The following is a 57671-nucleotide window of genomic DNA, read 5'->3' on the forward strand; positions in this document are numbered from 1 at the left end:
CCAAGCTGAACGCGGTCGCTAAGTCGCCGCCGTCACCGCCTAAGGTGTCGTTACCCGCAACCGAAGCGCCGGTAATCGAGCCGTCTTCTGCCACCGTATTGCTGTCATCGGTCGCCGTTGGCGTGTCATCCACCGCCGTCACCGTAATGGTTACGGTCGCGATGTCCGTGTCGCCATCAGCATCGGTGATGATGTAAGTGAAGCTGTCGGTGCCGTTGAAGTTCGCATCCGGGCTGTAGTCGTAACTGCCGTCAGCATTGAAGGTCAAGGTGCCGTTAGACACGTCGGTATCCAAGCTGAACGCGGTCGCTAAGTCGCCGCCGTCACCGCCTAAGGTGTCGTTACCCGCAACCGAAGCGCCGGTAATCGAGCCGTCTTCTGCCACCGTATTGCTGTCATCGGTCGCCGTTGGCGTGTCGTTCACGGTTAAATTGGCACTAGAAGCCGTACTTGCACCTAAGCCGGTATCTAAGGCACCTGCCGCAAATTGATTGGTAAAGGTACCGCCTGTTGAGCTGGTTACATCAACAGTGATAGTACAAGAGCCAGGTGAACCTGAAGGAATAGTTGCTCCTGAAGCCAATGTTATAGATCCAGCTCCCGCTGCAGCAGTGAGTGTTGCACTACCACAAGTGGTTGATGCATTAGGGGTCGGAGCAACAACTATGCCAGAAGGTAAAGTGTCAACTAAATTCGCTTGTAAAGTGGCAACAAAAGAATTGTTATTGGTTAAAGTTATAGTCAGGGTTGATACCTGACCAACATCAATTGTTAAAGGCGAAAATGATTTGGTGGGCTGCGGAATGTTAGCTAGTAGAGAGTTAGTATCACTAGCACACGCTTTTTCAGGATCATCTGCGTTATCGGTAGTGAAGTCGGTACCTGGTATACAGGCCGGCGGGCCATCAGTATTATTCGATAAATCAGGATCGGTTACGCCAGCAGGTAAAGTTACGGTAACTTTGTTAGTAACTGTTGCAGGGTAATCAGCAGAGATTGCATAGCTGCTCAGTAACATGAGGCCGGAAATTAGCGCAGCTTTTTTCAAACTAATGAAAAATTTATTCATAATGACTTTAACCAGTAGGTCACAATTAAGTTTGTTTTAGTAATTGTTTTCCTTAATCAATTGCATGCTCCTAAAACATAAATAAATGAGGCTTTATTTATGTACCCTTCAAGCGCAATTACTTTTATATACAGGATAGTATATTTGAATTTAACTTATTTGCTATATGTTATTGATAGTATTATTAAAATGTAAATTAAGTCATATTTGCATTAACAAAAGAAAAGCGAATAAAAACAATGGCTTACAAGAAAAAGAGAGTTCAATCACATTTCTATAGATTTTACATTGCTGATACAAATCGATACACATAATATTTTTAAGGGAAACTAGTGATTTGTTTGAAAATTGGTCGGAGCGAGAGGATTTGAACCTCCGACCCCTTGCACCCCATGCAAGTGCGCTACCAAGCTGCGCCACGCTCCGATTTGTTGCTGATAGTCGAACGAATCAACAGGCATTAAAAATGCGGTGCCAATGGTACCGCATCTTTTGGTATTTGCAAGAATTTACATCAGTAAATTTAAGCAGCTGTAAGTAGTTCTTTGATTTTCTCTAATTCTTCTATTAAATCATCGATTTGTGCTTTAGAAGGTCCAGAAGATTGTTCCGTTTCTTCGCCTTCATTTAGACACTGTCTAGCACCACCAATTGTATAGCCATTCTCATATAATAATGAACGGATTTGACGAACTACTAATACATCACCTCTTTGATAATAGCGTCTATTGCCACGTCTAACAGGATCAAGCTGCTCAAACTCTTGTTCCCAGTAACGCAAAACATGAGGTTTTACTGCACATAGCTCGCTAACTTCACCAATGGTAAAGTAGCGTTTCGCCGGGATCGGCGGTAATTCGTTATTATTGGTCGGTTCCAACATAATGAGTTACTTTCCCTCTTAATTTTTGTCCAGGTTTAAACGTCACCACACGCCTAGCGCTTATGGCCACCTCTTCACCAGTTTTTGGGTTTCTTCCAGGGCGTGATGCCTTGTCACGCAATTCAAAGTTACCGAATCCTGAAAGTTTAACATTATAACCATCTTCTAGGGCATCTCTGATTTCTTCAAAAAAGCCCTCAACGATTTCCTTTGACTCACGCTTATTTAGACCTAATTCCTCGTATAAACGTTCTGCCATATCGGCCTTGGTTAATGCCATAGTTTATCCTCTCATTATCAACTGCAACTCAAACTACTTAATTAAGCTCTAAGTGTTGCAGAGAAGCTTTGCTCAAGACCGCTAATTAGTTTATCCATAACTTGAGTGATTTCACTCTCTTCCAAAGTTTTCTCTGGATGCTGCAAAGTCATGGCTATTGCGACGCTTTTCTTTCCTGCTTCTAGATGTTCACCTCTGTATATATCAAAAATACGCACATCTGTCATCAAGTCAGCACCATTTTTTACAATAAAATCAATCAATTCCGCACCTTTTACCTGATCTTCGACCACTAAAGCCAAATCTCGGCGGATTGATGGAAATTTTGATAGAGAATGAAATTGAGGTAATTGACGCTCTGAAATAGCTTCTAAATCTAACTGGAAAACGAAGCTTTCCATGTCTAAATCAAGTTCTTGTTGTAATCCTGGATGGATTTTTCCAATGTAACCAACTTCCTTGTCTTGGTGAATAATTATCGCCGACTGTCCAGGATGCAGAATGTCTTTTTGAGTAACGTCAAAGCTATAGTCTAATTTCGTTAAATCTAAAACAGATTCTAGATCGCCTTTCAAATCATAAAAGTCGACTTTACCACCATCATCATTCCATTGTTCTTCTAGACGCGAACCACCAATCAAACCAGCAATGGTTGGGATTTGTTTAAGTTCAGTCCCTGAGTTATCAAATCGCAAGCCAATTTCAAATAGACGCACACGAGATTGTTGACGGTTAACGTTAAATTTCGCAGCCTGAACCAGGCCTGCTAGTAAATTAGTACGCATAACCCCTAATTCATTAGAGATTGGATTCATTAACGGTAATGGTTCATCACCAGGCTGTAATTTCTTTTGTAATTCAGGCTCAACAAAAGAATAAGTTATCGCTTCTTGATAACCACGATCAACCAACACTTCGCGCATTTGATTTTTCCAGACGCGATTTTCGGGCAGGCGATACATGCTCATTTCCGCAACAGGCTTACGCGTTGGTAGATTGTTGTAACCAAATACTCTAACCAACTCTTCTATCAATGACTCTTCATTATCTATATCAAAACGGAACGAAGGAACTAACACGTTCCAACCTTCAGAGTTGGTTGTTAACTCTAAACCTAAACGCGTCAAAATGTCTTCAACTTGCGTATCTTCAAAAGCAAAACCCACTAGCCTTTCGATTCTTGCACGACGTAAAATTAAATTCCTTTTCTCTGGTAAATGTTCAGTATTTACCGCTTCAATAATTTCGCCAGCTTCACCGCCTACAATATCCAATAATAATTCTGTAGCGCGCTCCATAGCTGTGCGTTGTAATTCAAAATCGACACCACGTTCGTAACGATGAGATGCATCTGTATGCAGACCATATTGACGAGCACGCCCAGCGATGGCAACTTGATCAAAATAAGCTGACTCTAAAAAAACGTCTTTAGTTTTTGAGTTGATGCCAGAAAATTCACCGCCCATAACTCCAGCAATAGCTAACGATTTTTTATGGTCAGCAATCATTAAAGTATTATCGGAAAGGTTAACTTCTTGGCCGTCCAGTAAAGTTAGCTTTTCATCTTGCTTAGCCATTCGCACATCAATACCGCCATTGATATTGTTTAAATCGAAAGCGTGCATCGGATGGCCTAATTCCAATAATACAAAATTAGTTATATCAACCACAGGATCGATTGAGCGAACACCTGAGCGCTCTATTTTTCTAACCATCCAGTCTGGAGTTTTCACACTTGGATTAATCCCTTTTATAACTCTTCCTAAATAACGTGGGCATGCATTAGGAGCAGAAAGGTCGATCTGTAAAACATCTTTTATAGTAGCTTCAATCGGTCTAGGCTGAACTTCATTAACTTCAGTTTGGGTTAAAACACCAACTTCACGAGCGATGCCGCGAATACCTAAACAATCACCACGGTTTGGCGTTAAATCCACATCAATTTCTGTGTCATTAAGTTGCATATAATCGACAAAATCTTGGCCTATTACTGCATCCTCAGACAACTCCATAATACCATCATGATCTTCGCCCAAATTTAACTCTTTGGTTGAACACAACATTCCAAATGAAGCCACACCGCGAAGCTTCGCTTTCTTAATTTTAAAATCTCCCGGTAAGACAGCACCGATCATCGCAACAGCAACTTTAATACCTTTTCTAGCATTTGGCGCACCACAAATGATTTGCAAATCTTCATCTGATTTATCGCCTACATTAACGCTGCACACTTGCAATTTGTCTGCATCTGGGTGTTTTTCTGCAGCAACAATTTCGCCAACGACTACTTTAGAAAAATTATTCCCTAAAAATTCAAATGCATCAACTTCTAACCCAGCCATTGTTAATTTCTCTACTAACTCTTCAGTAGAAATATTTGGATTAACCCATTCTCTTAACCAATTTTCACTAAATTTCATTTTGGTAAATCCTTAATTAAATTGCTTTAAAAAGTTAATATCATTCTCAAAGAAAAGACGCAAATCGTTAACGCCGTAACGCAACATAGTTAAGCGCTCAACACCCATTCCGAAGGCAAAGCCTGTATATTTTTCACTATCGATACCGACGGCTTTTAAAACGTTTGGGTGTACCATGCCGCAACCTAAGACTTCTAACCAACCCGTCTTAGAGCACACACGGCAACCCTCTCCGCTACAACTTACACACTCAACATCTACTTCTGCAGAAGGTTCTGTAAATGGGAAGTATGATGGTCTAAAACGTGTCTTCACATCTTTTTCGAAGAACTGCTTTAAGAACTCATCTAAAATACCCTTTAAGTCTATAAATGTAGTGCTTTCATCAACCAATAGACCTTCAACTTGGTGGAACATTGGGGTATGAGTTAGATCCGAATCACAACGGTATACTCGACCTGGTGCGATAATTCTTAATGGTGGCTTTTGCTCTTCCATTACTCTTACCTGTACCGGCGAGGTGTGCGTTCTTAACAATCTTTCTGAATCTATATAGAAAGTATCATGCATCGCTCTAGCTGGATGATGGTCAGGAATATTAAGCGCCGTGAAATTATGGAAATCATCTTCAATTTCTGGGCCTTCTGAGACCTCAAAACCCATTTGCGAGAAATAAGATTCAATACGCTCTAGGGTTCTATTGACTGGGTGCACACCACCACGAGAAACGTTACGTCCCGCTAAAGTCACATCAATGGTTTCGCTGGCTAATTGGGCTGCGATTTGTGCATCTTTGAGGGCTTTTTGTTTAGCTTCGATTATCTTGAATACAGCTTGTTTTGCTAGGTTAACTTTAGCGCCAAACTTTGGCTTTTCTTCAGGCGGCAACTTAGCCATCTGCTGCATTTTTGCAGTGATTAAGCCCTTTTTACCAACAAAGCGAGCTTTAACCTGATCAAGTTCAGGTAATTTTTCAATCGCATCAATTTCTTCTTTTGCTTGTTCAATAATCGCTTCTAAGCTTGTTTCTTGATCGGACATGATAATTCTCAGTATCAATAAATATTTGTTATAAAAAAAAGGAAGGACATCGCTGCCCTTCCTTTTTATAAGAACCTAAATTTAGAATTAAAAAATATTTAAATTTAAATTAGGATTAAGCTTCTAGGGCAGATTTTGCTTGTTCTGCAAAAGCAGCAAAAGCTACTTTGTCGAACACTGCCAATTCAGCTAGCATTTTACGGTCAACTTCAATCTCTGATTTTTTCAAACCATTGATGAACTTGCTGTAAGACAAACCGTTTACACGAGCTTCAGCATTAATACGAGCAATCCATAAAGCACGGAATTGACGTTTGCGCTGACGACGGTCACGGTATGCATATTGACCAGCTTTAATTACAGCTTGCTTAGCTACACGGTATACGCGCGAACGAGCACCATAATAACCTTTAGCTTGCTTTAAAATTTTCTTGTGACGAGCGTGTGCAGTCACACCACGTTTTACTCTAGGCATCTTTTAATCCTCTATTAACCGTTAGGAAGCATACGATCGATTTGCTTGGTATCGGCAGCATCTACCAATTTACCATGACGCAAATGACGCTTACGCTTAGTGGATTTCTTGGTCAAAATATGACGCAAGTGTGCTTGTTTGTGTTTATAACGGCCTGAAGCTGTTTTCTTAAAACGCTTCGAAGCACCGCTATCAGTCTTCATTTTTGGCATAGTTAAATACTCGCATTAGTTACCCGTTAAGGCCATTGTTCATGCTTGCTCTACTAAAAAGCTAGCAGTCAATCGTTAAAAGCCATAACTAGTTACAAAAACGGACGTTCGGGTTACAACACCTTTCCATCCAACCTATCAAAAAGAAATAAGTGAACTTATTTCTTTTTCTTGGGACCTATCATCATCGTCATTTGACGACCTTCCATAGACGGACGACTCTCAACAGAACCGTATTCTTCCAAGTCTTTTTCAACACGCTTCAATAACTCCATTCCGAGCTCTTGATGCGCCATCTCTCGACCGCGGAAGCGAACTGTGATTTTCGCCTTGTCCCCGTCTTCTAGGAAACGTATCAGGTTGCGTAGTTTTACCTGATAATCCCCTATATCAGTTCCTGGACGGAACTTGATTTCTTTTACATGGGTTACTTTTTGTTTCTTTTTGGCAGCAGCTTTAGCTTTTTTCTGCTCAAAACGATACTTACCAAAATCCATGACTTTACAGACTGGAGGTTCAGCTTCCGGAGAAATCTCCACTAAGTCTAAGCTAGAACCTTTTGCTGATTGTAGTGCTTCATCTAGTGAAACAACGCCAACGTTCTCGCCTGTGGCGTCAATCAATCGCACTTCACGTGCGGTGATATCGTCATTTATGCGCTGTCTGTTTTTAAAACCGCCGCGCTTGTCATGTTTTCTAATGGTAATTACCCTCTGTAATAATATTCTTAACTTTGTTTATGTCCGCTATTTAAGTCGCTACTTGCGTCCTTTAGCGGCCACTGCTTTCTCAAGCAGTTCTGCAAAGGCTTCAATGCTCATGCTTCCTAGGTCTTCACCCTCTCGAGTTCGTACCGCAACATGACCATTTTCGACTTCTCGATCACCAACGACCAAGAGGTATGGCACACGTGCCAAAGTCTGACCGCGAATTTTAAAGCCGATCTTCTCATTTCTCAAGTCTAAATTGACTCTAAAACCCTTATTTTTCAAAGTTTCTGCTGTTTTTTGGCAAAATTCGCCCTGTTTGTCCGTAATGTTCATAATTACGGCTTGAGTTGGGGCCAACCAAGCTGGGAATTTGCCCGCATATTCTTCAATCAAAATACCGATAAATCGCTCTAAAGATCCCAAAATAGCCCGATGCAACATTACTGGAACTGCTTTATCACCATTTTCGTCAATATATTCCGCGCCCAATCGACCTGGCATCGAAAAATCGACCTGCATAGTGCCACATTGCCAATGACGACCCAGACAATCTTTTAGCGTGAATTCGATTTTTGGACCATAGAAAGCACCTTCGCCAGGTTGGTACTCAAATTCAATATCGCTGGCTTTCAATGCTTCTGCCAATGCGGCTTCAGATTTATCCCAAACCTCATCCGAACCAACACGCTCTTCCGGACGAGTTGAAAGCTTCACGATTAAATCAGTAAAACCAAAATCAGCATAAACGTCATATAACAACTCAATAAATTGAGTCACTTCTTCTTGAATCTGATCTTCGGTACAGAAAATATGCGCATCATCTTGAACGAAATTACGCAAACGCATAATGCCGTGTAAAGCGCCTGATGGCTCATTACGGTGACAAGAACCAAACTCAGCCATGCGTAACGGCAAATCACGGTAAGACTTCAAACCAACGTTAAATATCTGAACGTGACACGGACAGTTCATTGGTTTTACTGCAAAGTCTTTGTGATCGGATTCAAGCGTAAACATGCCATCTGAAAATTTATCCCAATGACCCGACTTTTCCCATAATGTGCGGTCAACAATTTGTGGCGTTCTTACCTCTTGATAGTTCTGCGCCTGTAAACGATCGCGGATATATTGTTCTAAAGTACGATAAATACTCCAACCATTGTCATGCCAGAAGACCATACCCGGTGCTTCTTCTTGTAAGTGGAATAAATCTTGCGCTTTACCAATCTTACGGTGATCACGCTTTTCAGCCTCTTCTAAACGATGAAGATAGGCTTTTAAATCCTCTTTTTTCGGCCAGGCAGTTCCGTAAACCCTTTGCAACATAGGCTTTGTTGGATCACCACGCCAGTATGCTCCAGCCACTTTCATCAATTTGAAAGCTTTTAACTTGGCTGTTGAAGGAACGTGAGGACCACGACATAAATCAATAAAATCGCCTTGCTTGTATAAAGACAGTTCTTCGCCAGCAGGGATTTCTTCGATGATTTCGGCTTTATATTCTTCGCCCATATCGCGGAAGAAACTAATCGCTTCGTCACGGCCCATAATCGAGCGCTCAACTTTTAAGTTTTGCTTCACAATACGATTCATCTCTTTTTCGATGGCTTTTAAATCTTCATCGGTAAAAGGACGCTCGGTAGCAAAATCATAGAAGAAGCCATCTTCAATCACTGGACCTACAGTCACCTGAACATTATCAAATAAACGCTGAGTCGCTTGCGCTAATAAATGCGCTGTTGAGTGGCGAATCACTTCTAAACCGTCATCATCACGATCGGTAATAATGGCTAAATTCGAGTCTTTATCGATTACGAAACTGGTATCCACCATTTCGCCATCGATTTTTCCGGCTAAAGCGGCTTTGGCTAATCCAGGACTAATGTTATGGGCGACATCGTAAACCGATACAGCATCATCAAACTCACGTTTGCTACCATCAGGTAATGTTATGACTGGCATTTTCTGTTCTCTCTGTTTTCAATAAGCCTTACCAACGGCCTATATAAAGTTTTGGTAATGATTGCCGAAGGTGCTGACTAAGAATGCCGCCCCTTCTTGAGCAATAGATAAGCTAATGATAAAGGATCTGACGCTAGACTCAAGGGTTAATTTTAAAGCCTCACTGAATGGTTTTGGTCTGCTTACAGCTTTAAACCACTCAAACTAATTCTCACCTCTTCATCTGCCATCATTTGTTCATGGTCTATAAACACTAATTTTGGATATCCAAACTCTGAGTCGTATTGAACTTCGATTAACTCGGCGCTTTTGGTGGCTTTGTTTAACATTGCAAAAACTTGTTCCACGGTCTTGATAGCTTCCATGGTTTGTTTTTGGGCCGGTTTATTGTCTTTATCTATTGCCTTGACTATCTTGCCATTGGCTACCGTTAACTGAAATGGCTGAGTAAATTCTTGCGGGCAAAAGCAGCTTTGTTGAAAAGTTATCTGATAATTACCACTAGTTTTTGCTTCCCAAAGTGCTTTGTGTTCCTGCAAATCCTGCCAAGTCTGTCCCCGATTATCTATAAAGTTGCCAACTTGTGGTTTTGACTCTGGATAGGGAGTGACTTGCTGTTTACAACCAAAACTCGTGATTAAGGTTAGTAGCATCAAAAGAATCCAATCTATTTTTATAGTTTTAATCATTTGCTATTCTTAGTCTCTTTAAAGTTAACGCCTTTTATATTAACTCCATAGCGTAAGAGCAACAAGGCTAACAACCACCATTGAGCCAAGCCGCCTCCTGAACCGCCATCATCTGGTGCTGGTGCAGGAGGCGCTGGCGGAGCTTCTAAACTGATACTGACTGTATTGGAAGCGCTGGCATCTCCGCCTGCGTTAAAAGCAATTAATCGATAGCTATAATCATTATCATCACTGACATTGGAATCTTGATAAGACATCACATTAGATGCAAGCTCAACAATTTGATTGAATGCGCCATTATTATCACTACGTTCGAGTCTAAAACCATCCTCATTATCAGAATTATCAGACCAATTTAAAGTTACGATATTATTCGATTCTGAAGCCGTTAAATTAGTCACTGCAGCAGGCACCATTATTTGACTGACATTAAAACTAGAAGTTAATTGATTATTAGTCAAATCTACATCTACAAAGTCACTAGAAACACTGACTTCTTGTGATAATTCGAAGTCGGTAGTTAATGGGGTCACGTTGATATTAATACTAGAAGCCGCTGAGGGATTTGCTAGTTGGCAATCGAACGAAGCACCATCAGTATCAATTGAGCAAGTGGTGCCTGCAAAGCTAACGACATTAAAACGACCCGTTTGGGCTGGTATTGATCCAACTAAACCCACTTGATTTAAGGTAGCGCCGCTGGGCAGCTCTAACGAGACATCAAAATTTAAATCAGCTGCTTGCATAACAATCATGTCTTGCGAATTGCCTGGATCCGAAGCTATCGCTAACTCCAAAGGAAAATCAAAACATGCTTGAGGATTAGTTAAGTCATTATATTCTTGAGTCATTACGTCAATCGAACAGCTAGAAAAATTAGTTGCCGAACCGCTTGCGCTAGCGGCCATTACAAAACCAGAACTAGGGCAAGAATTACCATCACTGTCGTGACCTGAACCAAAGTTATGCCCTAGTTCATGAGCGATAACTAAAGCCGTTATAGGTAAACGCGGAGTCCCTCCCGAACTTGGAATTAAATTGGTTACCCCACTGCTAAACCCCGAATTGCTGCACAAAACGCCAACATAGGCTACCCCTGCAGTACTGCCGTCAAAGTTTCGACCTGTCACTACATGCAATAAACTACGTTTGTTCTTAATAAAACCTAATTGATCATTGGATTTTCTTTGACGAACATCAGTTAAAAAGTCTCGTGCATCTGTTGTCGTATCAAAAGTTTCTGCTTGTAAAAATTCTACAGTGATGCTGTTAAAACGAATATTAAAATCATTTTCATAAAAACCTTCAATAATATTAATTAAAGCATTAGTTTGGCTAACTAATTCGTTAGCTGCAAAACGATCTTGATAGAGCTGATCGAACACAAACTCTATCTCGGCAAAACTACAAACACCACCAATGGCATCGGAACAGACTGCTTGCTGCTTGTTATAAGATAAATACAAAGGTTGCGCTTGAATTTGATGGGAAGTATGTGTCTCATTTTGCTGAGACTCACCTATAAATTGTTTTAAAAAATCCGTTTTTGGATTATGTCTTTCAGTTTCATGTTCGACTCCGCAACTCGTGTCATGCTGATGAGTATTAAGTGGAGTTAACTCAATAGCATTGCCAGTTACCGAAACAACTTCATAAAGCTGACCATCTATTGACGCCAGACCTGTCCATTGTTCATTAATTTTAGAAGTTCTGATCCAAGATCTATCATATTGATTAATAGTAGCTTTAAAATGCTCAGAATTATCTTTCCTAGAATTGGGCGCTTTATGCTTAAAGTTAATCTTGTTCGATAATTGTTGGTTAGCTTTTAACTCGATTGGAATTGATTGGTTTTCAAAGACCAGCAAGGCTTCTTCTGCTACAGCGTTTATTGAACCTAGTCCAATAATAGCAATGGTTGCTAACCATTTGATACATTTTACTTTTATAGCTGACATACGTTATTCACATCCAAATCAAGATAAGCTTCACACTATCATAATGACTAAGTAAGATTCGCCTGTGAACTAGAACCCAAATCTCAAAAGTCGCCATTAATAATTAAAAGTATCAATCAGTTAAGGTATTATATATTCATCAGCTTTCGTAAATTTCATGTTTAGATCAAAGGAAATATTAATGGCAAAATCGGTTGCAGTTATTCTTTCAGGTTGTGGTTTTCAAGATGGTGCAGAAATTCAAGAGTCTGTTATGACCTTATTAGCTTTAGACCTACAAGGTGCTAGCTACCAGTGCTTTGCTCCCGATATTGAGCAATTTAAAGTACAAAACCATTTAACAGGCGAATCTGCTTTTGAAAGTAGAAATGTACTTATCGAATCGGCTCGAATTGCACGAGGTGATATCAAAGCCTTATCCGAATTTGAGGTAGCGAACTTCGATGCTTTAGTGATGCCTGGTGGATTTGGAGCTGCGCTCAATTTATCCACTTTTGCTATAGATGGTGCGGCTTGTAAAATTAATTCTGACGTTGAAGCTGCTGTTCGCAAAACCTACTCTGCGAAGAAACCCATCGGCGCTTTATGTATAGCTCCGGTTATCTTGGCGAAATTAATTCCTGATGCGAACTTGACCATTGGGAATGATACCGATGTTGCAAAGGCACTTGAGTCAATGGGGGCAAACCACTCTAATAGCAATCACGGCGAAGTCCTTGTTGATCCCGTCAATAAACTAGTCACTACGCCCTGTTATATGCTTGACGCCAAAGTCTCAGATATCTACCAAGGTGCTAATGCCTTAGTAAGAGAGTTAATTACTTTAAGTTCTTAACATATAATTAAGGCCGGCAAATATCCCACAGCAATGCGATATAGATATGCTATTTTGTAGGAGATTCTAGGCCAGTAAAATAACCTAGAAATCCTTTTGAATTTAGGTAACCTCGAAGACCAATCAAATAAAATGCTAGTAACAAAGCGCTGAAACATTTTATAAAGCCAATAATGCTAAACAAGGCCGCTAGAGAGACGACAAAGTACAAAGCCACTAAAAGTGCTAAGACATATAAAATACCGCGTAAAGTATTCCAGAGTTTTTGTCCGCGATACATAATAACCATCTGGCATAAAAATAGACCACCAATCATGGCAGCACTTAGAAATGCTAGAAAGTACTCGCCCTGCCAGTTCATATAAACCTGAAACGCTAATACCAATAAAGTAATCATTAATATTGAATTGATAGTTAATACAGTTTTGGCACTTTTAGGCATCGGATACGACTCTCATCAAAATTGAGGCATTATTCTAAATTCAACCAACTAGAATTACCATTGCTTAGTAATGCTGATTCCCCACTCGCGACCATTTGCTAGAGGCGCTAGTTCATCCGCCGATGAGAAATAGTCTTCATCCAACAAATTATCTAAACTAAATTGAATGCGAAACTTATCATTGAACAGATACGCAAATGAGACATCTGCCAGTAAAGCGTTGCCTATAAACTTCTCCCCTGCTGCAGTAGGGCTTTTATCTTGACGATACTCCATCCCAAACTTTAGGAGATATTTCTCAGCTTGATAATCAAGCTTAAGCTTAGAGCGGTGAGAAGGGATATCCACTAGAGGATTACCCCCTTGGTCTTCACCTTCGATGAAACTAGTAAAGAAGCTTAATTTTAGCTCTTTATTTAAGCTGTAAACTGCATCAAACTCAACACCTTTAATCGTCCCGTCTTGGATATTGCGAAAGCTTAATAATTCAGGGGCAATTTCAACTCTTTCGATATAATCACTGACTCTTTGCTGATAAAGATTGGCTGCAAGAGAAATACTGGCGTCAGAATACTTCAGTCCAAAATCGGCACTAATAGAACGTTCTTCTTTTAAATTTGGATTACCTTCTACTTCACCTCTTCCTGTAGTACCTTCAAAAAAACGCTCACTGACAGTTGGGAAACGAATCCCCGTTCCAAGTGAAGTTGTTAACAAAAAATTATCCGACAAAGCAAATGACTTACCAATAAACCCGGTCAAAGCGTTATTAACAATAGTATTCCTTTGATTATTTTGCTCATTATTAATTAAGCGAATACCGAGCTGCCATTTACTTGAATCAAAAGCTTTGTTTAAGGTGAAAAACGCTGCTGATTCTCTTTCTGAAGCTCCTGAAAGTGATTCAGTAAGAATCACACTACCGTCTGTCAATGAAGTGCTTTTATCGGAGGCGTCAATACTATTTCTAACAAAGGTATCCAAACCGTAGAGACCCTCGAAAAGCTGAGCATGCCACTCTTGCTCAAAATGAAAGCCCCAATCATTCGATTTGTTCTGCACTTCATTTGTCCGGTCTTCAGGGCGCAATGTTAGTGTTTCTACTTGGTTAGGATGTAAATAAATAGAAGCTCGCCAGTTATCTGATTGAACCGCAAACTGTCCTAACAGGTGCTCTTCGTTCGGTATAGTCACCACTCTATCGGGAAAGCGAGTGCTTGAACGTCCTATATCATCACCTCTACTGGCTAAAAGCATCACTTCATAATCTAAATCTTCACTATGCCACTGCTTAATGAAACTTGCTGAATATTGATTATAACCATCATTTAATTCTATACCTCTCGCATCTTGCGAATTGTTAGCAAACTGCCCGGCAAAACCTAATGACCAATCCTGACCTGAAGTACCAACGATATGTTGTTGGCTATTACCCGCTGAGTAATAATCCGTTGTCCAAGAAGTTCCATTGAAAAAACGAGGCTGTATTTTAATAACCCCGCCAAGACTTCCAGATTGATATAATGTTGAGGCTGGCCCTTTCTTTACCTCCACTGAGTCGAGTAATAAAGGATGTAAAAAAGACGCAGCTACTCCAGCACGCCTTTCTGCTTTAATGGGTATATCCGAAAGATAGGTTAAAACTCTTTGTCTAGAGACCCCGCGAATCGAGTAAGTTTGAAATAAACCTGACTGTCCATTTTCAGTGACACCAGGTATCTCTGTAATCAAATCCAAAAGTTGGTTAGCTGCGCCGATAGTATCTTTAGGAGTCACATAACTATTTTTAGTGCTCAAGTCAGTAAAGTGTTGCGGTGCTTTTGAACTTAACACGGTTATCACCCGAGAATTAGCTTCTTCATTAGGTAACTGCCTTTCTTGCTGGGTTAGCTGCTCAGGTTTTGCATCCTCTGTAGCTTTTGAGCCATCCACTGATTTTGTGAAATTAGCTTGATCGGTAACTTTACTTTTTTCTTCTTTTAATACTTTCGTAGCTTTCAATTGGAACGAGATTGTTGAAAATCCTAAAAGAGCAAAAAAACAAATAAATCGAATCATGATGATAAATTTTAAATCTAAAAAAGGTTAATAATTAAAAAAGCACTGAAGGTTCCCCTTCAGTGCTTCTTGTTTTTATGGTGCTTAGATTAAGTGTATCTTCTGCGTCTTGCAAGACCTAATAGGCCTAACATCGCTAAGATTGCTAATCCAAAGCTACCACCAGAATCACCCTCAATGGTTACACCAATAGAAGGGTTACCAATAGTAGCACCACCTTGAGCATTACTAAGTACTACACTGAAACCTAAATCAGTTTCACGTGAAGTATTAATAGTGGATACCGTGATAGTTTTATCAGCTGTATCACCATCCGCCCAAGTTAGAGTACCAGTTGTCGCCGAATAGTTAGTACCAGCAACAGCTGTTCCGTCAGCAGTTTGATAATCTACAGTTACAGCAAAGTCAGAACCGCCTGCTCTAGAAACTGTGATTACAACATCATCACCATTTTTCTCAGAAGCTTCAGTAGTAGTAATACCTAAACTACCGAAGTTTGGCGCAGTAACATTCAATGTTACTAGACTTGTGCTATCACCGTAAGGCGTATCATTTGCAGTGATTAACTGTGCTTGATAAGTGCCTGGCTCAAGCTCAGTAGCATTAAAGCCTAATTCAACATCAGCTGAACTATTGGCTGCAACTAAACCGCTGTTACCTGTGTTTAGCTTTAACCAAGACAGCTCTTTCCACTCACAAATATTGGTTTCGCCAGTTGCGACACCAATCACGCCGCCAAATGCACGTACAGGCGTCCACAAGTTGCCATCACAGTCAATCGCTAAACCAGACTGAATACCATCAGGTAACAAGTCATCGTTAACACCATCGCCTGTGAAGTCTTGGTTGTTAGGGAAGTTAAAGGCAGAAATCGGTAACAAGTCTGGTGTAGCTGTATCGAATACCACCACATCAAACGTCGGATTAGAGCCATTCAACATTGCATACAAGCTGCCATTTACCGGGTTAATTGCTAAACCAGAAACTGGCTGACCAACATTCACGGAACGTAACAAAGTACCGTCTGTAGTGAACTGATGAATAATACTGTCATTCCAAGAACCTGAGTAGAAAGTATTAGTCAAAGGGTCATAAGCTAGGCCACGTTGAGAAGTACCAAACGCAGGACAAATTTGATTACCAGTCACTGTTAATCCTACCGGATCAATTTCATGGATACAGTTAGCATCACCAACTTCAACCTGCCAGAACATGCCGGTACGGTTGTTGTAGGCCATATCAGCGGCAAAGATTGCAGATACTTCAGAGTTATCGATAGTGTTGCCTGTAAAGCTACCGGTTGCATCGTATTGATACAAGGTATCTGATGGACCACCACCAGCTAACAAATCACCTACCCAGAAGTTGTCATTATCTTGATTGAAGCCAATACCCCATGGGAAGCCTGTTTCACCATTCACTGGGAAGAACCCAACAAATTCAACTGTGCTTTCTGGAATATTTACGCTTGCATAATCAAACTTATGACGAATCTTCTTAGTATCTAAGTCGGCTAAGTTTTTCGGACCGAAATGACGGCTAGAAGGATGGAATGGACCCGTTGCTTTATTTGCCACACTACCAGAAGGTGGTAGTTGAGCCAGGATAAAGGTGTAGTTCGCATCCACGTTACCAGTATTTTCAACTGCTATGGTGCTAGAACCTTCACGACCTTGGGTTACATCAGTAGCTGGTAATTCAGCAGCAACTTCAATAAGACCCGCATCTAGTTCAATTGGGCTCGCTATCGCTACAGCCGAAGCATCCACAGTATTATCCGCATAGTTAGATGCAGAAACTGTTACTTCAGTTTCAGTATCAGGAACGAATATGCTGAAATAACCATCAGCAACACTATCATCATCAGGCGTAGCAATAGTATTCGCTTCTTCACGACCAGCGGTTACCGTAGCACCATTTAAAGCTTCACTAGTATTAGCATCAACTACTAGGCCTTTAACTACAGCACCTGATCTTGGAACACATGTAGTTTCACCAATCTGTACGTCATCAACGTATGCATACCACTCAAAGAAAGCATCATAGTTCCAACGAAGTTGGAAGCTAGTAGCGCCAGTGATCTGTGGCGATAAATCTACTGATAAGCGTTCTGCAACGTTAGTAGGAACCATGGCTAGGATAGATGTCCAAGCACCGCCATCAACGCTGATTTCAACGTTATATACGTCACCACCAGCAAATGTTCTGAACCAACTAGAGAACTGTAATTCTGTCGAAGCTAAATCAGCAACATTGATAACTGGAGAGGTCAAAGTACCTGCAGTATTACCCGCAGAACCACCTGCATCACTATCAATAAGAGCGGCTTCACCCGTTCCTAACAAGTTACCTCTGGCAGCTGAAGTTGCAGCTTTCCATGTTTCGCCAGCTGAACCTGTATCAGCAATTACCCAATCTGTCGGCGGAACGCCACCTTCAAAGTCTTCGAAGAATGATGGGAATTGGAACTCATAACCGTCAGCAGTACAACTTCCTTCCACTAACAAAGCAAAGTCTTGCACTGGAGTATTTTCAGGAAGAATGTCCGCACTCTGAGCTAAATAACCATCAACTAAAGCCATAGCTGTAATTTGTACTAAAGTACCTTCAAACAAATCTAAGCTGTATTGGCCCGTTACTGGATCAGTAAAGGTAGAGATAGTTGCGCCTGGGGCTTGTACTACAACTTCAGCATATAAGTTTCCACCTAAACCTGAACCGTCTGTCACTGTACCTGTAACGGTGACTGGAGGAGCTGGCACTAGTACAAAATCAACATCAACAACTGCATCTTCAGCAACATCGATACCTGTCGTTGTAGCTGAAATCCAACCATAACGAGAAGCTGTAACTTCATAACCAGTATCTACTGGTAAAGTCGCCGAATAATTACCATCTGCATCAGTTGATACAGTTAAAGCACCAATCGTGACCTGTACATTTGCAATAGCAGCGCCATCAGCTTGGTTAGTCACAGTACCTGAAATTTCACCTGCAGGACCGGCAACACAGTTATCAAACTTGAAGCTACCAATGTAGGTTTGCCAGCCAGTAGAGTTGTTATTCGCAGCAGTATAATACTCAGTGGTATACCACATAGTACAATCATCAACTGGATCAACACTTAAGCTTGAGTAATCACCCCAACGGTTTGCACCTTGTTGCGCGCCTTCACCAGCTTTTAGCTCAGTTTCAGGAAGCGTTAATGTATCAGCTGGGTCGCCAGCTAAACGACCACTGAAACGGATCGAAGGATTAAGTGTAGGACCTGAAACACTGTATGCAACACCAATGTTACCTACTGCATCCATAGCGGCACTACCCATCCAACGTGAATTACCATCGTCAAGATTATAGGTACCATTGTTAGCTAAAGTTGCAGTGCCGTCATCGGCTAAGTCAAACTCATACCAACGAACACCGGCAATATTAGTATCCGTAGCAGAACCAACAACAGTATGGTTAGCAACTAACTTATTCACACCATTAAGATTACGGTAAGCCGCACGGAACATCATACGTTGACCAATGACATCTAAACGCTGAGTATTCGGCTGAACAATACAGTCACGAGAGAAACCACACACTGCGCCATTATATGGGGCAACAGTTACTGTTGAGGATAATTCGAAAGTAGAATTAGCTGGTGTTGCCCAATCTACGGCAAACTTCCAAATATTCATTTCTCCAGCAGTATCAGCAGTTACAAATGGAGCAGCCATACCCGTAGGAGGTAAGAATGGACCGTCAATATCTGCAGGCATTGGAGTAAATGCATTCGGGAAAGTCGTTTCCAAGTCGAAGATTATTTGCTGAGCAGGTTGACCTTGCAACATCGCGTCACGCTCAAATGCAACTACGCCAGAACCAACAAAAGATAATGGACTACCTGCGAACTGGTTAATACCTGCGTAATAACCATCTGTCCAAACACCATAGTGAGGGTAGTCATTAAATTTGGTCGTGCTGTATAAGAAATCATACAAATAATATGCGCCAGTAGGGTCGCCTGTTTGTGAAATTGCAATACAGTTTCGGTTATCAGTAAAACCCGCCGGGAAAGCAAACTGACTGATTAACCAGCGATCAGCTTGCGAATCATATAAGACAATCGGGTCACCACGGTTTGTGCTTTCACATAAACCGCCAAAGCCAGCCCAAAGACTGTTGATTGCTACTGGAGCAACTAGCTCGTTACCTGCTTTGTCATAAACAGCTAATGCTGTATTAACCGTTTGAACAATGTGGTTAGGGCCAACGTCAGCATTCGTATCAGGCGGAACTGCACCTGTTACGTTGCCCATACCGTCAAAGCCTACGCCAACGGTCGCCATTTTAAAATCGCGAAGACCGTCTTTAGCTATGGAGCTCGACTTTTGTAAAACAGTATCTGTTAAATCTTTACCCACATTTTTCTCTTGGTATTCTTTACCAAATGGGTAATTTTGATTTGGAACAGGGTTTACTTTATTGATACCAGGTACCTTATCACCCGATTGAAGCATCTTAAATTTTCGCGCTTCGGTGAGTACCGGTAATGGCTTTGCAAGCTCTGTTAGAGACTTACTGATTTTTGGTTTTGCTAGGTGTACTCTTACCTTTGAGTCATCAGCAAAAGCTGCACCAGAAAGTGCAATTGAGCTGACCAAACTCAGTGATAACAGTGCCTTCCAGCTAGATTTTATAGCAGACACATTAACTCCTTAGAAAAGTTAGTTAGATTAATAAAAATTCATTATTATTGTGTTTCATCTGAATGATGATTCAGACATGCCCCTCTTATTCTCATAAGCCAAAGTTTTATAGCACTAAATCTATTTGTAAAATATTGTCAAAATGTATCGAAAGAGGTTGAATCTGCTGTTACTTTTTGGTTTTCGGTTTGATAAGCGATTTAGGATGGGGTTGATTAGGAACTTCGCAAATGCCATTCTTGTTCTTGAACTTCTCTTCACACTCGTACGACGCAGGTTTTTTTTGTTCAGTTGCAATCTCAGTGAGGCTCCTGCTCTGACCAGCCTCAGACACAGTGCTCATAGGCGCTCCCGACTGACTGGCGCTTTTTAAGTTTTCCGCTTTAACCGTTCTATTGTCAGTTTTATTTACATTGTTATAATCATTTTTCATAGCGGTATTCTCACAAGCTGCTAACAATAACAAACTTAAAACTATCATGTATTTATATTTCATATATTTGCTCCAAGCAGCTTTCTAGTCAATTTAATAAAAAAAACTTTTTTCATGAATTGTGACGGTCTTCTAATAATTCAATTTTATAACCATCGGGATCTTCAGCAAACGCTAACACGGTATCGCCGTGTTTCATAGGTCCTGGTTCACGAGTGATCCTACCACCTGCATCACGAATTTTCTCACAAGCGATATAAACATCGTCAACTGCAATCGCTAAATGACCAAAACCATTGCCTAGCTCATAGTTCTGAGTATCCCAATTATGAGTCAACTCTATGACCGTTGAAGTCTTTTCTTCTCCATAACCTACAAAAGCTAAGGTAAACCTTCCAGACTCGTAATCATGTTTACGAATCAACTTCATGCCTAAAACCTGGGTATAGAAGTTTATCGATTTATCCAAATCGCCTACTCGAAGCATGGTGTGTAAGATACGCATACATTTTCCTTATAACAGCTATAGCTAAATGCTATACCAAAACTAGTTACTAATTAAACTCACTTGCGTATAATAGCCCGCCAATTGAGATTGTAAAACTGTTTCGCGGCAGTGTTTCAAAAACAACTTAGCAAATCTAAATGGATACTAAAACTGTGGATACTATTACCATTACTCAGCCTGATGATTGGCACATTCATCTACGCTCAGGCGCAGCGCTGCAACACACGGTTCAAGACGCGGCGCGTCAATTTGCACGCGCCATTGTAATGCCCAATTTAGTACCGCCAGTGACTAATGTTGAGATGGCTGAAGACTATTATAACGCTATCAAGCGCTATACACCTTCAGGGGTTTTTCTTGAACCATTAATGGTTTTATATCTAACAGATAACACCAGCGTTCAAGACATTGAAGCCGCTGTCGCAGCTGATTTTATTTACGCATGTAAACTATATCCTGCAGGTGCTACGACCAATTCAGACTCAGGTTTAACTAATGTTGAAAATGCTTATCCTGTATTTGAGAAAATGGCTGAGCTTGGTTTACCGCTATTAGTACATGGTGAAGTTACGGATTCACATATCGATATTTATGATCGCGAAGAAAAATTTATTGATACCATCTTAAAACCTTTGTTAGAAAAATTTCCTACACTTCGATTAGTATTAGAGCATATCACGACTAAGCAAGCTGTTGACTTTGTTAATAGCCAAGGCGATAACGTGGCCGCGACTATTACAGCGCACCATTTATTACACAATCGTAATGACATGTTAGTTGGTGGTATCCGTCCTCACTTATATTGTTTGCCCATCTTAAAGCGCTCAGAGCACCAAATAGCTTTGAATGAAGCGGCAACTTCTGGCTCTAAAAAATTCTTCTTAGGCACTGACAGCGCACCTCATTCACAAGATGCCAAGGAATCGTCTTGCGGTTGTGCTGGAGCTTATACCGCTTATGCTGCTATGGAACTTTACGCAGAAGCCTTTGAAAAAGCAGACGCTCTAGACAGGTTAGAAGCATTCGCCAGCTTTAATGGCCCTGATTTTTATGGCTTACCAAGAAATGAAGGCACTATTACTTTAGTCAAAGAACAATGGAAAATGCCTAAAAAACTCAATTTAGGTAATGAAGACTTGATACCATTTCGCGCTGATGAAATGATTGAGTGGAAATTAAAATAACAAGCGCTTAAAAATTAATATAACTGACTCAACAAAATCTAAGGATATCTAGTGGCTGCATTTGAAATGAAAGATCGTTTTCGCGGTTTTTTCCCTGTCATTGTCGACGTTGAAACTGGCGGTTTTGAATCTTCAACCGATGCTTTATTAGAAATTGCGGCAGTCACCACCCGTTTTGATAAGCAAGGCAAACTCGAAGTCGCAAATTCTTATCATTTTAACGTAGAGCCATTTGAAGGGGCCAATGTCGAACAAAAAGCTCTAGATTTTACCGGCATCGATTTAAAGAACCCTTTACGCGCTGCAGTAAAAGAAGATTTTGCTTTGCAAGAAATATTTAAAAGCTTGCGTATAGAGCAAAAAGCCTCTGGTTGTAATCGCTGCGTACTAGTCGGTCATAACTCCTGGTTTGACTTGAGTTTTGTGAACGCGGCTGTCGAACGAGTGAAAATCAAACGAAACCCATTCCACCCTTTCACCAGTTTTGACACTGCTTCTTTATCAGCATTAGTGCTGGGACACACGGTTCTTGCTCAGGCCTGCGAATTAGCTCATATTCCATTCAGCCAAAAAGATGCGCACTCGGCTTTATATGATGCTAAGAAAACTGCTGAATTGTTTTGTTATCTAGTCAATAACACTAAGAAACTTTAATTAACCCAATGATCAAAGCGGGCAATCTTTAATACCAGTGATACACATTTGTTCACTGGCATATTCCAGCAGCAACCTCTTTACCAGCTTCTTAATGCCCGCTTTACTTGCTTGATTGAGTTCCTGCAAACTAACAACTCCCGTTTGAAAAAGTTGGTCACAAGCTCGGCCTACCCAGCTTGCCACAATTATTCCTGTGTCTTCTTCTGTAACAATCAGTTCTGGCGTAGATTTGTCTAACCAAGCATTAATAGTAAATGTCATATTGCCCTCATAAATTCATAAAATAAGTTTGCCCAACTCTTAAATGAGAATAATTCTCATTTAGATTAATTGCAACTGATTTCTCAACAAAATGATGACAATTCATAATAAATCTAATGAAATTAACAAAAGCAATCTTTATGCTATAGCAAAACCAATGACGGAGAACTCTATGCTCACTTCTAATAATAAATTTGTAGCGAGTATCCTATCGCTTGGACTTATTGTTCTAGCGCCAATAGCTAACTCGGATTCGCCTGCTGTTACTGATAAGCAAACAAAAGTAGCACTTGTCATACATGGTGGTGCTGGGACCATCCTTAAAAAGAATATGACAGCGGAAAAAGAAAAAGCATATAAGGATGCGCTGAAAGAAGCTTTGGTGGCTGGTTATCATATTCTAATTAACCAGGGCTCGAGCACTGAAGCTATCAAAAAGTCCATCACCATTATGGAAAACTCGCCACTGTTTAATGCCGGCAAAGGAGCAGTATTCACCCATGAAGGTAAAAACTCTTTAGATGCTTCTATTATGGTGGGTAATGATTTAAGCGCTGGAGCTATAGCCGGCGTTGAAACCATTAAAAACCCGATTCTCTTGGCAGACAAAGTTAGAACTGATTCAGTGCACGTGATGATGTCAGGTCAAGGCGCCGAAGAGTTCGCCAAAAAGCAAAACATTGAGCAAGTAGATCCTAAGTACTTCTTTACCCAAAGACGCTGGGACTCGTTACAGAAAGCCTTAAAATCAGATGCTAAACAAGCAGTCTTACCTAAAGATGAAGCCGACAACTTTAAATTTGGCACCGTTGGCGCGGTGGCGCTTGATACTAACGGCGTTATTGCTGCGGGAACATCAACTGGGGGCATGACCAACAAACGATATGGTCGAATCGGAGACTCCCCTATTATAGGTGCTGGAACTTACGCTAATGATCAGTGCGGTATTTCAGCAACTGGTCATGGCGAATACTTTATTCGAGCTGCGGTAACTTACGACATATGTGCCCTGGTGGCTTATAAGGAAATGTCCATTAATGATGCCGCAGATAAAGTTATTCACGATAAACTGAAAGCTATGGGCGGTGATGGCGGCGTTGTTGGCTTGGATAATCAAGGCAACATTATGATGAGTTTTAATACGGCAGGCATGTATCGAGCGAGTATTGATACCGATGGTAATGTAACCATAAAAATTTATAACAATTAACTCCAACAATGAACACTGAGGAAAAGCGCATGAAAGTTTATGGTGATATGGTTTCTGGTAACTGCTACAAAGTCGCACTGACTTGTGCGCTGTTAGAGTTAGAACATGAATGGATTGCAATGGATATCCTAAAAGGTGATGCACGCTCAGAAGAATTTATCGCTAAAAATCCTAACGCAAAAACACCGACTTTAGAGTTAACTTCTGGTGAAACATTGTGGGAGTCCAATGCCATCATTAACTATTTAGCAGAAAGCTCAGATTTAATGCCAACAGACGCTTGGACAAAAGCCAAAGTGCAGCAATGGCAATTCTTCGAACAATACAGTCATGAGCCTTTTATTGCCGTAGCACGTTTTATCAATAAATATTTAGGCCTGCCCGAAGATCGAAAAGCTGAATACGAGTCCAAACAAGAAGGCGGTCATAAAGCTCTAGCCATTATGGAACAACAGCTTCAACAAACACCCTACTTAGTTGGCGACCAACTCACCACCGCCGACATCAGCCTGTACGCCTATACTCATGTTGCTCATGAAGGTGGTTTTGACTTATCAAGCTACCCCGCTATTAACACTTGGATGGAAAGGATTCAGCAGCAGGAAAAATATATAGGGATGGAATAACTATGAATAAAGTCGTTTTAGTATTAACTATTATTATAGCTCTTTTAAGTCTTGCAGCAGGTGCAGCTAAAGTCATGCAGACACCCCAAGAAGTAGAATTCTTAACTGGTCAGGGGTTAAATCTAAATTTGATAATCGCTTTTGGTGTTTTTCAAATATTGGGTGGCATATTGTTATTAGTCCCTAAAACCAAACTAATAGGATCTGTTATCAGCTTAATTGCCTTTACAGCTTCAGCAATATTAGTTTTTAACTCAGGTAATATAAACTTTACACTAATATCTATTATTCCTGTCTTTATATTATTGTTATTAATTTATCTAGATCGAATTAAAAACTAATCATGAAAAAATATTTAATTGCTACTACTCTACTTTTTATACATGAACTTACTTTTGCTAACCATGATTCTACGAAGTGGATTGATGCACCAATAGTTAAAGTTGACATTAAATCTATAGAACCTGGCGAACTAAATACTTACGAGTGGGCCGGCTTGCCAATTTATGTAATAAAGCTCACATCAAAACAAGCAGAAACTCTTAAAAATATTCCGGTTGATAACGTTGGCGATAAGAAAAATAGTTCACCTGAGCAACATACTTACAATAATGCTTATTTTCGTGGGTATGAACAATATTTGTTTCAGTTACAAATGCAAGAAAAGCGAGTACAAAACGACATTGTTGTATTAATAGGACTGTCTCCTTACATCGGGTGCAGCCCCTACTTTAATAGAAATTTATTAGATGGTAGCAAGCCAGATTTTTTGAACGATTATTTCTACTCACCATGCAGAGAAGTGTATTTTGATATTTCTGGTAGAGTAATAAAAGGCCATAAACATAAAGAACAACTAAATATGTTGTTGCCTCCCTATGTGTTAGAAAATGACAAAATATTAATAGGTAATGACCAAACTTTAAATAAGGAAAAGCTAAGCATATTTCTTGGGGTTTTAAAGCTCGAAAATAAGCATATAGAAAACGAGCTAGATCTCTATCATGCCATTGGTTTAAATCTAACCAAAGAAATTGCGCGCTATTTTGATCAGTCAAATATGGATATTTCTAAACCCACAGTTTTCGGAGCAACGCCGCTGGGCCAGGCCGTTGCTTTCAACCATTTAGAGTTAATAGATCTTTTTCTCCAAAGAGGTTCTAGTTTCGAAGAGCACCTTCCCTCAGGTGAAAAAGTTGGCTGCTTGTTACAGCATCAGAAAGCTAGCGAGATTGAAAAATACTATAAACTAGGATTTGATCCTTCTATTGGTTATTGTAAAGCTTCTAACGATTGTTTTATACCCATAATTCACTCTTCAGCACCTTTGCAATGGGAACCTACGGAAGCAGAAAAAATAGCTTTAGCTCAAAAGCATGGATTTGATATTAACAAAAAGTATTGTGGCAAAAGCCTTGTTGAAAGGCTCAAGGCAAATAATCGCGAAAGCTTAATCAGCCCCAACAAAAAAGCCGCAAATTAATGCGGCTTTTTTAATCCCAATAACGCAGGAAAATTGTTCTTAGGCGAGGCGGGAAGTAATTTTTAACGCGGAGTTGGCTTTGGCCAATGAGCATTTAAAATTGCTTCCCAACGAAGCATAAGGACAATTTAACCAGTTATTTATAGGTTATCTGCTTCTTCAGATAAGTACTTTGCAACACCGTCAGGACTCGCATCCATACCTTTATCACCTTGATTCCAACCCGCTGGGCAAACTTCGCCGTGCTCTTCGTGGAATTGAAGCGCGTCAACCATACGTAACATTTCATCTACGTTACGACCTAGTGGTAAATCATTTACTACTTGGTGACGAACAACACCGGCTTTGTCGATTAGGAATGAACCACGGAAAGCAACCCCTTCAGCTGGATGCTCAACGTCATACGCTTGGCAAATTTCATGCTTCATGTCCGCTACTAAAGTGTAACCTACTTGACCGATACCGCCATTGTTTACGTCAGTGTTTCTCCAAGCATTGTGTGAGAAGTGAGAATCAATTGATACACCAATAACTTCTACCCCACGCTTAGTGAACTCGCTTAAACGCTTATCAAAAGCAATTAACTCAGAAGGACATACAAAGGTGAAATCTAATGGGTAAAAGAAAACTACAGTTTCTTTACCTTTAGTTGCTTCTGCAAAGTTAAAGTTATCAACGATTTCGCCATTACCTAAAACGGCTGGAGCTGTGAAGTCTGGTGCTTTACGGCTTACTAATACGCCCATGATAATCCTCCAATGGATTGAGATTATGGTTATGTTTTTCAACAGGAAAATTTTGAAGAAGAATTATAGCGCCCCAAAATTTGAAAATCTTATCTTTTTTTGAATTTTTAAGCTTTGCCTATAAATCAATAGACTCAGCCTATTTAAACACTCTACTCCTGCACAAATATTCGGCGAAATGCGTGAACATCACCCAAACCTTATTGACAATCATTCTCATTTAGTTATAATTCGCATTATCAAATGATATTCATCCTTATTTAAATTAGTGTTATGTACGTTTGCCTTTGTAAAGCCATTACCGATACTCAGATCCGCCAAGCTGCCGAATCAGGCTGCCATACTATGCGTTGTTTAAACAAAGAGTTAGGCGTCGCTACCCAATGTGGCAAATGCGCAAAAGATGCGCGTCAAATCTTAAATGATGTTAAACAAGAAAAGCGTGCTTTCAATTTCGATTTAGCTATTCCAGCCTAAGCAATTCATTCTTAAAACATTTTTTCTGTCTAGGATTGATTCTCAATCAAGAACGATTCTAATTACCATTAAATATCAATAAGTTAGCTGCCATTTAGATTGCTATTGCCCTACTCTAGGGTTAGACTTATTGATAATTAATTTTAAAAAGGAATCATCATGAAAGGCGATCCAAAGGTCATCGAGTTTTTAAATAAAGTCTTAGGCAATGAGCTGATTGCCATAAACCAATATTTCTTACACGCGCGTATGTACAAAGACTGGGGGCTAAAAGAATTAGCCGATTACGAATACGAAGAGTCGATCGATGAGATGAAGCATGCGGATATGTTAGTCGATCGCATTTTATTCTTAGAAGGCCTACCTAATATGCAAGATCTGGGGAAATTACGGATTGGTGAAAACACCAAAGAAATCTTGGAATGTGATTTAGCCTTAGAAATGGACGCCATTCCTGACTTACGGACCGGTATTGCTTATTGTGAAAGCGCCCGCGATTTTGTCAGCCGCGATATCCTGAACGATATCTTAGAAAGCGAAGAAGAGCATGTGGACTGGCTAGAAACTCAACTGGGGCTAATTGATAAAGTGGGTATTCAAAACTACCTAGCTGAAAAAATAGAAGATGGTGGGAATTAACCAATCATAAAAAATAAAAAAGAGGCTTTAAGCCTCTTTTTTTGTTGCCGTTATGAAGGTAGCAACTCCATCGTATTTTTTGCCTAGATAAACCGCTAGCCCACCCCAAGTCGCAGCTATTCCAGCACCGACTAAAGAGATAGCGGCTAAGCCAAGTCCCAAACCTTCACTCAACAAAGCAAAAATAGAACCACTAACCGCATCGCCACCGCGATACACCACAATATCAATGACTGGTTTAGATTTAAATCGCTCATCAGCAGAGACATCCGTAAAAAGCATTTCCCGAGCAGGACGAGTGACGGCATAATTACCTGCTCGTCTTGTAACTTGTAATGCTAATAACACCACAATGATAGGCGCGAAGGCTAAAATAATCATACCTGCCATAATAATAAACGGCACTAAAGCCAGAGTAGCTGCCATACCCAACTTTGTAGTTAACCTACCAGTTACAAAAAATGCCAATAAGAAAGTCAGAGTATTAGTTATCCAGTCAATTCCACCTAGTATCTGAGTCCTATCTGCCCGACTATAATCTGCTAATAGGTTTTTCTGCTCAAAGTAAACAAAAGAGCCAATAAACACATATAAGAGTATAAAAGCGCTAATAGCTAAAAGCGTTTTATTAGTAAAAATTGATTTGAAGCCTGTCCACCACTGAGCTTTTAACTTAGCCTCACTTAAATCAGCAGTTAGATTCTCGTTATGCAAGTCCTCTGATTTTAAACGATACATATAAATCACTAGCGGCACTACCAATAATAAGCCCACAGCAGCTATCAGCATTAAATTATCCAACCCTAGCTTTTCAGCAAAAACGGTCGGAATAGCAGGACCTACTATGGCACCTAAACTTGCACCAGCTGCAACCACTGAAAAAACTCGTTTAGATTGCTCTTTATTGAATGTATCCGCCATAAAGCTCCAAAAGACAGATACGTGAAATAAACTAAAGGCACTGACCCAAACATAAAAGCTTTTCTCTACCAAAGTAGGATCGGTAAAAACCGGGGTTAAAAAATAAAATGCTAAAAAGCTAAGAGCAAAAGCTGAGTAGACTAAAGGCACTACATTTTTAAATCTGAGTTTTGAAATAACAAAACCATAAATAGAAACAATGCCGATACTAATAAAAAACTGGAGGTTCCATAAAAAGCTCACTTCAGAATCTGACCAATCGCTAGCCATAGCATCTCTAACTGGTCGCAGTACAAAATATGACGCCATTAAAATAAAAATAATGGCGAATGAAGTTAGCGTAGCCTTCAGTTCATTGGAATGAACCTTGGTCGCTTTATCAATTAAATCAGTAAATTTCTTTGTAATTGTTTTGGTCATATAATTTCTACTTATGCTGACTTAACGCTATATCTAACATTTCAATAAGCGCTTTCCTATTTTGCTCAAAAGGCTGTTTTTTATTAAGCTCAATAATTCTATTAAAGCTAGCCTGAAGTGTTAAAGTCGCTTCTTGTTCTACCGGTACAACCATATACCTTAGTTTAGGGCTTTCTGAAGATACTGCGTCGATAATAGCGTTTGCCACATCTACGGGCTCTTTATGGTTAGAGCGGTCTTCAGTAAAATACTGAAACAATCGTTGCATTTCTTTATCGTATTGGCTATTTGAAGTTGTATCAATTTGTTGCATCCGTCGCTTCATGGTTTTAATGATGCTTGAGTTGTAATTACCAGGCTCAATGATACTGACTTCAACACCAAATTTTTTTAGTTCCTTGGCTAAGACTTCAGAATAAGCTTCGATTGCAAATTTACTCATATTATAGGGCCCCACCATAGAACCTGTGAAAATCCCAGCCACTGAACTGATATTAACCACTCGCCCCTGACTTTCAATAATCATAGGGGCAAACGCCTTTGTCACCCGATAGGGTCCAAATAGATTCACATCCATCTGAAATTGCATATCCTGTTCAGAAACTTCAATTAAAGGCCCAAAGACGGTTACACCTGCATTATTAACAACAGCATGCAGGCCTCGACCTTCTTTTCGGATCAGCTCTACTGCTTTATCAATGTCTTCTTGGATGGTCACATCTAACCTAACACCTAGCATATTTTTATTGGCGCTTAGTGCTTTTAAATCTTTTTCTTTCCTAGCGCCCGCATAAACAAAATAACCTTGCTTAGCCATCATTTCTGCGGTTTTCTTGCCGATACCGCTTGAGGCGCCAGTAATAAGAACCGCTTTCTGAGCTTTCTTTTCTTTTGCTGCATAAGATAGCGAGATACCAGGTAGCGAGCTAATGACATAAATGCTGATTATTAAAAGGTATTTTATGAATTTCATCAGTTGTTCCTTAATTTAAATTGATATGATTATTAATAGTATGAGGCTGTATGGCGGATATTTTCCAATGAGCACCTTCTTTATACAGTATGTAAAGAGTAGAAAGTCGGGATAGTATATTCCCCTGTGCATCCATCGCATTGGCGATATTAATCGCCACCGCTTTGTTTTCAGTTAAAGGCTTGACCTGTAGTTTCTCCCATACAATTTTAGCTACTGATTTTTTCCGTAGATCATCAACAAAGAAACTGAAATTTTTGATCAGTTGAGCTGATTCTGTCACTATCACCGGAGCACCTTTACTAGGGATTTGCATTACAGGATATGCAAAGTGACTGGCGATTTGTGGCAACGCGGATTTATTATTAGGGTTCTCCAGATAGAGGTTATAACCTTGAATATAATCATGAAAAAATTCAGTTAAGTCTATCTGCTGTGACTGTTCTGCCTTTAAACTTATTGATGCTAAAGTTAGCATACAGATGATTAAAAAATTGCTTATTCGCATTGGAGCTCCTTAAACTTAGATGGATGGACAAGCAAAACTTTATCAATAGAAATCACTCCTTATTGAATAAGTAGACGAACCTCTTTACATTATCGACAAGACTGTATGAATCACAGGATAAAGCCATTAGTCGACCATTTTTAACGATTAGTCGATCTTTGGTTAACAGATGTGCGGACAAACGTTACAATTCAAACAACACTACAAGATTAGTACATAGTTTCTTGGCAAAAAATCATAATCAATATTTATGGCTTGGCTATATATTTTTTTGGTGCCTGGTTTATTTAATAAACACTGGACCACATTGGGGTATTTATTCAACCACACGAGAGCTCATTGAAACAGTAGGCTTAGTCACCTCTTTGCAGATGCTTATTGCTTTTATAGCAATAAAGTATCTAATACCTATCTCTTTAAGAAAGAGTAAGAATATTAAGTTTATCGTCTTATTAATTGTTTTAACTTTTATTGCTTGCGAAATTCATATTTTAATTCGAGTTCTTTATCTAGAGCCTACGTATCCGGAATCCTATGTGCGTTTTTTTGAAGTCAATGGGAAACGAACGCTTCTAGAGCGGATGTTTAGTTTATGGACTATGAAGTACTTATTTTTCTGGAAATTCCCACAGCATTTGTATCCAGCATTTATCTTGATTGCTCATAGCTTTTATCTCACCCAAAGACAACTGCTCAAAGTTAGCGAGCAAAAACAAAAAGCTGAGTTAAAGGCTTTAAAAAACCAACTTAACCCGCATTTTATTTTTAATACGCTAAATAATCTATACGCCTTAACATTACAAAAATCTGAACGAGCGCCCATAGTCATCGAAAAGCTTTCAGATATTCTAGATTATGTGCTTTATCGTTGTAATGAAAAATACGTTTATCTAGAGTCTGAAGTCGCATTACTAAAAAGTTATATCACCCTAGAAGAAATACGCTATGGGAAAAGAATCCAAGTCACTCTTGAGACCAATATTGAGTCCAATCCAAAAATAGCACCCTTGTTATTACTCAATTTAGTAGAAAATGCTTGTAAGCATAGTACCAGCGAAGAAATAGGTTTAGCTAAAGTGTCCATCGCGATAGATGCCAATGAATCACAAGTTTATTGCACCATTAATAATACGATTCCAAGTCTCATAAAGCCTTCACAATCAGGAGGGATTGGTTTGCAGAATCTACAACGACAGCTGGATCTTATTTATCCTAATCAGCACCAATTATTAATCGAGCAAGATAGTGCTTCATTTCAAGTCACTCTGAAAATTGAGGTCAAATAAGATTATGCATACATACAGCTGTATGGTTATCGATGATGAAGAACTCGCGCGCTCATTATTGGAGTCTTATATCGAAAAATTGCCACAATTTAATTTAATCGCGTCTTGCTCCAGCGCTATTGAAGCTTCTGAAGTGTTACGTGTTCAGCCGGTAGATTTATTATTTTTAGATATCGAAATGCCTATTTTAAAAGGTATGGATTTTTACCGCAACTTACCGCTAAAGCCTAAGGTTATTTTCACAACAGCCTATCGAGATTATGCGATCGATGGCTTCGATTTAGATGCCGTTGACTATCTATTGAAACCAATTACCTTTCCTCGGTTTTATAAAGCTACAGAAAAGTTTATAGCTTTATCAAGTGTCATTAAAGGAGCACCAAGCACACAAAAAGATTTCATCTTTATTCGAGAAAATCGTAAGCAAGTTAAGCTGCTTTTAGACCAAATACTGTATATACAAAGTTTAAAAGATTATATTCAGATATACACTCATGATAACAAGCATGTTATCAAGTCCAGTTTGTCGTCATTCTTTGAAAGTTTAACTAATAATTTTATTCAAGTTCATCGCTCCTATGTCGTCAATATCGACAAAGTAGTAGCATACTCAAATACTGATCTTGAAATTAATCAATTTGAAATTCCGATTGGTGATAATTATCGCCAAAGTGTTATTGATAAGTTATGTTGAATCGCGATATATCTTTGCGCAATACTTAGTTACAGTTTGTTATTTGCGAGCTCGATAAACCACTGTTAGGGTATTTGCTCATAAGTTGGGACTCTTATGAGGATATCTCTATGGCCAACCGCCGTCAGTTTTTAAAACAATCATTCATCGCTTCAGCTGCTTTGGCAACGGCTTGCCAGGCAAAATCTGTACTGCCTAAAACAACTAAATCACTTAATATCTTATTTATGGGTGGTACTGGATTTTTAGGCCCTCATACCGTAAAGGCGGCTGTCGATGCTGGGCATAAAGTCACTTTATTTAATCGTGGTAAAACCAAGCCTACTTTACATGCAGAACTGCTAAATTCATTGCCTTTAATTAAAGGCGATCGTAAAACTGATGATATTATGCAGCTTAAGGGTACTAAGTGGGATCTGGTCATCGATACCTCCAGTTATTATCCACGCGTGGTCAACCTGCTACTGGATCAAGTAGGCGATACTATTGATCAGTATATTTTTATTTCGACTATTTCTGTGTATGCCGACTGGACACAAAAAAATATGGATGAGTCCGCTGCAGTTGGAACTATTGATGACCCAACAACGGAAGAAGTTACTGGTGCTAGCTACGGGCCATTAAAAGCGCTGTGTGAAAAAGCTGCTATCGAAAGGCTTGGCAATAAAGCAACCATTGTTCGACCGGGCTTAATTGTAGGCCCTGGCGATAAAACTGACCGCTTTACTTATTGGCCAATACGCATCAAAAAAGGCGGCGATGTGTTATGCCCTAGCGAAGGAAAAGATTTTATTCAAATTATCGACGTACGTGATCTAGCCGAATGGACTATTCATTGCGCCAATAAAACGATCACAGGAACTTTTAACGCACAAACCAATGGCAACGATATGACTATTGGCGAATTACTGACTAACTGTAAAATGACGCTTAATCCGAAAGCAAATTTAATTTGGATCCCTACTGAATTCCTTGAAAAGCATTCCGTTCAACCTTGGTCTGAAATGCCTACTTGGTTTCCGCCAAAAGGTAATTTCGCCGGCGCTGGTACCATGAGCTCTAAAAAAGCTTATGCCAATGGGTTAAAGCAAAGACCTTTAAAAACCATCATTCAAGATACTCACGATTGGTTTGTGACTTTATCCTCTGAAAGACAAGAAAAAATTCGCGCAGGAATAAAGCCTGAAAAAGAAGTCGAGGTCTTAGCTGCTTGGCAAAAGCACAAGAGTTAATTGATCAAGTATTCCGTTCGTATTTTCCAAAAAAATGCCACTAAAGTTAGTGGCATTTCTGCATATCATTTAATGTCTTTACGAGACCACTGCTTTAATAGGAGTGGCTTAAAAAATTATGCTTCTGGTGCTTTGCCATAAGACTCATCTAAAACTTCTTGCAACTCGCCGGCTTGATACATTTCTAAGATAATGTCACAACCACCTTGCAACTCACCATCTACCCAAAGCTGTGGGAATGTTGGCCAGTTAGCGTATTTTGGCAATTCAGCGCGAATATCTGGGTTTTGCAGAATATCCACGTAAGCGAATTCGTGACCGCATTGCATAAGAGCTTGAACTGCTTGCGCAGAGAAACCACACATCGGAAGTTTTGGCGATCCTTTCATGTATAAAACCACTTTATTATCAGCGATTTGCTTTTTGATTTGCTCTACAGTTTCGTTCATTGCGTTGTCACTCATGGGATTCCTCAAAATATATCAAGATACAGCATCAATAATGGGCGCTATTATACGGATTTCAAGTTACTTGTCGCCCGCAAAAAAGAATCTTTTACTGATTGATGGATTCAACACTAGGCAACCTATTGATTGCCCGTTACAATAAGGAGAAATGATAATCAATCTCAGTATCACTTAGCGGCATGAACCAAGCACCTATCTTAGAATTAAACCAAGTTGAATGTCGCCATGACGATCAGTTAGTGGTTGATGGTATTGGTTTCTCACTGCTAGCTGGTGAGTCGGCTTGTCTGTTAGGCCCAAGCGGTTGCGGCAAGACCACCTTATTAAGAGCGATTGCTGGATTAGAGCCTATTTATCAAGGTGAAATTCGTATTCATGGCAACTTATGCTCCTCAGCCAATAAGTTTACACCTCCTGAAAAGCGTCACCTTGGACTGGTCTTTCAAGATCATGCCTTATTTCCACACTTATCTATTGCTGACAATGTTGGCTTTGGCTTACGAAAACTTTCTCACCAAGACAAGACATCACGCGTGCAAGAATGTTTAGAGTTGGTCGGCTTAGAGGGTTTAGGTGAGCGATTCCCTCATCAAATCTCCGGCGGTCAACAACAGCGGGTCGCACTGGCAAGAACCATTGCCCCAAAACCCAAATTGATTTTATTGGATGAGGCCTTTTCCAGTTTAGATACTCACTTGAGACGTTCACTAGCCCGAGAATTAAAACAACTCCTCAAATCTCAAGGCATTGCTTCCCTTCTAGTCACTCACGATCAACAAGAAGCATTTGCCATGGCCGATTACATTGGTGTGATGCATCAAGGTCAATTATTGCAATGGGATACACCATACAATTTGTATCATCAACCTGCCGATCCTCAGATCGCGGCTTTTATTGGTGATGGTCATTTTATTAATGGCGTCATCCATAAAGACATGAGTCAAGAAGAGCACTCTGCTGATGACACCCCTATCGTCAGCACCGCTTTAGGGGACTTCCCCATCGCGAATGTTTTAAATAATTTAGCCAAGGACAAATCTGAAAATGGCTTTGATGAAACTGACTCCGATCGCTATTACTTTTCCGATCATGAAGCCGTGTTAGTCCTAATGCGCCCCGATGACATTACGCCAAATCAGAGCTCATCTCTGCGCGCAAAAGTCACCCATAAGGTGTTTAGAGGGGCAATCATCGAATATGAGCTAGAATTACCCAATAAGGAGACTTTGAAGGCCTTGTTTGCTAGTCATCACGATTATCCGCTAACCCAAGATATTGGGTTGGATTTAGACGTACAACACTTGATCGTGTATCCCAACAAAATAACCTTGTAAAATTTTCTGACAGTTGAAAATATTTTTTTCGCCTTGACAGCCCTCAAAGCCAAGTAACTCAAGGCTTTGCGCAGACTTGTCATTTTTCCCACATTTTATCCACAGAAATTCCACTAGATAGGGGCTTGCCAAGGCCAGGAAAACGCACTATCTTGTATCTGTTTGTATAGATAACACTAGATGTTGATAATTAACAGTTTGAGCTAAGTTGTTGATTTTTGGTCTAAGCAAACAGAAAAAAGATTTATTTGTCATTTTTGCAAGTTTCCTTAAGAAAAACCCACAAAAATGGCTAAGAAACTAACCCTTATATAAGACAAATGACGACAAACTAGAGGTTCGTGGATTAATGGAAACCGAAGCCGGTAAACAAGCAAACCAAGGCGTAGAAAATGTAGCTATGTCAGAAACATCACAAACAACCAATCACCCAGAAATTCAAGCAACTAAACCAGGGGAAATCCGAGTTATCCGTCGTAACGGTAAAGTAACACCTTACGAAGATTCGAAGATTGAAGTTGCTATGACGAAAGCTTTCTTGGCAGTAGAAGGTGGCGCTGCAGCAGCATCGGGGCGCGTCCATGAAACGGTCAAACAACTGACCCAAATGATTAGCGAAGCTTTCAAACGTCGTCTACCAGCCGGCGGTACAATCCATATTGAAGACATTCAAGATCAAGTGGAATTAGCCTTAATGCGTAATGGCGAGCAAAAAATTGCCCGTGCTTACGTTTTGTATCGTGAAGAGCGCTCTAAAGAACGTGCCGAAAGAGATAGCGCAAAATTAGACGCTATCGTTGGCGACCATCAATACACAGTAACCCTAGAAGATGGCTCGCAACGTCCATTAGATGTTCAACGTTTACACACTGTGGTTTTAGAAGCCTGTAAAGATTTAGATGACGTTGACCCAGAGTCCATCATCAAAGAAACCATGCGTAACCTTTATGATGGCGTTGCCATTAAAGACGTTTATCAAGCTATGGTGATGACCGCGCGTACTATGATCGAAAACGAGCCAAACTACACTTATGTAACCGCTCGTTTGTTAATGGATTCTATTCGTACGGAATCATTGCAAGCGTTAGGCGTTGCTAAACGTGCAACACAAGCAGAAATGACAAGTCTTTATCCACAGGCATTCAAAGCTTACTTACAAATGGGCGTGGATAATGAACTATTAAGCCCTGAGTTATTAACTTTTGATTTAGATCGCTTGGCGGCGGCTATTAAGCCTGAGCGCGACATGCAGTTTACTTATCTAGGCATTCAAACCTTATTCGATCGTTACTTCATCCATAAAGATGAAGTTCGTATCGAATTACCACAAGTGTTTTGGATGCGTGTTTGTATGGGACTAGCAGTACGTGAAGACGATCGAGAAGCTCGTGCCATTGAGTTTTACGATAACTTATCCAGTTTCCATTACATGAGCTCAACTCCTACTCTATTTAACTCTGGTACTTTACGTCCGCAGCTATCTAGCTGTTATTTGACCAATGTTCCTGATGATTTAGATGGCATCTACAGCGCGATTAAAGATAACGCTATGTTGTCAAAGTTTGCCGGCGGTTTAGGTAATGACTGGACTCCAGTACGTAGCTTAGGTGCCTACATTAAGGGTACCAATGGTAAATCTCAAGGCGTAGTACCTTTCTTAAAAGTTGCTAATGATACTGCAGTTGCAGTTAATCAAGGTGGCAAACGTAAGGGCGCAGTTTGTGCTTATCTAGAAACTTGGCACTGTGATATTGAAGAATTTTTAGAGCTTAGAAAAAATACCGGTGATGATCGCCGTCGTACCCATGATATGAATTCAGCGAATTGGGTTCCTGACTTATTCTTAAAGCGTGTCGCTACTGATGGCGAGTGGACTTTATTTAGTCCGCATGAAGTGCCTGACTTACACGATTTATACGGTAAAGCTTTCGAAGAGCGTTACGAGTATTACGAAGAGATGGCTAAATACGGCAAATTAAAAACTGCCAAAACGATCGTAGCCAAAGATCTATGGCGCAAAATGTTATCCATGTTGTTCGAAACAGGACATCCTTGGATCACCTTCAAAGATCCTTGTAATGTGCGCTCTCCACAACAGCATACCGGTGTAGTACACAGCTCTAACTTGTGTACTGAGATCACGCTAAACACCAAAGCGCGCGAAGAAATTGCCGTTTGTAACTTAGGTTCCGTGAATCTTCCTAAGCACATGAAAAATGGTAAGTTAGATATCGAACAATTAGAAAGAACCGTTAATACTTCGGTTCGTATGTTAGACAACGTTATTGATATCAATTTCTATCCAGTTGATACCGCTAAAGCATCGAATATGCGCCACCGCCCTATCGGTCTAGGCATGATGGGCTTCCAAGACGCGCTTTATATGCAAAACATTCCTTACTCTTCGAATGATGCGGTTGAATTTGCGGATCGTGCGATGGAAGCGATTTCTTACTTTGCCATTCAAGCATCGACTAATCTTGCTGAAGAGCGTGGTTCTTATGAAACTTACGAAGGCTCATTATGGTCGCAAGGTATTTTACCCATCGATTCAGTTCAAAAACTAATTGATGAGCGTGGCAGTGACTTTATCGAAGTGAATCAATCGCAAACTATGGACTGGAATACTTTACGTAACCGTGTTGAAACCGTCGGTATGCGCAATTCGAACGTAATGGCGATTGCTCCTACTGCAACCATTTCAAACATCACTGGTGTCTCTCAGTCGATTGAGCCGACTTACCAGAACTTATACGTTAAATCGAATCTGTCAGGCGAATTCACGGTCGTAAACCCATACATGGTTAATGAGCTTAAAGCTCGTAACTTATGGGACAAAGTGATGGTTAACGATTTGAAATACTATGAAGGTAGTCTCAATCAAATTGACCGTATTCCTGATGATGTAAAACATTTATTCTCAACAGCTTTCGAAATAGAACCTAAATGGTTAGTGGAAGCTGCCAGCCGTCGTCAAAAGTGGATTGACCAAGCACAATCATTGAACCTATACATGAGCGAACCTTCAGGTAAAAAACTGGATATGGTTTACCGCATGGCTTGGTTCCGTGGTTTGAAAACGACTTACTATTTGCGCTCTTTAGGTGCGACTAGTACGGAAAAGTCGACCATTAGCGATGGCAAATTGAACGCCGTAGCCGCAGCGCCAGTAGGCTCTGCTGCACCACAAGCATGTTCGATTGATGACCCTGATTGTGAAGCTTGCCAGTAATATCGGCAACTGAGTAATCGGCTCATTTATAGAGCATGCTAAAACCTCTGCTTAAGCTCATTCAGTTAAGTAGAAAAAAGAGAAGAGGCGTGACTAGTAATTAGTCAAACAAACGCCATGACATAAAGTGACAACGAAAAGTTCGGGGAGATGGTTCTTTAATATAAAGGACCACAATAAATTTGAGAGGGTTTATTGAATCTCTCTCCGCTTTTTAAATGGAACAATCTTACGAACAATTTATGAGGTAACTATGTTCAACTGGGATGACTATAATAAAGAAGAAACTGCTGAAACAACCAAGCCTGCGCCACAAGCAGCGCCAGCAGCTTCAGAAGCAACCAGCAATACAGTTGCGCAAGCAGAGGCTGTTGCTCCACAACAGGCTCCTGCGCCTACGGCGACCATACCAGCAGCTCCTCAGGTCAGTGAACCTAAAGCTGATTATTCTAATATTGCCAACCCAAGTGAACGTGCCAAAGCCGGTTTGGAGAAGCTTGATGTAGCGGCAGGTTTAGAAGAACTAGAAATGGGTGCGGCACGTGTGCAAGTTGATGATAAAAAAATGATCAACTCGCGCGCAGACTTAAACCAGCTAGTACCATTTAAATACGACTGGGCATGGCAAAAATATTTAGATGGTTGCGCTAACCACTGGATGCCACAAGAAGTTAATATGACAAAAGACGTTGCCACTTGGAAAGATCCAAATGGTTTGTCTGAAGATGAGCGCCGTATCGTGATGCGCTCTTTGGGTTATTTCTCCACTGCAGATTCATTGGTTGCCAATAACCTAGTACTAGCGATTTATCGCTTGATAACTAACCCAGAATGTCGTCAATACATTTTACGTCAAGCGTTTGAAGAAGCGATCCATACTCATGCTTATCAATATTGTGTTGAGTCATTAGGTATGGATGAAGCTGAAGTCTTTAATATGTATCGTGAAGTACCAAGCATCGCTAAAAAAGCGGCTTGGAGTATTGAGCATACTAAAGGTATTTCAAACCCTTCGTTCCAAACAGGTACTACCGAATCTGATCAAGAATTATTAAGAAACTTAATCGGCTTCTACTGCGTAACCGAAGGCGTTTTCTTCTATTGCGGTTTCACCCAAATTCTTTCTATGGGGCGTCGCAATAAAATGACTGGTGTCGCTGAGCAATTCCAATACATCTTACGCGATGAATCGATGCACTTAAACTTTGGTGTTGATGTGATTAACCAAATTAAATTGGAAAACCCACATCTTTGGACTGAAGAGTTCCAACAAGAAGTTACGCAAATGATTCTTGAAGGTACTGAGTTAGAAATCGAATATGCTCGTGACACTATGCCTCGCGGCGTGTTAGGCATGAACGCCAGCATGATGGAAGAGTACTTGCAGTTCATCTGTAACCGTCGTCTAGCGCAGTTAGGCCTACCTGAGCAATTCCATGGGGTTTCTAATCCTTTCCCTTGGATGAGTGAAATCATGGATTTAAAGAAAGAGAAAAACTTCTTTGAGACTCGTGTTATCGAGTATCAAACAGGGGGAGCGCTATCTTGGGACTAACCGCATAACGACAATAAGAACGGTTAAATAAACGATAGCAAAAACAAGACGGCCAACTTCGCAAAAAGTTGGCCGTTTTTATAGACGTAGCTTTTATGGGTTAGAAACTAAGATAGTTTAGTAAATAACTCTTCCATTTTAGTAATCAACTGTTGTTGTTTTGCTTCCTCCAATGAATCGGTATGAGGCGTTGAAAATTGTTTAGAGTCATTGTCATAATATTTCCCTGTCGCATCTGCAAACTCTTCGGACAAAGCAGCTCGATAAAGAATATCTGCACCAATACTTAAGTTTGAGCCGCTGACCCCAAAACCTTCTTTGACCATTTTACTGCCAAGCAACGAACCTGGGTTTACTGCAATTATTGAAGGACCATTGACAAGGTTCTTTGCCATAAAATTAGACCAACTGGTTATTGCTAGCTTACTTTGCGCATATGCATCTATATCCGTCAACTCCCCTTCACCCATTAAAGCTTTTAAATCGACCCGCGCTTGTGCTGCTGAAGAGAGATTAATTACACGGCCATCATTTGGCATAACCGGAAGTAATTGTTTTGTTAAAATATAAGGCGCTAAAGTATTAACCATAAAGCGGATATCAATTCGCTCTTTGGTAAGAGTATTCTTTGTTTTTAAAATACCAGCATTGTTTATTAAAATATCTACTGAGTCATACTGACTTTTAATTCTACTGGCAAAATCATACACCTGTTGAATATCAGATAAATCGCACAAACAGGTATCGACCGATGACTTCGGTTCGACCGTCAAAAGTTCTTGCCTAACCTGATTGAGTTTATCTTCACTACGGCCATGTATGATAATTCGGTGTTCGGTTTTAACTAATAATTTAGCCGTCTCAAATCCTATACCATCTGTAGCACCGGTTATTAGAATTATTTTTTGCATTTGTAATATCCTTTTATTTAATTCTCTAACTATAACAAATGTTTTCTTTGCGTTTAGGCACTTAGTCGAAATTTGTTACAACTTATAAGTGTAACCATCCTAACTTAGGATTAGACTGAGACATCCCCATTATCAGGAGTAACGTTATGAGGCTTCTATTATCGACTTTGGTTTTTTGTTTAAGCTTATTTAACCCTGAACTCTTTGCTGAAAGCATATTATTTAAAAATTCGAATATTGTCAGCATGAAGTCTGAAGCTGTTGATGAAAAGCAAGATTTACTTGTTATTGATGGCGTTATTAGCTCTATCCAAAAAACGGGACATATCTCAGTTGGAGAAGATACCTTTATTATTGATGCCACGGATAAGTTTTTAATGCCCGGGTTATCTGAAATGCACGCCCATGTTCCAGGTGATAAAGATCTCGAGACCCGAAATCACTATCTTTATTTATACTTAATTAATGGTATAACCACTATTAGAGGGATGTTGGGAGACCCATCCCATCTAGTACTGCGAAAAGAATTGGCGCAAGGAAAAACTGCTGGACCTCGATTAATCACCTCAGGACCATCTTTGAATGGTAACTCGATAATCTCTGTTAAACAGGCAAAAAAAATGGTGCAACAACAAGCCAAAGCTGGCTATGACTTTCTAAAATTACATCCCGGCCTTAGCAAAGAAGAGTTCATCGCTATCGCTGATGAAGCTAATAAATTCAATATACCGTTTGGAGGTCACGTTTCTGATGATGTTGGTTTAGAGCTCACATTTGCCAAACGACAAGCGACTATTGATCATTTGGATCAATTCTTCCGGCCTCTTTTTGCGGATATTCATGCAGACAAACAACAAGATCCGCAGCAGTTCTTTGGGATCAACTTTGTTCCTTATATCGATAAAAGTAAGATTAAACACTTCGCTCATTTTTTTTCTGAGTCTAATTCATGGTTAGTGCCAACGGAAACTTTAATGGACAATCTGGCTAACGAAATAACTGCCGAAGAGCTTGCAGACAGAGATGAAATGAAATACGTATCAGCGAGTCTTGTTAATAGCTGGAAAAATGCAAAGAAAGGATTCAACGCACCCAAAGAAATCAAGCAAGGTTTTTTAAAGTATCGTGCAGAATTGTTAAAGGCGATTCAAAAAAATAATGGCAAAATTTTATTAGGATCTGATGCACCACAAATTTTTAATGTGCCAGGTTTTTCCATTCATCGAGAATTGGAACTCATGGTAAGGAGTGGTCTATCGCCTTTTCAAGCATTGCGAACAGGCACCGTTAATGCAGCTAAATTCTTTAACGAATCTGATAAAGCAGGAACATTAGAAGTCGGCAAAAGAGCGGACATTGTTGTTTTAAGTAAGAATCCTTTAACTGATATAAAGAACACCAAGACTATTCAAGGCGTTCTTCATAAGGGTATTTGGATTAACCAAGATAGTATTGATAGATACTTAAAGAACTATCTTAAACGGCCTTCTAATTAGACTCTTGCTCGAGCTCCACAAACTCTAAGATAGGGGTATCATTGATAAAGAGATCTTCAATGGTGCCTTTACCATTTCTGATCTTTACTGCTACATAAACTTCATCATCATTATTTCTTGAGCGGCGTTGTACGTTCGCTTCGATCGCTAGTGCCTTGTGTTCCGGCGCATAATAACGATCAAAAGGAATATGTACTCGTAACTTTTTATTGACCGAATAGTATCCTGATTTAACTCTTATGTAATTATTACCTTCAGGTTTTTTAATTGTCACCGAATCGAAAACTGCATAGCCTTTTTCGTTTCTTGAGAGGTTGGCATAAACCCAAGCATGGCGTTTATAATTATAATTGTCTTTATCTTGCTCAATTAGCGGAATGTGATTCTGTTCAGCTTCGAAGCTAAGAACGACATAACGACCGCGAAAAGGATCATAAGGATCAATTGGCCGCACTTTGAATTTATATAGTTCGCCATATTGCAAAGTTTGCTGCTGCTCAAAAATCATATAGCCAGGAACTAACAGTTGAATCGCAAAAACCAACAAGACTAAAGGTAACCACACATTCTTTTGATATAGTTTTTTTATAATATTAGTCATTAGCCATCTCCGAATTTTGTAGTGTAGATTTATTATGCTGACGACTAAACCAAATATTAACTGCTATAAAACCGCTACCAATTAAAATAAAAGCAAAAGCTTTAATGAGTATTCCAATATCACTATCAAAGAAACGAATTAAGATCAGACAGGACATCCATATCAAACCAGCATTCAACAGTAAGGCTCTATTGAGTTCGACCGCGCGAATGATGATTAAAGTCGAGGTACAGAGTATAAACAGGTTCATAGCAATAATAAGAAGACTGTAACTTGAATAACTCTGAGCAAAATGAAGAATGGCAAAGACCGCCGAGATGCTTACTAACATTAGTAACCGTTGATACCAGTATAAGCGTGACCAATACCTAATTAGTACCCACGTGATAATGCCGAAGGCTACAAAAATTAGCAATGCATCCAAATAAAAACTAAAACCGTAAGCAAGATCAAGTCTACTGTAGCCCCATACCCAAGAGTCACCATAGCTTAAGATTAAGCTAAAAGAACCGATGCCTAATGCACCAGTGCTGGCTAATGGATTTCGCCAAAACCCCATCTCTGTTAATCCAAAAATAGATTTGCCGAGCCCATAAAAAGCTACAGCCATTAGTAATAAAGATATGATGGGATACAAGCTCAATGGAGAGTCACGATATACTGCACTCAGCATTATTGATAAAGCGAAACCGAAGGTGGCCAACCAAGTGCTCCAATAAAAAGTGCCGTTACGCTGATTATGATAAAAATCAATCCATAATGGCACAAAAGCAATAAATAGTAGCCAATAGGGATCGCCTTGAAAAGTGCATAACCAAACCACTAAGGCGGTCAATAAGATAAGAACTAAATTTGAACGCATCAAATAAGCCAATGGCAAACCTAAGGCGAACCAAGTAATAACAAATCGCTCCAAGTCACCATAAATGTGATAAGTTTGCCCTATCAAACTAATGCTAGCGGCGATAGCCATAAAGGTTAAGCCGGCCGACGCCTCTCGCCAAGCCACAGAAGTAAAACGTTGGCGATAAGTATACAAGCAAAGTGATTGCGCTATTACTAAGGGTAAAAAGGATAAGAAGGTTCGAGCAGCTTTGCCTAGAACTTCCCAATTATGCGCAAATAACATAATAACCCCGCCACCAATTAACAAGGCACCCAAAGCCACCAAAATACCCGTAGTCCATGAAGTATTGCTGGTACTGTCTTGACTTTGCTCTATCCGATAATAAGCTTGAATCTCATCACTTTGTTGCTGACTAATAAGACCTTGTGATGACCAATCAACAAGTTCGCTCTGTAGCCAACGAGATTTTTTAACAGAAATTATTTTGCGCTTATCCATACATCATAAATGGGTTATTGTTTGAATAAATTGACCATAGCATAAATTGAAAAACTTTAAAGCTAGCCAGGACAGGCCTTAAATAAAAGTTGAACTAAAAATATAGAAAGCAATTAGTTCTTTAAGTCAATTCAAGTTATATTAGTAACCAGTCAATTCTTACTAAGTTCCTTAACTGTAATTTATGCTGCTAATATTATTCATCACCATCTTATTAATTTTTGTATGCGTGGTTATACATTACGAAGCTTTGTATCGTTTTGATAACCTATGTCAACTAATGAATATACAGGGACGAATTAAGGTTGCTGCAGGCTCTATTTGGGTGCTAATAGCCCATACCATAGAAGTATGGCTGTTTGGTTTAAGTTATTACCTGTTAGTCAATAACATAGAGAAAAATTCACTAGTGTCACCACAAGGTGAAGTTTTTCAAAGCTTTATGGACTCGGTCTATTTTTCTTTTATCTCCTACAGTAGCCTTGGTTATGGAGATTTAGTTCCAGCTGGGCCGATTCGATTTATGGCTGGCACAGAAGCTTTAGTAGGACTAGTTTTAATTGCCTGGAGCGCTTCCTTTTTATATTTAAAAATGGAAACTAATTGGAATAAGAATTAGCAAAAGAAAACGGACAAAGATTATTGATTTAATTAAGCGATCGTTTCAGCGATCACTTCTCTTTCACTTATGCTGTTAGCGTAAGCTCTTATCTTAGCTGAGCTAACCGCACCATTGATAAACTCAAGTGCACGATAACTGATACTTTTGTCGGCAAACAATTTACGCACTTCCAGTAGTCTCTCTTCTGCACCATCACCTGCCTCAACTTCGATATAATGTTCAGTTTGATAATCGTAGCTAGGTTCATTGGATAAGCGTTCTACTTTAAAATCCTCGCCAAATCCAAATCGAGCATCTTCAGCAAAAGAAGACAGATCGTCCTCATGAATATCAACATCAAGGTAATAAAGCTCGCAACCATCCAGAGCAGCCATAGTATTCACTTTTAAAGGGTAATTCGCCTTTAAAGCTTTTAACCGTCCTGCAAAACTTTTTAAAGCACTGTTTTGTATCACTAAAAACATCTTGTTTCTCCAGTCCATTATTTAAGTACGCTGAATTAAGACAAGTTTAGAAATATTGAACCTTATTACTGTGATTAGATTCGGTGGTCCTGCCATCATAGGTTTACTTAACTTTCTCAGTTAACCCTTAGATCGGTAACTTTGCGTCAAAAGCTTTCGCTTGATTTGCCCTTTCGTCTAAACTTGCTGGCTATAAGAATAATATAATTCTCAAAGATTTTGATAACCGTGTCACAAAAAAATATGACGACTCAAGATTTGCTACCGTTATAGAACCCTATATCATTGTATTTTATAACTATTTTTTTTATTTGGTGGTAAATATTTCTCTTTTTATCCTGTTCGCTCTGTGTTGAAAACACATCTAAATCCACTGATTGAAGACAATTATGGATATTTAGTGTCAATTTTTGTCATCACTGTTGGTGCTTAGCAGTCGCTTGAGGGTATTTATAAGGGAGTTAAATACATTGAGATGATTTTAGACATAAAAAAGCCTCGCATAACGAGGCTTTTGGGTAGTAAAGCTATTAACCAAGATTTGCAGAAGCAAATTCCCAGTTAACCAGCTCCCAGAAATGGTTTAAGTATTCTGGGCGAGCATTACGGTAATCTACGTAATAAGCATGCTCCCAAACATCAACCGTTAATAACGGAGTCATGCCCGCTTCTGTTAATGGTGTTGCAGCATTGCTGGTATTCACAATCTCTAAATCGCCAGCAGCATTCTTGCATAACCAAGTCCAACCAGAACCAAAGTTACCAATAGCACTTGCAGTAAATTTTTGTTTAAAGTCAGCAAAAGAACCAAAGGCAGCATTAATAGCTTCCGCTAAAGTACCTGAAGGCTCACCACCACCGTTCGGGCTAAGCGAGTGCCAGTAGAACGTATGATTCCAAACTTGTGCAGCATTATTAAAAACACCACCTTCTGACGTGCGAATAATTTCTTCCAATGACATGTCAGCCATATCAGTGCCGTCGATCAAATTGTTTAAATTCACTACGTAAGCATTATGGTGTTTGCCATAGTGAAAATTAATGGTTTCTTCTGAAATATGCGGTGCTAAAGCATCTCGCGAGTAAGGCAATGCTGGTAATTCAAATGCCATGGTTTGCTCCTATCCTAAATGATAAATAACGCTAATCTAAAAAAACAAATTCTAGCACGAACCCCATGCGGACCCAATAGGGTTTATTGTTCCAATAATCAGTACTAGCAGATCGTAAACTTGTGTTAAGTGTCTAATAATTAACCTAATTAACTGGTAGGATCATATTATTAAAACAGTGAATAAGAGGTCAAGGATTATGAGCTTATTATCAACACATCAAAATATAACTTCGGAGCCGACTAAACTATTGGTCGATTGGTCTGCGGTCCTATGGTCAGGAATCACTACAGCCGCCTTATCGCTACCCATTTTATTTTTTGCTTTACCTGGCTTACTTGGTATCGATACCAACAACATTATTCAGTATTGGTCTGCTATGCTTTTAGGAGCTCAAGTAATAACGGTTCCGTCTGACTTTTCGGTTGTTTTATTCTTTACAGCTATCATTAGTCATTTAGCTATCGCTTTAGTTCTGAGTACTGTGATTGCATCAATTTTTCATCGTTTTGGAATTCTAGTCGGTATCACTGGGGGCGCCTTAGTCGGCCTAGCTTATTACTTCATCAATATATACAGTATGACTTATTTCTTTAACTGGATGTACTTCTTAGAAGGTCCGGTATTTATGTTGTTTAATATGCTCTTAGGAGGCATGGCAGGCTTTTTCTATGAATCTCTAGAAATAGAACAGTGGGAAGACCCAAAGGACTACAATAGCTCAATGTCTTTAAATTATTAGAGCGTTATTATAAATAAGTGGCACTGTTATATATGGACATTAAATGCGGATAGGAAATCGACGATTAGGTCGTAAATTACTACCACTTAAAAATGCTGGTTTTCGAGGCGCGGGAAAAATGCGTCTTTTGATTGCTTTGGCCATTGGTGTTTTTGGACTGCTATCTTATTGTTCCTCACACAAATACAACCCGGTGACTGGCGAAAAACAGTATTTGTCGATGACCACCAGTCAAGAAATTGCCATGGGACTACAGGCAGTCAATCAGATGGCTGCTAAACATGGCGGTTTACATCAAGATCCCCGCTTACAAGAATTTCTCGACTCCGTTTGTATGAGGATTATTGAGCAAAGCCAAGCTCGTGAAACTCAATGGCGGTTTGAATGCCACCTTTTGGCAGACCCTAATGTAGTCAATGCATTTGCTTTACCTGGTGGTCAAATGTTCATTACCTACGCACTTTTTAGGCAGCTGGAAACTGAAGGTCAGTTAGCTGGAGTCATGAGCCATGAGATTGCCCATGTGGTGGCTCGGCATTCAGCGCAACGAATTGCCAAAGCCCAACTAACCCAAAACTTGATCCAAGCGGTGTTAACCGGTTCAGATAGCCAAGGCATGGGGCAAATGGCCTCTATGGTCGGTAACATGATTAATATGAAATATGGACGTGATGATGAATTACAGTCTGATACTATTGGGGTAAAATTTATGGCTCAAGCGGGTTACAACCCTCATGCATTAAAAGGCGTTATGCGGATATTAAACCAGGCTGCTCAGAGTCAAAAGAGACCTGAGTTTTTTAGTACTCATCCAAATCCAGAAAATCGAATAGAAAAAATAGAAGCCGCCATCAACCAATTATTCCCACAAGGTTTACCTAAAAATCTAACACCTTAGCCCTAACTTTTGCTTAGACTAATCTAAACTGGTGAATCGCAGCCAAATCACCTATGATTATTGGCAATCAAAATAAAAAAGAATTCTTCATGAAATTACTAGTACTTACTTGCGCTTTTATCAGTGGCTTTTGCATTATGACCGTTGAACTTCTAGGTGGGAAAATTTTATCGCCTTACTTTGGAGGTAGTGTTTTCGTCTGGGGCAGCATTATCACTGTCTTTATGCTAGCGCTATCTATTGGCTATCTACTGGGTGGCAAATGGTCGCTATCACAGCCCTCTACTAAAAAATACGGCTCATTATTCTTAGCCGCAGCACTTACCGTTTTACCATTAATTTTAGCGCACGATGCTATTTCAGATTGGGTATTTGAATTAATTGAAGATCCAAGATACGGTTCCTTAATAGCATCAGTAATTATGTTTTTTATCCCCACCACTATTTTAGGGATGATAGCGCCTTATTCAGTGCGATTATTAGTCTCTTCGACTCAGTCTAGTGGTCAAACGGCAGGCTTCTTATATTTCGTATCAACTCTCGGTAGCGCCCTAGGTACACTTGCTACCTCATTCTATTTTGTGAAATACTTTGAGTTGGATCATATTTTATACGGCGTAGTGGTGGCTCTTTCTCTAGCCGGAATATGCGCTATTTTTTTTGGGCCCAGGTATTTGATTTCTGAACAGCAGGAACAACACAATGCTTAAAATTCTATCTTTGCTAACGAGTATCATTTTATTTTTTGCAGCAAATGGCGTTCAAGCTAAAACCATTGAAAAGAAGCGTTCACTCTATCAAAACGTCTATGTAGTAGAAGAACATGGAATGCGTTGCTTGCGTTTTAGGAAGAAAAATAAAAATGACTTAAGCCAATCCTGTATTTTTTTAGATACTCCAGAAAAACTCGTTTTCACTTATTACAAACAAGCTATGGGTGTGACTTACTTTTTAGATAACCCTAAAAATATCTTAATCGTTGGTCTAGGCGGTGGAATCTTAGCCAATACTTACGCCGAAGTTTACCCTCAAGCTCATATTACTTCAGTAGAAATTGATGAAGTGGTTGCGGAAATGGCCAAGAAGCACTTTGGCTATGACGACTCAGCCGCTAATAAAGAAACTCACGTGCGTGATGGCCGCGTTTTTGTAAAAAGAGCTATCAAAAAAGGTTTAAAATATGACTTAATTCTATTGGATGCTTTTAATAGTGATTATATCCCCGAGCATATGATGACCAAAGAATATCTTGAAGAGGTCAAACAGCTGGTCACTGATGACGGTATCATTATGGCAAATACTTTTAGTAGCAGTAAATTATTCGATCACGAGTCTGCGACCTACCATTCTGTATTTGGTGAAATGTACCAGATCATGCTGCATGAAGGTAAAACGAATCGCGTGATTATCGTGAATAAAAATGGCCTGCCAGAAAAGAAAGACTTGCTTCCTAAAGTGAATCAAATGAAAGGCGAACTCAATTACTATGGGGTTGATGCTTTTGCTTTATACGATGCAATGTCTAAAGATGTAAACTGGAATACCAAGGCAAAAATATTAACCGACCAATTTTCACCTGCTAATTTATTAAAAGATTAATAAGAGGCGTGACGCCTCTTATTCTTCGATGTTTATTCCCTTGTGCTTAGCGCGCATTTTCCATTTGATTTTCGCAAGCTGTTGCATATCCGCCACACGGTCAACCTCATCCATAATCTCAACTCCTAACAAGGTTTCTACTATATCTTCTAGAGTTACTAAACCTTTGGTTGCACCGTATTCATCAACCACTAGTGCCATATGATGTTTTTGTTCAATCATATTCTTTAAGAGTTCAGCTAGGTTTTTATTGGCATAAATCACTTCAAAATCCCGCTTAATATCGGAAACCAAAGTGTCTTGATGACCTTCACTCTTCATTCGATAGATATCATCTTTTAGGACAAATCCATTGATTTGATCGATGTCTGAATCGTAAATTGGGAACCTTGAAAAAGGGGCTTTAAGTGCGATCTGATAAGCTTCGCCGATGCTGGAATTTTCCGGAATACCGGATATTACGGTTCGAGGGGTCATAACAGCTTCAGCGGTTAGCGACTCAAATTGAAATAAATTTTTAATCACTTTTAATTCATATTCTTCTAGATCACCGGCCTCTTCGCCAACATCGGCCATAGCGACAAATTCATCACGATTAAATAATGGCACTTCCTTATCTTTAGCAATAAATCGAGTGATTTTTTCTGAAATCCATATTAGTGGATAAAGCAATTTTATGATCCAATGAATAAACACAGACACTGTCGGCGCCAGATTTTTCCAGAAAACCGCACCAATGGTTTTAGGAATTATTTCCGATAAAATTAAAATCGCTAATGTCATGGCTGCCGAAAAAGCACCGATCCAAGCGCTTCCAAACACTTGGGTAGCCTTCGCACCCGCTACAATCGCACCGACCGTATGGGCAATAGTATTTAAGGTTAAGATCGCAGCTAAAGACTGATCGATATTCTCCATTCGTACTTTAGCCAACAGAGCAGCCTGCTTTGGATGCTCCTGCTTATGATGCTCAATATAGCCAGGACTGATACTTAACAGCACCGCCTCAGCAATCGAGCAAACAAAGGAAACCCCGATAGAAAGTACAATAAAGATAATTAAAAGGTATACGTCGCTCATTACGCCGCTATTAATTTGATATCAAAAGATTAATTGATTATATATAAAGCATGCACATAATAAAAACTACTATTACCCTCATTTCTTATAGATGAAGGCAATAGACCTAATTCAAACAGAACTCTGGGAGTTTGATTAATAGAAGATAAAATATGATTATTTATTTCTAAGTGAGGCGTAGCGATAATTTAAAATTCGATTTTACTAAAGCAAATCAACAGCTTTAAATTACTGCTACAACAAAGCATAAGAAGAAGTAAGCAATTTTATCAGTTAAAACTTAGGCTTATTCTTCTCTTCCCACTCTTTCTGCTGCTGCTTCACTAACTTATAAGCCTGAAACAGCTGCTTATGAAAAGGGACCATCATAGCAATTCCAGCTACAATCATAACCCAAGGATAATAAGGCCAGTTAATCAGGTTAATTAACGCAGCTTTACCCGTTTCATGAAGACTATACATTTCGTAAGCGGCAAACATGATGAGTATCATCCCTAAAACATTTAGGATCATTTTTAACGGAGAAATTTTTGGTTGTTCATAACTCATAAGAATCCAATCCTTTGTTTTAATCTAGGAAACCTTGTTCTTTCATCCATTCATCGTTATACATTTTTGATAAATAACGATTACCAGTATCACAAATTAACGTAACTACTCGTTTCGGCTCGGTTTGTTCACGGCAATACTTTAATGCTGCAGCTAGCAAGGTTCCGCTGGAAGAACCGCCCATGATGGCTTCTTTGGTCATCAATTCACGCGCCACCATTAAGGCTTCTTTATCAGAGACATAATAGGCTTTATCGAATAGTTTCATATCACAAATATCAGGAATAAAGTCTTCGCCAATACCTTCCACTAGCCATGAGCCAGCTTCAACCATTTCTCCAGTTTCATGATAGTGCGCTAGAATTGAGCCCTCTGGATCGGCCAAAACCATCTCCATGTCAGGGTTTTGCTCTTTTAAATAACGACCTAAGCCGGTTACCGTTCCGCCGGAACCAACACCTACAACCATAGCGTCGATTTTGCCAGCAGTTTGCTGCCAAATTTCAGGGCCTGTGGTTTTGTAATGTGCGGCAAAATTTGCTGGGTTGGCAAACTGATTGATGTAATACCAGTCATTTTCTTTTGCCAAGCGTTCAGCCATATCTTGATAATACTCTGGATGACCTTTCATCACATCTGAGCGCGTCCAAATCACTTCGGCACCCAATGCTTTCAAGTTATAAGCTTTCTCTTTAGACATTTTGTCGGGCAAGACGATTTTTAGTTTGTAGCCTTTTTGCGCCGCAACCAAAGCTAAGCCTAGGCCAGTATTGCCAGCGGTGGCTTCGATTAGCGTATCGCCTGCTTTGATATCGCCCGCTTTTTCAGCGGCGTCGATCATGCTAACGGCAATTCTATCTTTAATAGAGCCGCCTGGGTTTTGCGATTCAAGCTTGCCAAACAACTGACAAACGCCAGTGTCCATTTTTTTAAACTCTACCATTGGCGTGTTGCCAATCATCTCTAAAACGTTATCAAAAGTATTCATATGAATTGCGGTGCTAAGCCTTTCAAATTGGGATATTTCGTTGGGCGCTACTTTACCACAAAGCCCATAAAATTGGAGCAAAAAGATCTGCTCCAACCAGTCTTTAGGCAAGTGACTTATCCTATGGGTTACCGCATACTAGGCGCACTTTTAAAAGGCCAATAAAGCTCAGAATAACAATGTTAGATCGCGCCAGTGTCATTGACGAAAATTTCCAAATTGCAGTAAAAACTTCTAAGTTCCCAGCCAAGCTAAGCAATATATCAGCAGCCGTAACTCAGTTATCCCCTAAAGAATTTGTGGAGCTTTTCGAATCACAGCTAATTAGTCGTCATTTGGACCTGCGTGCTCGCAAACTTAAAGATCAAGGTATCGGCTTTTATACCATCGGCTCTAGCGGGCATGAAGGCAATGCAGTATTAGGTAAAGTTTTTCGTCATACTGATATGGCTTTCTTGCATTATCGTTCTGGCGCTTTAATGGTTCAGCGCTCGCGTCACTTGCCGAACATCGATCCTATTCGCGATCAAATCTTGTCATTAGTTGCTGCTAAAGCCGATCCTATTTCACAAGGCAGGCATAAAGTCTTTGGTAGCAAAGAATTATTCGTGCCCCCGCAAACATCTACTATCGCCTCACACTTACCGAAAGCAATGGGGGCCGCTTGGTCACTAGGTAGAGCTGAGCGGAATGATTTTGGTGCCGAGATACCAAGCGATAGCGTTATCTTGTGTAATTTTGGTGATGCGAGTTTCAATCACGCCACTTCACAGTCAGCCTTTAACACAGCGCAATATCTAGCCTATAAAGGTGAGCCGCTGCCATTGGTCTTTATTTGCGAAGATAATGGTATCGGTATTTCGGTTTCCACCCCCGATAATTGGGTCGAAAATAATGTAAAAAACCGCCAGTCTATAGAATACATTCAAGCCAATGGTCTGCACCTTCCTGACGCCTATCTGGCAGCACAAGAAGCCGAAGAGATAGCCCGTATCGAGCGCCGCCCGGTATTCTTACATCTAAAAACGGTCCGCTTAATGGGACATGCCGGTAATGATACCGAATCCATGTATCATTCAATGGACAAAATCGAACAAGACGAGGCACAAGATCCTTTACTTCACTCAGCGAGAATTTGTATTGAATCTGGCTATTTATCAGTGGGCGAAATTTTAGATTTATATGAACAAACTCGTGATAAAGTTGAAGCAACCGCCAAGCAAGCGATCGAACTACCGAAGCTATCAACAGCTGAGGAAGTATGCTCGGCAGTTGCTCCTGAGCGACCCGCTCAAGAAAAACCTCCAATTGCTAAAATCACCAAACGCCAAGAGTTATTTGATATCGGTCGCCAGTTTAAATTCTTAGATAAGCCACGCAGCATGGCGCAATTAATCAATTACGCCCTCACCGATTTAATGGAACAATATCAAAATACCATTATGTTTGGTGAAGATGTGGGAAAAAAAGGTGGCGTTTACTCAGTCTCCACTAATTTGCAAAAGCGATTTGGCGAAGCCCGTGTTTTTGATACGTTGCTCGATGAAACCAGTATTTTAGGAACAGCGATTGGTGCAGCTCACCTGGGTTATCTGCCCATTCCAGAAATACAATTCTTAGCCTATACGCATAATGCTGAGGATCAAATTCGCGGCGAAGCAGCAACCTTATCCTATTTTTCTAATAATCAATTCACTAATCCAATGGTTATTAGAATTGCTGGCCTTGCTTATCAAAAAGGCTTTGGCGGACACTTCCATAACGATAATAGCTTTGGATTCTTGCGCGAAATTCCAGGTCTTATCCTCGCTTGCCCGTCCAACGGTTTAGATGCCGCGAAAATGATGCGTGAAGCTGTACGCCTTGCTGACGAACAAAAACGTGTAGTGGTCTTTTTAGAACCCATTGCTTTATACCATGCTAAAGACTTACATGAAGCGGGTGACAATGCTTGGTTATGCGAATATCCACATCCGAGTGAAACTATCGAGTTTGGCGAGTTTGGTTTAAAACCTGCAGCCAATCAATCAAAAGAAACCTTAATTATTACTTATGGCAATGGTCATTATTTATCACAACAAGCGCAAAAGATTCTAGCAGACAAGCATAAAACTGATGTTGCCGTAATGGACTTACGTTGGCTAGCACCGCTTAATCATCAAGCCATTGCCAAAGAAGCCACCAAGTACAAAAAAATATTGATTGTGGATGAGTGCCGCAAAACGGGATCGCTATCAGAAGAATTAATTACTGGCTTAATTGAAAATTTAGATAAACCGCCACAAATAAAACGTATAACAGGCCACGATACCTTTATACCAATCGGCACATCTTGGGAGTACGTGCTGCCTAGCAAAGACGATATTGTTAGCGCTGCACTCGAACTGAAAAAATAATTTTACAATCAACAAGTCATATTTGCATTGCTGTTTTATCTTAAATTGCCTAAACTAAAATTTAGCTTTTTTTGGGGGAATGGACATAGAACTAGTCAATTCAAAAACAGGGAAATCAACCTACGATAAGGGAACACGTTTTGTTAGAGTAAAAATTCCGAGTGAATTTATTAGTCTTGGTATGAATGTAGCCAAACTAGATAAGCCTTGGAAAGAGGTCCCCGTTTCATTTCAAGAGTTTACTCTTAACTCAGAAACCGATGCAGAAATTCTTAGACAGCACTGTAAATTTATTTATATTGAACTCGAAGAAGATTACTGGGATACCATTAAGCACATATACCCTCCAACTGATGCTGAACCTATTCATCCAGAAGCCAAAAAATTACAAGCAGAGTACCCCAGAGCTAAAGAAACCTATGAGGAAGCAAAAGATTTCATCGCTCAAATGATGGAATCCGTCAAAAGCGACAATGTTATCGACATAAAACAATCAAAAACCATTGTTAATAAATGTATAAAAAGCATTTTTGCTAATCCTAATGCTATGTTTTGGCTTAGTAGAATTAAAAAGCAAGATGCATACACCGCAGAGCACTGCTTAAGGGTATGCGTATTAGCTATTGCATTTGGTCATTTCTTGGATTTGCCCAAAAGCCAAATAGCTACGCTCGGTTTATGCGGGATGTTACACGACGTGGGAAAAATGAAAATTCCTAATGAACTTATCAATAAACCTGGTCCGCTCAATGAGACCGAGTATAAACTCATGAAAGAACATACTAGGTTAGGTTACCTCTATTTAAAAGAGCAAGGAGGCATTGATGACTTAGTTTGTAGAGCTGCTATTGAACATCATGAGCGAGTTGATGGTAATGGTTATCCTAATAACTTGTCTGAAGATAAGATCCATTTCTTATCGAAGATAATCTCAATAATTGATTGCTATGATGCCGTCACAAGCACTAGAAGTTACCGCGCTGCCTACACCCCTCATCAAGCTTTAAACATTATTTACAAAGAACGCGCAATCCATTTTGACCAAGAATTAGTAAAGCAATTTATCAGGATGATTGGTGTTTATCCTCCTGGAAGTTTAGTTGAAATGACTAATGGAGAAACTGCGATCGTATTATCAGCTAATCCTGATCATAAATTACAACCCAAAGTAGAGTTAATTATTGATGAGCATGGAATTTTAAGAAAGCCCAAAGTGATAGACCTTACTCTTGATAACTATGATGAAAGCAATCAAATTTATAAGATTAAGAAACCTTTAACTGACGAAGAAATAAGTTTAGATCTAGGAATTATTATTAAAGAAATGCATTAGAAACCTCTCGCTGTCAAAGCATGCATAGCATGCTCAAGTCCCTTGCCCATCACATTTCAATACAACATTTATACAATTTTATTATTTTGAGAGCGCCGAATATTTAAATATAGCTATTGGCCGCTAAAATATTCTATTAACAGCATAATAGAAATTAATTTTTGATTAGCCCCTTGAGACCCTTTTTAGCAAAGCTAGGTAAAGCAAAGGCTGCTGAATGAAGTTCTTTATTATAATAATCAAACTCCAAACCTGACTCTTCTACCCTTTTTGATTCAAAATCATTAATTGGATGATACTTTTTACTGGCAAAAGTAAAGCTCCATAATCCGCCAGGATAAGTCAGGTTAGAAAAGCTATAAAGATAGCAAGCCGGGAAAACTTGATTTAAGACTTTCAGTAACGATTGCTGAATATCCATGGCGTACCAAGATGACTCGCCTTGTGATACCACAATACCGTTATCGCTTAAACACGCATAAATATCTTTATAAAAATCTTCACCAAACAAAGGCTGTGCAGGCCCTATCGGATCAGTAGAGTCAACAATGATCACATCAAACTTTTCATTGGTATTTTTTACGAACTCTACCCCATCACCGATGATTAAATTCATCTTAGGATGGTCTAAATCTTTAGAAGTTTGCGGTATATATTCACGACAAGCATCAACCACCATCCCATCAATTTCGACCATGGTGCACTTTTCCACCGAAGTATGGCGTAACACTTCACGAGCCGTGCCACCATCGCCGCCACCAATCACTAAAACATTCTTGGGGCTTGGGTGAACAAACATAGGAACATGGGTGATCATGTCATGATATGCAAACTCATCACGCTCGGTCACCATTATCAAACCATCATTAAGCAGCATCTTGCCATGGCCTTTAGTCTCAACAACGTCTACGGTCTGAAATTCACTTTTACCTGAGAAAAGAACCTTCTCTACTTTTAAGCG

The 57671-nt window shown here is 39.8% G+C and carries 54 protein-coding genes, 1 tRNA gene and 1 riboswitch (1 of these 56 cut by a window edge); of the genes, 23 read left to right on the forward strand and 32 right to left on the reverse strand.

The window, feature by feature from the left end; genetic code table 11:
* The 12 genes from GJS41_RS03345 to GJS41_RS03400 form a co-directional block, all read right to left on the reverse strand.
* The coding region (locus GJS41_RS03345; protein WP_195758330.1) for a cadherin-like domain-containing protein at positions 1–1069 on the reverse strand (1069 nt) is incomplete at its 3' end.
* Between the two features lie 349 nt (positions 1070–1418).
* Positions 1419–1495 (reverse strand) — tRNA-Pro (locus GJS41_RS03350).
* Between the two features lie 97 nt (positions 1496–1592).
* Complete coding sequence (locus GJS41_RS03355; RefSeq protein ID WP_154245901.1) at positions 1593–1952, reverse strand: MerR family transcriptional regulator; 360 nt, start codon at positions 1950–1952, stop codon at positions 1593–1595.
* Positions 1933–2232, reverse strand: coding sequence for an integration host factor subunit alpha (locus GJS41_RS03360; RefSeq protein ID WP_154245902.1), 300 nt, complete (start codon positions 2230–2232; stop codon positions 1933–1935). The genes GJS41_RS03355 and GJS41_RS03360 overlap by 20 nt, the downstream gene beginning before the upstream one ends.
* 41 nt (positions 2233–2273) lie before the next feature.
* Positions 2274–4652 (reverse strand): phenylalanine--tRNA ligase subunit beta, encoded by a 2379-nt coding sequence (pheT, locus tag GJS41_RS03365; RefSeq protein ID WP_154245903.1) that lies wholly within the window; start codon positions 4650–4652, stop codon positions 2274–2276.
* A gap of 12 nt (positions 4653–4664) precedes the next feature.
* Positions 4665–5693, reverse strand: coding sequence for a phenylalanine--tRNA ligase subunit alpha (gene pheS, locus GJS41_RS03370; RefSeq protein ID WP_154245904.1), 1029 nt, complete (start codon positions 5691–5693; stop codon positions 4665–4667).
* Positions 5694–5808: 115 nt separating this feature from the next.
* The gene (gene rplT, locus GJS41_RS03375; RefSeq protein WP_154245905.1) at positions 5809–6168 is read right to left on the reverse strand and encodes a 50S ribosomal protein L20; all 360 of its coding nucleotides are present in this window, start codon (positions 6166–6168) and stop codon (positions 5809–5811) included.
* 14 nt (positions 6169–6182) lie between these two features.
* Positions 6183–6380 carry a 50S ribosomal protein L35 gene (gene rpmI, locus GJS41_RS03380; RefSeq protein WP_154245906.1) on the reverse strand — a complete coding sequence of 66 codons (198 nt, stop codon included), beginning with the start codon at positions 6378–6380 and terminating at the stop codon, positions 6183–6185.
* 158 nt (positions 6381–6538) lie between these two features.
* The gene (gene infC, locus GJS41_RS03385) at positions 6539–7087 is read right to left on the reverse strand and encodes a translation initiation factor IF-3 (protein ID WP_370515671.1); all 549 of its coding nucleotides are present in this window, start codon (positions 7085–7087) and stop codon (positions 6539–6541) included.
* A 51-nt stretch (positions 7088–7138) separates the two neighbouring features.
* Positions 7139–9052, reverse strand: a complete 1914-nt coding sequence (gene thrS / locus GJS41_RS03390) for a threonine--tRNA ligase (RefSeq protein WP_154245907.1) — start codon at positions 9050–9052, stop codon at positions 7139–7141.
* Between the two features lie 182 nt (positions 9053–9234).
* The gene (locus GJS41_RS03395) at positions 9235–9741 is read right to left on the reverse strand and encodes a DUF6174 domain-containing protein (RefSeq protein WP_154245908.1); all 507 of its coding nucleotides are present in this window, start codon (positions 9739–9741) and stop codon (positions 9235–9237) included.
* Positions 9738–11699, reverse strand: coding sequence for a M12 family metallo-peptidase (locus tag GJS41_RS03400; RefSeq protein WP_154245909.1), 1962 nt, complete (start codon positions 11697–11699; stop codon positions 9738–9740). Before GJS41_RS03400 ends, GJS41_RS03395 begins: the two co-directional genes overlap by 4 nt.
* Positions 11700–11880: 181 nt before the next feature.
* Here GJS41_RS03400 and elbB point away from each other — a divergent pair, with 181 nt between their 5' ends.
* Complete coding sequence (elbB, locus tag GJS41_RS03405) at positions 11881–12534, forward strand: isoprenoid biosynthesis glyoxalase ElbB (protein WP_154245910.1); 654 nt, start codon at positions 11881–11883, stop codon at positions 12532–12534.
* Positions 12535–12583: 49 nt separating this feature from the next.
* Here the strand turns inward: elbB and GJS41_RS03410 are convergent, their stop codons facing one another.
* The 5 genes from GJS41_RS03410 to gloA form a co-directional block, all read right to left on the reverse strand.
* Positions 12584–12976 (reverse strand): hypothetical protein, encoded by a 393-nt coding sequence (locus GJS41_RS03410; protein ID WP_154245911.1) that lies wholly within the window; start codon positions 12974–12976, stop codon positions 12584–12586.
* 54 nt (positions 12977–13030) lie between these two features.
* Positions 13031–14977, reverse strand: coding sequence for a TonB-dependent receptor (locus GJS41_RS03415; protein ID WP_195758331.1), 1947 nt, complete (start codon positions 14975–14977; stop codon positions 13031–13033).
* Between the two features lie 146 nt (positions 14978–15123).
* On the reverse strand, positions 15124–19728 hold the full coding sequence (locus tag GJS41_RS03420; protein ID WP_370515614.1) for a carboxypeptidase regulatory-like domain-containing protein: 4605 nt from the start codon (positions 19726–19728) through the stop codon (positions 15124–15126).
* A 169-nt stretch (positions 19729–19897) separates the two neighbouring features.
* Entirely contained in the window at positions 19898–20224 is a 327-nt protein-coding gene (locus GJS41_RS03425) for a hypothetical protein (RefSeq protein ID WP_154245913.1), read from the reverse strand.
* Between the two features lie 49 nt (positions 20225–20273).
* Entirely contained in the window at positions 20274–20666 is a 393-nt protein-coding gene (gene gloA, locus GJS41_RS03430) for a lactoylglutathione lyase (RefSeq protein WP_154245914.1), read from the reverse strand.
* Between the two features lie 140 nt (positions 20667–20806).
* Here gloA and pyrC point away from each other — a divergent pair, with 140 nt between their 5' ends.
* On the forward strand, positions 20807–21853 hold the full coding sequence (gene pyrC, locus GJS41_RS03435; protein WP_154245915.1) for a dihydroorotase: 1047 nt from the start codon (positions 20807–20809) through the stop codon (positions 21851–21853).
* A gap of 66 nt (positions 21854–21919) precedes the next feature.
* Positions 21920–22507 carry a ribonuclease T gene (rnt, locus tag GJS41_RS03440; RefSeq protein WP_154246967.1) on the forward strand — a complete coding sequence of 196 codons (588 nt, stop codon included), beginning with the start codon at positions 21920–21922 and terminating at the stop codon, positions 22505–22507.
* A 12-nt stretch (positions 22508–22519) separates the two neighbouring features.
* On the opposite strand, the gene GJS41_RS03445 is transcribed toward rnt, so the two are convergent.
* The gene (locus GJS41_RS03445; protein WP_154245916.1) at positions 22520–22771 is read right to left on the reverse strand and encodes a hypothetical protein; all 252 of its coding nucleotides are present in this window, start codon (positions 22769–22771) and stop codon (positions 22520–22522) included.
* Between the two features lie 157 nt (positions 22772–22928).
* Between GJS41_RS03445 and GJS41_RS03450 the strand changes: the two genes are divergently transcribed.
* The 4 genes from GJS41_RS03450 to GJS41_RS03465 are packed head-to-tail and all read left to right on the forward strand — an operon-like array spanning position 22929 to position 26090.
* Entirely contained in the window at positions 22929–23981 is a 1053-nt protein-coding gene (locus GJS41_RS03450) for an isoaspartyl peptidase/L-asparaginase family protein (protein ID WP_227551238.1), read from the forward strand.
* A 29-nt stretch (positions 23982–24010) separates the two neighbouring features.
* The gene (locus GJS41_RS03455; RefSeq protein WP_154245917.1) at positions 24011–24607 is read left to right on the forward strand and encodes a glutathione S-transferase family protein; all 597 of its coding nucleotides are present in this window, start codon (positions 24011–24013) and stop codon (positions 24605–24607) included.
* Positions 24608–24609: 2 nt separating this feature from the next.
* Positions 24610–24948 (forward strand): DoxX family protein, encoded by a 339-nt coding sequence (locus GJS41_RS03460; RefSeq protein WP_154245918.1) that lies wholly within the window; start codon positions 24610–24612, stop codon positions 24946–24948.
* A 2-nt stretch (positions 24949–24950) separates the two neighbouring features.
* Complete coding sequence (locus GJS41_RS03465; RefSeq protein WP_154245919.1) at positions 24951–26090, forward strand: hypothetical protein; 1140 nt, start codon at positions 24951–24953, stop codon at positions 26088–26090.
* Between the two features lie 140 nt (positions 26091–26230).
* Here GJS41_RS03465 and GJS41_RS03470 read toward each other — a convergent pair whose 3' ends face one another.
* On the reverse strand, positions 26231–26836 hold the full coding sequence (locus GJS41_RS03470; RefSeq protein WP_154245920.1) for a peroxiredoxin: 606 nt from the start codon (positions 26834–26836) through the stop codon (positions 26231–26233).
* Between the two features lie 273 nt (positions 26837–27109).
* Here GJS41_RS03470 and GJS41_RS03475 point away from each other — a divergent pair, with 273 nt between their 5' ends.
* On the forward strand, positions 27110–27313 hold the full coding sequence (locus GJS41_RS03475) for a bacterioferritin-associated ferredoxin (protein ID WP_154245921.1): 204 nt from the start codon (positions 27110–27112) through the stop codon (positions 27311–27313).
* Between the two features lie 159 nt (positions 27314–27472).
* Positions 27473–27952, forward strand: a complete 480-nt coding sequence (gene bfr / locus GJS41_RS03480) for a bacterioferritin (RefSeq protein WP_154245922.1) — start codon at positions 27473–27475, stop codon at positions 27950–27952.
* Positions 27953–27979: 27 nt separating this feature from the next.
* On the opposite strand, the gene GJS41_RS03485 is transcribed toward bfr, so the two are convergent.
* From GJS41_RS03485 to GJS41_RS03495, 3 genes are read right to left on the reverse strand one after another with little or no spacing between them, the layout of a single operon-like run.
* Entirely contained in the window at positions 27980–29293 is a 1314-nt protein-coding gene (locus GJS41_RS03485) for an NTP/NDP exchange transporter (RefSeq protein ID WP_154245923.1), read from the reverse strand.
* A 7-nt stretch (positions 29294–29300) separates the two neighbouring features.
* Positions 29301–30266, reverse strand: a complete 966-nt coding sequence (locus GJS41_RS03490; protein ID WP_154245924.1) for an SDR family oxidoreductase — start codon at positions 30264–30266, stop codon at positions 29301–29303.
* 10 nt (positions 30267–30276) lie between these two features.
* Positions 30277–30774, reverse strand: coding sequence for a hypothetical protein (locus tag GJS41_RS03495; RefSeq protein ID WP_154245925.1), 498 nt, complete (start codon positions 30772–30774; stop codon positions 30277–30279).
* Between the two features lie 536 nt (positions 30775–31310).
* On the opposite strand from GJS41_RS03495, the gene GJS41_RS03500 reads away from it, so the two are divergent.
* The 3 genes from GJS41_RS03500 (at position 31311) to GJS41_RS03510 (ending at position 33986) form a co-directional block, all read left to right on the forward strand.
* Entirely contained in the window at positions 31311–32060 is a 750-nt protein-coding gene (locus tag GJS41_RS03500) for a histidine kinase (RefSeq protein WP_195758332.1), read from the forward strand.
* A gap of 4 nt (positions 32061–32064) precedes the next feature.
* On the forward strand, positions 32065–32754 hold the full coding sequence (locus GJS41_RS03505; protein ID WP_154245927.1) for a LytTR family DNA-binding domain-containing protein: 690 nt from the start codon (positions 32065–32067) through the stop codon (positions 32752–32754).
* Positions 32755–32864: 110 nt separating this feature from the next.
* Entirely contained in the window at positions 32865–33986 is a 1122-nt protein-coding gene (locus GJS41_RS03510) for an NAD-dependent epimerase/dehydratase family protein (RefSeq protein ID WP_154245928.1), read from the forward strand.
* Positions 33987–34102: 116 nt separating this feature from the next.
* On the opposite strand, the gene grxD is transcribed toward GJS41_RS03510, so the two are convergent.
* Positions 34103–34435 carry a Grx4 family monothiol glutaredoxin gene (gene grxD, locus GJS41_RS03515; protein ID WP_154246969.1) on the reverse strand — a complete coding sequence of 111 codons (333 nt, stop codon included), beginning with the start codon at positions 34433–34435 and terminating at the stop codon, positions 34103–34105.
* 197 nt (positions 34436–34632) lie between these two features.
* Here grxD and GJS41_RS03520 point away from each other — a divergent pair, with 197 nt between their 5' ends.
* The 3 genes from GJS41_RS03520 to GJS41_RS03530 all read left to right on the forward strand — a co-directional run bounded on the left by GJS41_RS03520 (position 34633) and on the right by GJS41_RS03530 (position 40574).
* A complete protein-coding gene (locus GJS41_RS03520; protein ID WP_154245929.1) occupies positions 34633–35787 on the forward strand; it encodes an ABC transporter ATP-binding protein in 1155 nt (384 codons plus the stop codon).
* A 349-nt stretch (positions 35788–36136) separates the two neighbouring features.
* The gene (locus GJS41_RS03525) at positions 36137–39019 is read left to right on the forward strand and encodes a ribonucleoside-diphosphate reductase subunit alpha (RefSeq protein ID WP_154245930.1); all 2883 of its coding nucleotides are present in this window, start codon (positions 36137–36139) and stop codon (positions 39017–39019) included.
* A gap of 253 nt (positions 39020–39272) precedes the next feature.
* Entirely contained in the window at positions 39273–40574 is a 1302-nt protein-coding gene (locus tag GJS41_RS03530) for a ribonucleotide-diphosphate reductase subunit beta (RefSeq protein ID WP_154245931.1), read from the forward strand.
* Positions 40575–40681: 107 nt separating this feature from the next.
* On the opposite strand, the gene GJS41_RS03535 is transcribed toward GJS41_RS03530, so the two are convergent.
* Entirely contained in the window at positions 40682–41485 is an 804-nt protein-coding gene (locus GJS41_RS03535) for an SDR family NAD(P)-dependent oxidoreductase (protein ID WP_154245932.1), read from the reverse strand.
* Between the two features lie 146 nt (positions 41486–41631).
* Here GJS41_RS03535 and GJS41_RS03540 point away from each other — a divergent pair, with 146 nt between their 5' ends.
* The gene (locus GJS41_RS03540; protein WP_154245933.1) at positions 41632–42981 is read left to right on the forward strand and encodes an amidohydrolase family protein; all 1350 of its coding nucleotides are present in this window, start codon (positions 41632–41634) and stop codon (positions 42979–42981) included.
* Here GJS41_RS03540 and GJS41_RS03545 read toward each other — a convergent pair.
* Positions 42974–43582, reverse strand: coding sequence for a GDYXXLXY domain-containing protein (locus tag GJS41_RS03545; protein ID WP_154245934.1), 609 nt, complete (start codon positions 43580–43582; stop codon positions 42974–42976). The two genes, GJS41_RS03540 and GJS41_RS03545, sit on opposite strands and share 8 nt — an antisense overlap.
* Positions 43575–44927, reverse strand: coding sequence for a DUF2157 domain-containing protein (locus tag GJS41_RS03550; protein ID WP_154245935.1), 1353 nt, complete (start codon positions 44925–44927; stop codon positions 43575–43577). Before GJS41_RS03550 ends, GJS41_RS03545 begins: the two co-directional genes overlap by 8 nt.
* A 184-nt stretch (positions 44928–45111) precedes the next feature.
* Here GJS41_RS03550 and GJS41_RS03555 point away from each other — a divergent pair, with 184 nt between their 5' ends.
* Positions 45112–45546, forward strand: coding sequence for a potassium channel family protein (locus GJS41_RS03555; RefSeq protein ID WP_154245936.1), 435 nt, complete (start codon positions 45112–45114; stop codon positions 45544–45546).
* A 32-nt stretch (positions 45547–45578) separates the two neighbouring features.
* On the opposite strand, the gene GJS41_RS03560 is transcribed toward GJS41_RS03555, so the two are convergent.
* Positions 45579–46013 carry a hypothetical protein gene (locus GJS41_RS03560; protein WP_154245937.1) on the reverse strand — a complete coding sequence of 145 codons (435 nt, stop codon included), beginning with the start codon at positions 46011–46013 and terminating at the stop codon, positions 45579–45581.
* Between the two features lie 79 nt (positions 46014–46092).
* Positions 46093–46193: riboswitch (cyclic di-GMP riboswitch) on the reverse strand.
* Positions 46194–46543: 350 nt separating this feature from the next.
* Complete coding sequence (gene sodB, locus GJS41_RS03565) at positions 46544–47125, reverse strand: superoxide dismutase [Fe] (protein WP_154245938.1); 582 nt, start codon at positions 47123–47125, stop codon at positions 46544–46546.
* A 199-nt stretch (positions 47126–47324) separates the two neighbouring features.
* On the opposite strand from sodB, the gene GJS41_RS03570 reads away from it, so the two are divergent.
* From GJS41_RS03570 to GJS41_RS03585, 4 genes are all read left to right on the forward strand, one after another.
* Positions 47325–47867, forward strand: coding sequence for a hypothetical protein (locus GJS41_RS03570; RefSeq protein ID WP_154245939.1), 543 nt, complete (start codon positions 47325–47327; stop codon positions 47865–47867).
* Between the two features lie 43 nt (positions 47868–47910).
* Positions 47911–48765, forward strand: coding sequence for a M48 family metalloprotease (locus tag GJS41_RS03575; RefSeq protein ID WP_154245940.1), 855 nt, complete (start codon positions 47911–47913; stop codon positions 48763–48765).
* An 89-nt stretch (positions 48766–48854) separates the two neighbouring features.
* On the forward strand, positions 48855–49475 hold the full coding sequence (locus GJS41_RS03580) for a fused MFS/spermidine synthase (protein WP_154245941.1): 621 nt from the start codon (positions 48855–48857) through the stop codon (positions 49473–49475).
* Complete coding sequence (locus GJS41_RS03585; protein WP_154245942.1) at positions 49468–50364, forward strand: spermidine synthase; 897 nt, start codon at positions 49468–49470, stop codon at positions 50362–50364. Before GJS41_RS03580 ends, GJS41_RS03585 begins: the two co-directional genes overlap by 8 nt.
* Positions 50365–50382: 18 nt before the next feature.
* On the opposite strand, the gene GJS41_RS03590 is transcribed toward GJS41_RS03585, so the two are convergent.
* The 3 genes from GJS41_RS03590 to GJS41_RS03600 form a co-directional block, all read right to left on the reverse strand.
* Positions 50383–51444: a hemolysin family protein gene (locus GJS41_RS03590; RefSeq protein ID WP_154245943.1), complete on the reverse strand. Its 1062-nt coding sequence runs from the start codon at positions 51442–51444 to the stop codon at positions 50383–50385.
* Between the two features lie 273 nt (positions 51445–51717).
* Positions 51718–51993 carry a hypothetical protein gene (locus GJS41_RS03595; protein WP_154245944.1) on the reverse strand — a complete coding sequence of 92 codons (276 nt, stop codon included), beginning with the start codon at positions 51991–51993 and terminating at the stop codon, positions 51718–51720.
* Between the two features lie 19 nt (positions 51994–52012).
* Positions 52013–52981, reverse strand: a complete 969-nt coding sequence (locus GJS41_RS03600; RefSeq protein WP_154245945.1) for a PLP-dependent cysteine synthase family protein — start codon at positions 52979–52981, stop codon at positions 52013–52015.
* A 179-nt stretch (positions 52982–53160) separates the two neighbouring features.
* Between GJS41_RS03600 and GJS41_RS03605 the strand changes: the two genes are divergently transcribed.
* Both GJS41_RS03605 and GJS41_RS03610 read left to right on the forward strand, forming a co-directional pair.
* The gene (locus GJS41_RS03605; protein WP_154245946.1) at positions 53161–55377 is read left to right on the forward strand and encodes a thiamine pyrophosphate-dependent enzyme; all 2217 of its coding nucleotides are present in this window, start codon (positions 53161–53163) and stop codon (positions 55375–55377) included.
* 79 nt (positions 55378–55456) lie between these two features.
* Complete coding sequence (locus GJS41_RS03610; protein WP_154245947.1) at positions 55457–56710, forward strand: HD-GYP domain-containing protein; 1254 nt, start codon at positions 55457–55459, stop codon at positions 56708–56710.
* 154 nt (positions 56711–56864) lie between these two features.
* On the opposite strand, the gene speE is transcribed toward GJS41_RS03610, so the two are convergent.
* A protein-coding gene (gene speE, locus GJS41_RS03615; protein ID WP_154245948.1) for a polyamine aminopropyltransferase crosses the window boundary here: on the reverse strand, positions 56865–57671 show its 3' portion. Its footprint extends 51 nt past the window's final position; the window shows 807 of its 858 coding nt (coding positions 52–858); the start codon falls outside the window, past its right edge; the stop codon is at positions 56865–56867.

This window comes from Kangiella sp. HZ709 (genome assembly GCF_009674675.1).
Taxonomy (GTDB): Bacteria; Pseudomonadota; Gammaproteobacteria; order Enterobacterales; family Kangiellaceae; genus Kangiella.

Coding starts and splice junctions, on each gene's coding strand:
- GJS41_RS03355 (WP_154245901.1), bottom strand. CDS start 1,952: ATGTTGGAACCGACCAATAATAACGAATTACCGCCGATCCCGGCGAAA.
- GJS41_RS03360 (WP_154245902.1), bottom strand. CDS start 2,232: ATGGCATTAACCAAGGCCGATATGGCAGAACGTTTATACGAGGAATTA.
- pheT (WP_154245903.1), bottom strand. CDS start 4,652: ATGAAATTTAGTGAAAATTGGTTAAGAGAATGGGTTAATCCAAATATT.
- pheS (WP_154245904.1), bottom strand. CDS start 5,693: ATGTCCGATCAAGAAACAAGCTTAGAAGCGATTATTGAACAAGCAAAA.
- rplT (WP_154245905.1), bottom strand. CDS start 6,168: ATGCCTAGAGTAAAACGTGGTGTGACTGCACACGCTCGTCACAAGAAA.
- rpmI (WP_154245906.1), bottom strand. CDS start 6,380: ATGCCAAAAATGAAGACTGATAGCGGTGCTTCGAAGCGTTTTAAGAAA.
- thrS (WP_154245907.1), bottom strand. CDS start 9,052: ATGCCAGTCATAACATTACCTGATGGTAGCAAACGTGAGTTTGATGAT.
- GJS41_RS03395 (WP_154245908.1), bottom strand. CDS start 9,741: ATGATTAAAACTATAAAAATAGATTGGATTCTTTTGATGCTACTAACC.
- GJS41_RS03400 (WP_154245909.1), bottom strand. CDS start 11,699: ATGTCAGCTATAAAAGTAAAATGTATCAAATGGTTAGCAACCATTGCT.
- elbB (WP_154245910.1), top strand. CDS start 11,881: ATGGCAAAATCGGTTGCAGTTATTCTTTCAGGTTGTGGTTTTCAAGAT.
- GJS41_RS03410 (WP_154245911.1), bottom strand. CDS start 12,976: ATGCCTAAAAGTGCCAAAACTGTATTAACTATCAATTCAATATTAATG.
- GJS41_RS03425 (WP_154245913.1), bottom strand. CDS start 20,224: ATGAAATATAAATACATGATAGTTTTAAGTTTGTTATTGTTAGCAGCT.
- gloA (WP_154245914.1), bottom strand. CDS start 20,666: ATGCGTATCTTACACACCATGCTTCGAGTAGGCGATTTGGATAAATCG.
- pyrC (WP_154245915.1), top strand. CDS start 20,807: ATGGATACTAAAACTGTGGATACTATTACCATTACTCAGCCTGATGAT.
- rnt (WP_154246967.1), top strand. CDS start 21,920: ATGAAAGATCGTTTTCGCGGTTTTTTCCCTGTCATTGTCGACGTTGAA.
- GJS41_RS03445 (WP_154245916.1), bottom strand. CDS start 22,771: ATGACATTTACTATTAATGCTTGGTTAGACAAATCTACGCCAGAACTG.
- GJS41_RS03450 (WP_227551238.1), top strand. CDS start 22,929: ATGACGGAGAACTCTATGCTCACTTCTAATAATAAATTTGTAGCGAGT.
- GJS41_RS03455 (WP_154245917.1), top strand. CDS start 24,011: ATGAAAGTTTATGGTGATATGGTTTCTGGTAACTGCTACAAAGTCGCA.
- GJS41_RS03460 (WP_154245918.1), top strand. CDS start 24,610: ATGAATAAAGTCGTTTTAGTATTAACTATTATTATAGCTCTTTTAAGT.
- GJS41_RS03465 (WP_154245919.1), top strand. CDS start 24,951: ATGAAAAAATATTTAATTGCTACTACTCTACTTTTTATACATGAACTT.
- GJS41_RS03470 (WP_154245920.1), bottom strand. CDS start 26,836: ATGGGCGTATTAGTAAGCCGTAAAGCACCAGACTTCACAGCTCCAGCC.
- GJS41_RS03475 (WP_154245921.1), top strand. CDS start 27,110: ATGTACGTTTGCCTTTGTAAAGCCATTACCGATACTCAGATCCGCCAA.
- bfr (WP_154245922.1), top strand. CDS start 27,473: ATGAAAGGCGATCCAAAGGTCATCGAGTTTTTAAATAAAGTCTTAGGC.
- GJS41_RS03485 (WP_154245923.1), bottom strand. CDS start 29,293: ATGACCAAAACAATTACAAAGAAATTTACTGATTTAATTGATAAAGCG.
- GJS41_RS03490 (WP_154245924.1), bottom strand. CDS start 30,266: ATGAAATTCATAAAATACCTTTTAATAATCAGCATTTATGTCATTAGC.
- GJS41_RS03495 (WP_154245925.1), bottom strand. CDS start 30,774: ATGCGAATAAGCAATTTTTTAATCATCTGTATGCTAACTTTAGCATCA.
- GJS41_RS03505 (WP_154245927.1), top strand. CDS start 32,065: ATGCATACATACAGCTGTATGGTTATCGATGATGAAGAACTCGCGCGC.
- GJS41_RS03510 (WP_154245928.1), top strand. CDS start 32,865: ATGGCCAACCGCCGTCAGTTTTTAAAACAATCATTCATCGCTTCAGCT.
- grxD (WP_154246969.1), bottom strand. CDS start 34,435: ATGAACGAAACTGTAGAGCAAATCAAAAAGCAAATCGCTGATAATAAA.
- GJS41_RS03520 (WP_154245929.1), top strand. CDS start 34,633: ATGAACCAAGCACCTATCTTAGAATTAAACCAAGTTGAATGTCGCCAT.
- GJS41_RS03525 (WP_154245930.1), top strand. CDS start 36,137: ATGGAAACCGAAGCCGGTAAACAAGCAAACCAAGGCGTAGAAAATGTA.
- GJS41_RS03530 (WP_154245931.1), top strand. CDS start 39,273: ATGTTCAACTGGGATGACTATAATAAAGAAGAAACTGCTGAAACAACC.
- GJS41_RS03535 (WP_154245932.1), bottom strand. CDS start 41,485: ATGCAAAAAATAATTCTAATAACCGGTGCTACAGATGGTATAGGATTT.
- GJS41_RS03540 (WP_154245933.1), top strand. CDS start 41,632: ATGAGGCTTCTATTATCGACTTTGGTTTTTTGTTTAAGCTTATTTAAC.
- GJS41_RS03545 (WP_154245934.1), bottom strand. CDS start 43,582: ATGACTAATATTATAAAAAAACTATATCAAAAGAATGTGTGGTTACCT.
- GJS41_RS03550 (WP_154245935.1), bottom strand. CDS start 44,927: ATGGATAAGCGCAAAATAATTTCTGTTAAAAAATCTCGTTGGCTACAG.
- GJS41_RS03555 (WP_154245936.1), top strand. CDS start 45,112: ATGCTGCTAATATTATTCATCACCATCTTATTAATTTTTGTATGCGTG.
- GJS41_RS03560 (WP_154245937.1), bottom strand. CDS start 46,013: ATGTTTTTAGTGATACAAAACAGTGCTTTAAAAAGTTTTGCAGGACGG.
- sodB (WP_154245938.1), bottom strand. CDS start 47,125: ATGGCATTTGAATTACCAGCATTGCCTTACTCGCGAGATGCTTTAGCA.
- GJS41_RS03570 (WP_154245939.1), top strand. CDS start 47,325: ATGAGCTTATTATCAACACATCAAAATATAACTTCGGAGCCGACTAAA.
- GJS41_RS03575 (WP_154245940.1), top strand. CDS start 47,911: ATGCGGATAGGAAATCGACGATTAGGTCGTAAATTACTACCACTTAAA.
- GJS41_RS03580 (WP_154245941.1), top strand. CDS start 48,855: ATGAAATTACTAGTACTTACTTGCGCTTTTATCAGTGGCTTTTGCATT.
- GJS41_RS03585 (WP_154245942.1), top strand. CDS start 49,468: ATGCTTAAAATTCTATCTTTGCTAACGAGTATCATTTTATTTTTTGCA.
- GJS41_RS03590 (WP_154245943.1), bottom strand. CDS start 51,444: ATGAGCGACGTATACCTTTTAATTATCTTTATTGTACTTTCTATCGGG.
- GJS41_RS03595 (WP_154245944.1), bottom strand. CDS start 51,993: ATGAGTTATGAACAACCAAAAATTTCTCCGTTAAAAATGATCCTAAAT.
- GJS41_RS03600 (WP_154245945.1), bottom strand. CDS start 52,981: ATGAATACTTTTGATAACGTTTTAGAGATGATTGGCAACACGCCAATG.
- GJS41_RS03605 (WP_154245946.1), top strand. CDS start 53,161: ATGTTAGATCGCGCCAGTGTCATTGACGAAAATTTCCAAATTGCAGTA.
- GJS41_RS03610 (WP_154245947.1), top strand. CDS start 55,457: ATGGACATAGAACTAGTCAATTCAAAAACAGGGAAATCAACCTACGAT.